The sequence below is a fragment of the Nonomuraea sp. KM88 genome, assembly GCF_052245635.1.
GTDB lineage: Bacteria > Actinomycetota > Actinomycetes > Streptosporangiales > Streptosporangiaceae > Nonomuraea.
On record NZ_JBQQCC010000003.1, the window covers coordinates 621,531 to 676,750 of the forward strand.

At 71.4% G+C, this 55,220-nt stretch carries 59 protein-coding genes (2 of these 59 cut by a window edge); 27 read left to right on the forward strand and 32 right to left on the reverse strand.

From position 1 onward, the window contains the following. Together ctaD and ctaC are read right to left on the reverse strand one after the other, a co-directional pair. A protein-coding gene (gene ctaD, locus ACTWPV_RS12465; RefSeq protein WP_347620835.1) for an aa3-type cytochrome oxidase subunit I crosses the window boundary here: on the reverse strand, window positions 1-957 show its 5' portion. The gene continues 705 nt to the left of window position 1, outside the view; only the first 957 of its 1,662 coding nucleotides appear in the window; its start codon is at window positions 955-957; its stop codon lies beyond the left edge, outside the window. After that, complete coding sequence (ctaC, locus tag ACTWPV_RS12470) at window positions 954-1,718, reverse strand: aa3-type cytochrome oxidase subunit II (protein ID WP_347642607.1); 765 nt, start codon at window positions 1,716-1,718, stop codon at window positions 954-956. Before ctaC ends, ctaD begins: the two co-directional genes overlap by 4 nt. Before the next feature lie 217 nt (window positions 1,719-1,935). On the opposite strand from ctaC, the gene ACTWPV_RS12475 reads away from it, so the two are divergent. Beyond that, window positions 1,936-3,078 (forward strand): cysteine desulfurase family protein, encoded by a 1,143-nt coding sequence (locus ACTWPV_RS12475; protein WP_347642606.1) that lies wholly within the window; start codon window positions 1,936-1,938, stop codon window positions 3,076-3,078. After that, the gene (locus tag ACTWPV_RS12480) at window positions 3,075-3,320 is read left to right on the forward strand and encodes a sulfurtransferase TusA family protein (protein WP_347642605.1); all 246 of its coding nucleotides are present in this window, start codon (window positions 3,075-3,077) and stop codon (window positions 3,318-3,320) included. Before ACTWPV_RS12475 ends, ACTWPV_RS12480 begins: the two co-directional genes overlap by 4 nt. A 48-nt stretch (window positions 3,321-3,368) precedes the next feature. On the opposite strand, the gene ACTWPV_RS12485 is transcribed toward ACTWPV_RS12480, so the two are convergent. After that, window positions 3,369-4,355, reverse strand: a complete 987-nt coding sequence (locus ACTWPV_RS12485; protein WP_443151857.1) for a carbohydrate kinase family protein — start codon at window positions 4,353-4,355, stop codon at window positions 3,369-3,371. Between the two features lie 107 nt (window positions 4,356-4,462). After that, complete coding sequence (gene erpA, locus ACTWPV_RS12490; RefSeq protein WP_043638338.1) at window positions 4,463-4,816, reverse strand: iron-sulfur cluster insertion protein ErpA; 354 nt, start codon at window positions 4,814-4,816, stop codon at window positions 4,463-4,465. Window positions 4,817-4,979: 163 nt separating this feature from the next. On the opposite strand from erpA, the gene nadA reads away from it, so the two are divergent. Then, on the forward strand, window positions 4,980-6,140 hold the full coding sequence (gene nadA / locus ACTWPV_RS12495) for a quinolinate synthase NadA (protein WP_443151858.1): 1,161 nt from the start codon (window positions 4,980-4,982) through the stop codon (window positions 6,138-6,140). A gap of 34 nt (window positions 6,141-6,174) precedes the next feature. Here nadA and ACTWPV_RS12500 read toward each other — a convergent pair whose 3' ends face one another. From ACTWPV_RS12500 to ACTWPV_RS12525, 6 genes are all read right to left on the reverse strand, one after another. Continuing rightward, window positions 6,175-6,768 (reverse strand): SIMPL domain-containing protein, encoded by a 594-nt coding sequence (locus tag ACTWPV_RS12500; protein ID WP_347642602.1) that lies wholly within the window; start codon window positions 6,766-6,768, stop codon window positions 6,175-6,177. Window positions 6,769-7,034: 266 nt separating this feature from the next. Further along, entirely contained in the window at window positions 7,035-8,795 is a 1,761-nt protein-coding gene (locus tag ACTWPV_RS12505; protein ID WP_443151859.1) for an alpha/beta fold hydrolase, read from the reverse strand. 48 nt (window positions 8,796-8,843) lie between these two features. Next, on the reverse strand, window positions 8,844-9,404 hold the full coding sequence (gene pspAB / locus ACTWPV_RS12510) for a PspA-associated protein PspAB (RefSeq protein ID WP_347642600.1): 561 nt from the start codon (window positions 9,402-9,404) through the stop codon (window positions 8,844-8,846). 6 nt (window positions 9,405-9,410) lie between these two features. After that, window positions 9,411-10,310: a zinc metalloprotease HtpX gene (gene htpX, locus ACTWPV_RS12515; protein WP_443151860.1), complete on the reverse strand. Its 900-nt coding sequence runs from the start codon at window positions 10,308-10,310 to the stop codon at window positions 9,411-9,413. A 4-nt stretch (window positions 10,311-10,314) separates the two neighbouring features. Beyond that, a complete protein-coding gene (gene pspAA / locus ACTWPV_RS12520; protein ID WP_132519798.1) occupies window positions 10,315-10,593 on the reverse strand; it encodes a PspA-associated protein PspAA in 279 nt (92 codons plus the stop codon). Further along, complete coding sequence (locus ACTWPV_RS12525; protein ID WP_347642598.1) at window positions 10,590-11,414, reverse strand: PspA/IM30 family protein; 825 nt, start codon at window positions 11,412-11,414, stop codon at window positions 10,590-10,592. The genes pspAA and ACTWPV_RS12525 overlap by 4 nt, the downstream gene beginning before the upstream one ends. 150 nt (window positions 11,415-11,564) lie before the next feature. Between ACTWPV_RS12525 and ACTWPV_RS12530 the strand changes: the two genes are divergently transcribed. Beyond that, window positions 11,565-12,149, forward strand: coding sequence for a DUF3043 domain-containing protein (locus tag ACTWPV_RS12530; RefSeq protein ID WP_443151861.1), 585 nt, complete (start codon window positions 11,565-11,567; stop codon window positions 12,147-12,149). 45 nt (window positions 12,150-12,194) lie between these two features. On the opposite strand, the gene ACTWPV_RS12535 is transcribed toward ACTWPV_RS12530, so the two are convergent. Then, window positions 12,195-13,220, reverse strand: a complete 1,026-nt coding sequence (locus ACTWPV_RS12535) for an SMI1/KNR4 family protein (protein ID WP_443151862.1) — start codon at window positions 13,218-13,220, stop codon at window positions 12,195-12,197. Window positions 13,221-13,277: 57 nt separating this feature from the next. On the opposite strand from ACTWPV_RS12535, the gene ACTWPV_RS12540 reads away from it, so the two are divergent. Then, window positions 13,278-14,279 (forward strand): aldo/keto reductase family protein, encoded by a 1,002-nt coding sequence (locus ACTWPV_RS12540; RefSeq protein ID WP_443151863.1) that lies wholly within the window; start codon window positions 13,278-13,280, stop codon window positions 14,277-14,279. A gap of 62 nt (window positions 14,280-14,341) precedes the next feature. On the opposite strand, the gene ACTWPV_RS12545 is transcribed toward ACTWPV_RS12540, so the two are convergent. After that, entirely contained in the window at window positions 14,342-14,548 is a 207-nt protein-coding gene (locus ACTWPV_RS12545; protein ID WP_347620821.1) for a hypothetical protein, read from the reverse strand. 82 nt (window positions 14,549-14,630) lie between these two features. Here ACTWPV_RS12545 and ACTWPV_RS12550 point away from each other — a divergent pair, with 82 nt between their 5' ends. Continuing rightward, a complete protein-coding gene (locus tag ACTWPV_RS12550; protein ID WP_443151864.1) occupies window positions 14,631-15,320 on the forward strand; it encodes an SCO2322 family protein in 690 nt (229 codons plus the stop codon). Between the two features lie 58 nt (window positions 15,321-15,378). Beyond that, a complete protein-coding gene (locus ACTWPV_RS12555; RefSeq protein ID WP_443151865.1) occupies window positions 15,379-16,509 on the forward strand; it encodes a bifunctional adenosylcobinamide kinase/adenosylcobinamide-phosphate guanylyltransferase in 1,131 nt (376 codons plus the stop codon). Window positions 16,510-16,665: 156 nt separating this feature from the next. On the opposite strand, the gene ACTWPV_RS12560 is transcribed toward ACTWPV_RS12555, so the two are convergent. Then, window positions 16,666-17,466, reverse strand: coding sequence for an ABC transporter ATP-binding protein (locus ACTWPV_RS12560; RefSeq protein WP_443151866.1), 801 nt, complete (start codon window positions 17,464-17,466; stop codon window positions 16,666-16,668). A gap of 104 nt (window positions 17,467-17,570) precedes the next feature. Here ACTWPV_RS12560 and ACTWPV_RS12565 point away from each other — a divergent pair, with 104 nt between their 5' ends. Continuing rightward, window positions 17,571-18,374, forward strand: coding sequence for an adenosylcobinamide-GDP ribazoletransferase (locus ACTWPV_RS12565; RefSeq protein ID WP_443151867.1), 804 nt, complete (start codon window positions 17,571-17,573; stop codon window positions 18,372-18,374). On the opposite strand, the gene ACTWPV_RS12570 is transcribed toward ACTWPV_RS12565, so the two are convergent. From ACTWPV_RS12570 to ACTWPV_RS12580, 3 genes are read right to left on the reverse strand one after another with little or no spacing between them, the layout of a single operon-like run. After that, window positions 18,363-19,313 carry a CPBP family intramembrane glutamic endopeptidase gene (locus ACTWPV_RS12570; protein WP_347642590.1) on the reverse strand — a complete coding sequence of 317 codons (951 nt, stop codon included), beginning with the start codon at window positions 19,311-19,313 and terminating at the stop codon, window positions 18,363-18,365. The genes ACTWPV_RS12565 and ACTWPV_RS12570 overlap by 12 nt on opposite strands. Then, window positions 19,310-20,272 carry a hypothetical protein gene (locus tag ACTWPV_RS12575; protein ID WP_443151868.1) on the reverse strand — a complete coding sequence of 321 codons (963 nt, stop codon included), beginning with the start codon at window positions 20,270-20,272 and terminating at the stop codon, window positions 19,310-19,312. The genes ACTWPV_RS12570 and ACTWPV_RS12575 overlap by 4 nt, the downstream gene beginning before the upstream one ends. Beyond that, entirely contained in the window at window positions 20,269-20,616 is a 348-nt protein-coding gene (locus ACTWPV_RS12580; RefSeq protein ID WP_347642588.1) for a GntR family transcriptional regulator, read from the reverse strand. The genes ACTWPV_RS12575 and ACTWPV_RS12580 overlap by 4 nt, the downstream gene beginning before the upstream one ends. A gap of 105 nt (window positions 20,617-20,721) precedes the next feature. On the opposite strand from ACTWPV_RS12580, the gene ACTWPV_RS12585 reads away from it, so the two are divergent. The 13 genes from ACTWPV_RS12585 to ACTWPV_RS12645 all read left to right on the forward strand — a co-directional run bounded on the left by ACTWPV_RS12585 (window position 20,722) and on the right by ACTWPV_RS12645 (window position 34,062). Further along, entirely contained in the window at window positions 20,722-22,191 is a 1,470-nt protein-coding gene (locus tag ACTWPV_RS12585; RefSeq protein ID WP_443151869.1) for a leucyl aminopeptidase, read from the forward strand. Between the two features lie 50 nt (window positions 22,192-22,241). Continuing rightward, the gene (gene lpdA / locus ACTWPV_RS12590; protein WP_443151870.1) at window positions 22,242-23,606 is read left to right on the forward strand and encodes a dihydrolipoyl dehydrogenase; all 1,365 of its coding nucleotides are present in this window, start codon (window positions 22,242-22,244) and stop codon (window positions 23,604-23,606) included. A 38-nt stretch (window positions 23,607-23,644) separates the two neighbouring features. Beyond that, on the forward strand, window positions 23,645-25,090 hold the full coding sequence (gene sucB, locus ACTWPV_RS12595; RefSeq protein ID WP_443151871.1) for a 2-oxoglutarate dehydrogenase, E2 component, dihydrolipoamide succinyltransferase: 1,446 nt from the start codon (window positions 23,645-23,647) through the stop codon (window positions 25,088-25,090). Window positions 25,091-25,159: 69 nt separating this feature from the next. Beyond that, window positions 25,160-26,266, forward strand: coding sequence for a TIGR01777 family oxidoreductase (locus tag ACTWPV_RS12600; protein ID WP_443151872.1), 1,107 nt, complete (start codon window positions 25,160-25,162; stop codon window positions 26,264-26,266). A 42-nt stretch (window positions 26,267-26,308) separates the two neighbouring features. After that, a complete protein-coding gene (locus tag ACTWPV_RS12605) occupies window positions 26,309-27,046 on the forward strand; it encodes a Type 1 glutamine amidotransferase-like domain-containing protein (RefSeq protein WP_347642583.1) in 738 nt (245 codons plus the stop codon). A 37-nt stretch (window positions 27,047-27,083) separates the two neighbouring features. Further along, a complete protein-coding gene (gene lipB, locus ACTWPV_RS12610; protein ID WP_347642582.1) occupies window positions 27,084-27,776 on the forward strand; it encodes a lipoyl(octanoyl) transferase LipB in 693 nt (230 codons plus the stop codon). Between the two features lie 59 nt (window positions 27,777-27,835). Further along, window positions 27,836-28,822, forward strand: coding sequence for a hypothetical protein (locus ACTWPV_RS12615; RefSeq protein WP_443151873.1), 987 nt, complete (start codon window positions 27,836-27,838; stop codon window positions 28,820-28,822). A 52-nt stretch (window positions 28,823-28,874) separates the two neighbouring features. Then, window positions 28,875-29,804, forward strand: a complete 930-nt coding sequence (gene lipA / locus ACTWPV_RS12620; protein ID WP_443151874.1) for a lipoyl synthase — start codon at window positions 28,875-28,877, stop codon at window positions 29,802-29,804. 441 nt (window positions 29,805-30,245) lie between these two features. Beyond that, window positions 30,246-31,205 (forward strand): AraC-like ligand-binding domain-containing protein, encoded by a 960-nt coding sequence (locus tag ACTWPV_RS12625; protein WP_347642579.1) that lies wholly within the window; start codon window positions 30,246-30,248, stop codon window positions 31,203-31,205. A 107-nt stretch (window positions 31,206-31,312) separates the two neighbouring features. After that, window positions 31,313-31,699 (forward strand): VOC family protein, encoded by a 387-nt coding sequence (locus ACTWPV_RS12630; protein ID WP_443151875.1) that lies wholly within the window; start codon window positions 31,313-31,315, stop codon window positions 31,697-31,699. Then, window positions 31,675-32,487: an alpha/beta fold hydrolase gene (locus ACTWPV_RS12635; protein ID WP_443151876.1), complete on the forward strand. Its 813-nt coding sequence runs from the start codon at window positions 31,675-31,677 to the stop codon at window positions 32,485-32,487. The genes ACTWPV_RS12630 and ACTWPV_RS12635 overlap by 25 nt, the downstream gene beginning before the upstream one ends. Before the next feature lie 130 nt (window positions 32,488-32,617). Further along, window positions 32,618-33,298 carry a DUF4191 domain-containing protein gene (locus ACTWPV_RS12640; RefSeq protein WP_132595668.1) on the forward strand — a complete coding sequence of 227 codons (681 nt, stop codon included), beginning with the start codon at window positions 32,618-32,620 and terminating at the stop codon, window positions 33,296-33,298. Continuing rightward, window positions 33,298-34,062 (forward strand): class I SAM-dependent methyltransferase, encoded by a 765-nt coding sequence (locus tag ACTWPV_RS12645; RefSeq protein WP_443151877.1) that lies wholly within the window; start codon window positions 33,298-33,300, stop codon window positions 34,060-34,062. Before ACTWPV_RS12640 ends, ACTWPV_RS12645 begins: the two co-directional genes overlap by 1 nt. Here ACTWPV_RS12645 and ACTWPV_RS12650 read toward each other — a convergent pair. Genes ACTWPV_RS12650 through ACTWPV_RS12660 form a run of 3 tightly spaced genes read right to left on the reverse strand, consistent with a single transcriptional unit; the run spans window position 34,043 to window position 36,116 of the window. Next, the gene (locus ACTWPV_RS12650) at window positions 34,043-34,981 is read right to left on the reverse strand and encodes a hypothetical protein (protein ID WP_443151878.1); all 939 of its coding nucleotides are present in this window, start codon (window positions 34,979-34,981) and stop codon (window positions 34,043-34,045) included. The genes ACTWPV_RS12645 and ACTWPV_RS12650 overlap by 20 nt on opposite strands. Next, complete coding sequence (locus tag ACTWPV_RS12655; RefSeq protein ID WP_443151879.1) at window positions 34,959-35,615, reverse strand: TetR/AcrR family transcriptional regulator; 657 nt, start codon at window positions 35,613-35,615, stop codon at window positions 34,959-34,961. Before ACTWPV_RS12655 ends, ACTWPV_RS12650 begins: the two co-directional genes overlap by 23 nt. A gap of 39 nt (window positions 35,616-35,654) precedes the next feature. Beyond that, a complete protein-coding gene (locus ACTWPV_RS12660; protein ID WP_443151880.1) occupies window positions 35,655-36,116 on the reverse strand; it encodes an RDD family protein in 462 nt (153 codons plus the stop codon). A gap of 185 nt (window positions 36,117-36,301) precedes the next feature. On the opposite strand from ACTWPV_RS12660, the gene glnA reads away from it, so the two are divergent. Continuing rightward, entirely contained in the window at window positions 36,302-37,726 is a 1,425-nt protein-coding gene (gene glnA / locus ACTWPV_RS12665) for a type I glutamate--ammonia ligase (protein ID WP_132512635.1), read from the forward strand. A 273-nt stretch (window positions 37,727-37,999) separates the two neighbouring features. Here the strand turns inward: glnA and ACTWPV_RS12670 are convergent, their stop codons facing one another. Then, window positions 38,000-38,473 carry a rhodanese-like domain-containing protein gene (locus ACTWPV_RS12670; RefSeq protein ID WP_443151881.1) on the reverse strand — a complete coding sequence of 158 codons (474 nt, stop codon included), beginning with the start codon at window positions 38,471-38,473 and terminating at the stop codon, window positions 38,000-38,002. Between the two features lie 93 nt (window positions 38,474-38,566). Here ACTWPV_RS12670 and ACTWPV_RS12675 point away from each other — a divergent pair, with 93 nt between their 5' ends. Continuing rightward, a complete protein-coding gene (locus tag ACTWPV_RS12675) occupies window positions 38,567-39,055 on the forward strand; it encodes an Lrp/AsnC family transcriptional regulator (protein WP_347642571.1) in 489 nt (162 codons plus the stop codon). A 138-nt stretch (window positions 39,056-39,193) separates the two neighbouring features. Here the strand turns inward: ACTWPV_RS12675 and ACTWPV_RS12680 are convergent, their stop codons facing one another. From ACTWPV_RS12680 to ACTWPV_RS12715, 8 genes are all read right to left on the reverse strand, one after another. Beyond that, complete coding sequence (locus tag ACTWPV_RS12680) at window positions 39,194-39,667, reverse strand: hypothetical protein (RefSeq protein ID WP_443151882.1); 474 nt, start codon at window positions 39,665-39,667, stop codon at window positions 39,194-39,196. A 302-nt stretch (window positions 39,668-39,969) separates the two neighbouring features. Continuing rightward, window positions 39,970-40,704: a B3/B4 domain-containing protein gene (locus tag ACTWPV_RS12685; RefSeq protein WP_443151883.1), complete on the reverse strand. Its 735-nt coding sequence runs from the start codon at window positions 40,702-40,704 to the stop codon at window positions 39,970-39,972. A gap of 195 nt (window positions 40,705-40,899) precedes the next feature. Further along, window positions 40,900-41,244, reverse strand: a complete 345-nt coding sequence (locus ACTWPV_RS12690; protein WP_443151884.1) for a GNAT family N-acetyltransferase — start codon at window positions 41,242-41,244, stop codon at window positions 40,900-40,902. Between the two features lie 5 nt (window positions 41,245-41,249). Then, a complete protein-coding gene (locus tag ACTWPV_RS12695) occupies window positions 41,250-42,002 on the reverse strand; it encodes an amino acid ABC transporter ATP-binding protein (RefSeq protein ID WP_347643130.1) in 753 nt (250 codons plus the stop codon). A gap of 8 nt (window positions 42,003-42,010) precedes the next feature. After that, entirely contained in the window at window positions 42,011-42,919 is a 909-nt protein-coding gene (locus ACTWPV_RS12700) for an amino acid ABC transporter permease (RefSeq protein WP_347776272.1), read from the reverse strand. After that, window positions 42,916-43,854, reverse strand: a complete 939-nt coding sequence (locus ACTWPV_RS12705; protein WP_443151885.1) for an ABC transporter substrate-binding protein — start codon at window positions 43,852-43,854, stop codon at window positions 42,916-42,918. Before ACTWPV_RS12705 ends, ACTWPV_RS12700 begins: the two co-directional genes overlap by 4 nt. Next, window positions 43,847-44,647: a deaminated glutathione amidase gene (locus tag ACTWPV_RS12710; RefSeq protein WP_347642565.1), complete on the reverse strand. Its 801-nt coding sequence runs from the start codon at window positions 44,645-44,647 to the stop codon at window positions 43,847-43,849. Before ACTWPV_RS12710 ends, ACTWPV_RS12705 begins: the two co-directional genes overlap by 8 nt. Beyond that, a complete protein-coding gene (locus ACTWPV_RS12715) occupies window positions 44,644-45,585 on the reverse strand; it encodes a hypothetical protein (protein WP_443151886.1) in 942 nt (313 codons plus the stop codon). The genes ACTWPV_RS12710 and ACTWPV_RS12715 overlap by 4 nt, the downstream gene beginning before the upstream one ends. 118 nt (window positions 45,586-45,703) lie before the next feature. Between ACTWPV_RS12715 and ACTWPV_RS12720 the strand changes: the two genes are divergently transcribed. Next, on the forward strand, window positions 45,704-47,056 hold the full coding sequence (locus ACTWPV_RS12720; protein ID WP_443151887.1) for an aminotransferase-like domain-containing protein: 1,353 nt from the start codon (window positions 45,704-45,706) through the stop codon (window positions 47,054-47,056). Here the strand turns inward: ACTWPV_RS12720 and ACTWPV_RS12725 are convergent. From ACTWPV_RS12725 to ACTWPV_RS12735, 3 genes are all read right to left on the reverse strand, one after another. After that, the gene (locus ACTWPV_RS12725; protein WP_443151888.1) at window positions 47,040-48,074 is read right to left on the reverse strand and encodes a hypothetical protein; all 1,035 of its coding nucleotides are present in this window, start codon (window positions 48,072-48,074) and stop codon (window positions 47,040-47,042) included. The genes ACTWPV_RS12720 and ACTWPV_RS12725 overlap by 17 nt on opposite strands. A 64-nt stretch (window positions 48,075-48,138) precedes the next feature. Then, on the reverse strand, window positions 48,139-51,066 hold the full coding sequence (locus ACTWPV_RS12730) for a bifunctional [glutamine synthetase] adenylyltransferase/[glutamine synthetase]-adenylyl-L-tyrosine phosphorylase (protein WP_443151889.1): 2,928 nt from the start codon (window positions 51,064-51,066) through the stop codon (window positions 48,139-48,141). Window positions 51,067-51,140: 74 nt separating this feature from the next. Next, window positions 51,141-51,821, reverse strand: a complete 681-nt coding sequence (locus ACTWPV_RS12735) for a type 1 glutamine amidotransferase (protein WP_443151890.1) — start codon at window positions 51,819-51,821, stop codon at window positions 51,141-51,143. A 79-nt stretch (window positions 51,822-51,900) separates the two neighbouring features. Here ACTWPV_RS12735 and ACTWPV_RS12740 point away from each other — a divergent pair, with 79 nt between their 5' ends. Then, entirely contained in the window at window positions 51,901-53,082 is a 1,182-nt protein-coding gene (locus ACTWPV_RS12740) for a mandelate racemase/muconate lactonizing enzyme family protein (RefSeq protein ID WP_443151891.1), read from the forward strand. A gap of 40 nt (window positions 53,083-53,122) precedes the next feature. Here the strand turns inward: ACTWPV_RS12740 and ACTWPV_RS12745 are convergent, their stop codons facing one another. Beyond that, entirely contained in the window at window positions 53,123-53,836 is a 714-nt protein-coding gene (locus ACTWPV_RS12745) for a PaaI family thioesterase (RefSeq protein WP_443151892.1), read from the reverse strand. Between the two features lie 391 nt (window positions 53,837-54,227). On the opposite strand from ACTWPV_RS12745, the gene ACTWPV_RS12750 reads away from it, so the two are divergent. Then, window positions 54,228-55,025, forward strand: coding sequence for a potassium channel family protein (locus ACTWPV_RS12750; protein ID WP_443151893.1), 798 nt, complete (start codon window positions 54,228-54,230; stop codon window positions 55,023-55,025). 130 nt (window positions 55,026-55,155) lie between these two features. Beyond that, window positions 55,156-55,220, forward strand: the 5' end (the start) of a protein-coding gene (locus tag ACTWPV_RS12755) for an AAA family ATPase (RefSeq protein WP_443151894.1). It continues 553 nt past the right edge of the window; the window shows 65 of its 618 coding nt (coding positions 1-65); its start codon is at window positions 55,156-55,158; the stop codon falls past the right edge of the window.

Sequence of the window (55,220 nt, forward strand, 5' to 3'; positions counted from 1 at the left end):
GAAGAACGGCAGCAACACCTGCCCGGTCGGGAACATGTGGTGCGCCCAGACCGTGATGGACAGACCGGCGATGGAGATCGTCGCGGCCACGAGGCTGATGTAACCGAAGATCGGCTTGCGGCTGAAGACCGGCAGGATCTCCGTCACGATGCCGAAGAACGGCAGGGCGATGATGTATACCTCGGGATGTCCGAAGAACCAGAACAGGTGTTGCCAGAGCAGCGCTCCGCCGAACTCCGAGTCGAAGATGTGGGTGCCCAGCTTGCGGTCGGCCTCCAGCGCCAGCAGCGCGGCGGCCAGCACCGGGAACGCCATCAGCACGAGCATGCTGGTCAGCAGCACGTTCCAGGTGAAGATCGGCATGCGGAACATGGTCATGCCGGGAGCCCGCATGCAGATGATCGTGGTGATGAAGTTGACCGAGCCGAGAATGGTGCCCAGACCCGACAGGGCCAGGCCCATGATCCACAGGTCGCCGCCGACGCCGGGCGAGTTGATCGCGTTGGACAGCGGCGTGTAGGCGAACCAGCCGAACGACGCCGCGCCCCCCGGGGTGAAGAAGCCCGAGACCGCGATGATGCTGCCGAACAGGTAGAGCCAGTAGCTCACCATGTTGAGGCGCGGGAACGCCACGTCGGGTGCGCCGATCTGCAGGGGCATCAGCTCGTTGGCGAAACCGGCGAACAGCGGCGTCGCGAACATGAGCAGCATGATCGTGCCGTGCATGGTGAACAGCTGGTTGAACTGCTCGTTGCTGGTGAACTGCAGGCCCGGCTGCGCCAGCTCGGCCCGCATGACCAGCGCCATGACGCCGCCGATGAGGAAGAACGCGAACGACGAGATCAGGTAGAGGTGCCCGATGATCTTGTGATCGGTGGAGGACAGCCACTTGGCGATGATCTGGCCCTTGGTGACGGGCCTGATCGGCGTCCTGAGTGGTTCTTGGATGGCGGTCACTGGGCACTCCCAGCCTGTTGGGTCGCGATGTACTGGTCGAACTCAGCCTGCGGAACGAGCTTCACCGAGAAGAGCATCCGGCTGTGGTCGACGCCGCACAGCTCAGCGCAGCGGCCGGCGAACACGCCTGTCCGGTCGAGCGTCGTGATCTCGAACTTGCGACCCGGGTTGTCCTCCGGGATGCCGGGGAGGATGTCCCGCTTGAACAGGAACTCCGGCACCCAGAACGAGTGGATGACGTCGTCGCTCTGCAGATCGAACTCGATCTTGGTCTTCGTCGGCAGGACCAGCTGGGGGCCCTTGTTGTAGTCGCTCACCGGAACGCCGGAGACCGGCGGCAGCTGCTTGCCGTCGACGGTGGTGGTGAAGCGCCAGCTCCACTGGTATGCCTCGACCTTGACCTTCACCGGCGCGTTCCCGGAGATCTGCTCCAGTCGCTCGCTGTCGCGGGCGGTGAAGAAGAAGAACACCGACACCATGACGAGCGGGATCAAGGTGTAGAGCATCTCGATCGGCAGGTTGTAGCGGACCTGCGGCGGGAGCTCGGCCTTCGCCTTGCGCTTGCGGTGGAAGATGGCCGCCCACACGATCAGGACAATGACGACGGCACCCGTGGCGAGCGCGGCGATCCAGGCCCCGTTCCACAGGCTTTGGACCACATTGCCCTCTTCGGTGATGTGGCCGGGAAGAAGGCCGCGAGACCAGTCGGCCTCGGGGACGTCATTAGCACACGCCGTAGCAGTGGCCAGCAGCAACGCCAAAGCGGCGGCGCGTGGCACCCTGCGCCGGGCCAACGAACGCCGCGTCGTACGGCGAGTCGGACTCACGGATCGCCTACCCCACAGATGTAGCCCAAGAGTCTTTCCCCTGGGCGCGTATTGCTGTTTCTGATTCATGCACAGACTGACAAGCAGACACATTAGCGTGCAGGGGCCTTGCCCCACCGCGCGACCCCTCCATGGCGCCGGAAGTGGGACGATGAGTCTCGTGGCGTATTTCGACGCGGCCTCGAGTGAGCCGCTCCACCCCCAGGCACGCGAGGCGCTGCTGGCGGCGATCGACGTCGGCTGGGCCGACCCCGCGAGACTCTACGGCCAGGCCCGCCGCGCGCACCTGCTGCTCGAACAGGCCCGCACGGAAGTGGCCGAAGCGCTCGGCGCGCGCCCCGACGAGGTGTCGTTCACCTCCTCGGGCACGCAGGCCGTGCATCTCGGCGTGCTCGGCACCCTACACGGCAGGCGCAGGGTCGGGCGTCATCTGGTCACCACGGCCGTCGAGCACTCCAGCGTGCTGCACGCCGGCGGCGTGCACGAGCGCGACGGCGGCACGGTCGAGACCGTCGGCGTCGGCCTGACCGGCCGGGTCGACCTCGACCGCTTCACCGAGGCGGTGGCCCGTCCCGGCACGGCGCTGGCCTGCCTGCAGACGGCCAACCACGAGGTCGGCACCCTGCAGCCGGTGGCGGAGGCGGCCGCGGCGTGCCGCGCCAACGGGGTGCCGCTGCTGGTCGACGCGGCGCAGACGGCCGGCCGGATGCCGGTCCCGCCCGGCTGGTCGGTGCTGGCGGCCAGCGCCCACAAGTGGGGCGGCCCCGCCGGCGTGGGCGTGCTGGCGGTGCGCAAGGGCACGCGGTTCCGCTCGTTCCTGCCGGAGGACGAGCGGGAGCGTCGGCGGGTGCCGGGCTTCGAGAACGTCCCCGGCATCGTGGCCGCGGCGGCCGCGCTGCGCGCGATGGCCGCGGAGGCGTCGCAGGAGCAGGCGCGGCTGGCCGAGCTCGTCGGCAGGATCAGGGAGACGGTCCCGAAGATCGTCCCGGACGTGGAGGTGATCGGCGACCCCGACGAGCGGGCGCCGCACATCGTGACCTTCTCGTGCCTGTACGTCGACGGCGAGGCGCTGCTGACCGAGCTGGACAAGGCCGGGTTCGCCGTGTCGTCAGGAAGCTCGTGCACCGCTAGTACGCTTCGTCCATCGCACGTTCTGGAAGCGATGGGCGTGCTGACGCATGGGAATGTCCGGGTGTCGCTGCCCAGGGGCGCTTCCGCGGCCGAGGTCGACCGGTTCCTCGCCGTGCTGCCCGAGCTGGTGCGCCGCATCCGGCAGGACGCAGGAGTCGCATGACCGAGGTTACCCAGCCGGCTTTGACGATCGACGCGCTCGGGAAGAAGTGCCCGATCCCGATCATCATGCTGGCCGCGCAGATCAACCACGTACCGCTGAACGGGGTGGTGGCGGTGCTGGCCGACGACCCGGCCGCCTACACCGACGTGCCGGCGTGGTGCAGGCTGAAGTCGCACCGCCACGTCGGGTCGTACGAGCTGCCGGAGGGCGGCTGGGCGATCCACGTCAGGCGCAACTACTGACCATCCGCGCCGGGCCGTCCCGCCGGGCGGCGGGACGGCCCGCGCCGCTCAGGGGTGGTAGCAGCGGATGTGCTCGGCGACCTCCGCGGCTGCCTCGGCGCCGTAGGCGGCGCCGAACCGCTCGAGGAAGACCTGCTGGCCGAGCTCATATTCCTGGCCGCCGACGCGCTCCAGCACGTGGGTGGCGGTGAGGTTGCCGATCTGCCCGCAGCGCTCCAGCGGCAGGCCCCAGGCCAGGCCCGCGAGGAAACCGGCGCGGAAGGCGTCGCCGACGCCGGTGGGGTCGGCCTTGCCCCGCTCGGGGGCGGGAGCGACCATGATCGACGGCTCGCCCTTGCGGTCGATGACGGCGCCCTTGGGGCCGAGCGTGGTGATCCGGACGCCGACCCGGTCGAGGATCTCCGCGTCGGACCAGCCGGTCTTCTGCTCGATGAGCCCCTTCTCGTAGTCGTTGGAGAACAGGTAGGAGGCGCCGTCGACGAGGGCGCGGATCTGCTCGTCCTCCATGCGGGCGAGCTGCTGGGAGATGTCGGCGGCGAAGCCGATGCCGCGCTGGCGGCACTCCTCGGTGTGGCGCAGCATCGCGTCGGGGTCGTTGGGGCTGATGAGCACCAGATCGAGGCCACCGGTGCGGGCGGCGACGGGCTGCAGCTCGATCAGCCGGGCCTCGGCCATGGCCCCCGTGTAGAAGGAGGCGATCTGGTTGTGGTGCTCGTCGGTCGTGCACAGGAAGCGGGCGGTGTGCCGGGTCTCCGAGACGTGCACGGATCCGCAGTCGACGCCGTGGCGCTCCAGCCACGAACGATAGTCGGCGAAGTCGTTGCCGACGGCACCCACCAGGATGGGGGTCAGGCCCAGACATCCCATGCCGAACGCGATGTTCGCGGCGCATCCACCGCGACGGATCTGTAGGTCATCGACCAGGAACGAAAGCGACACCCGGTCGAGTTGCTCGGCGATCAGCTGATCGCCGAAGCTTCCGGGGAAGGTCATCAGATGGTCTGTCGCGATGGAGCCGGTTACGGCGATGCGCACGGGGTTCTTCTTCCTCGTTGTCAGCAGGCCAGTGGGCCCAACGAGGATACGCGAAGGTCCCGCGCGCACAAAGGCGCGCGGGACCCGGCGACCAGTCGCCCGTCGCTCTAGTTGAACGAGTCGCCGCAGGCGCAGGAGCCCGTGGCGTTGGGGTTGTCGATGGTGAAGCCCTGCTTCTCGATGGTGTCGACGAAGTCGATCGAGGCGCCCATCAGGTAGGGGGCGCTCATCCGGTCGGTGACCACACTGACGCCGCCGAAGTCGGACACCACGTCGCCGTCCATCGACCGGTCGTCGAAGAAGAGCTGGTAGCGCAGGCCGGAACAGCCGCCCGGCTGCACGGCGACCCGCAGCTGCAGGCCCTCCTCGCCCTGCTGCTCGAGCAAGCTCTTGACCTTGGCCGCGGCCGCGTCGGTCAGGATCAGGCCCTGTGCCGTGGTCTCGCTGCTCTCAACCGTCATCTGCTGACTCCCTAACCCGGCTGTCTGTTTTCGACGTCCTACTGATGACGCTACCAACACCTCGGGGATGCCACACATTCCCGGGCCCACCTCCCCCTGATTGCCCGCTTTCGTCCGTGTGTCATGATGAGTATCGTCAATTCGACGATAAGGGGGTACGGCCATGGCCACCCAGACTGGACTGCCGCTCTTCGTCCTCGGCAGTGGCGCCGATCCGCACAGCGAGAAGGGGGTCGAGTGTCCCGGCGAGCTACCGCCCGCCTCCGACCCCGGCCTCGTGGAACGCGCCCGCAAGGCGAAGGAGGCCCTCGGCGACCGCCTCTTCGTGCTCGGCCACCACTACCAGCGCGACGAGGTCATCCAGTTCGCCGACGTGACGGGCGACTCCTTCAAGCTGGCCCAGCAGGCCGCGGCCCGGCCCGAGGCGGAGTACATCGTCTTCTGCGGCGTGCACTTCATGGCCGAGTCCGCCGACATCCTGACCGGCGACGCCCAGAAGGTGATCCTGCCGGACCTCGCGGCCGGCTGCTCGATGGCCGACATGGCCACGTTCGACCAGGTCGAGGAGTGCTGGGACGCCTTGGAGGACGCCGGGCTGGCCGGCCAGGTGATCCCGGTCACCTACATGAACTCCAGCGCCGACATCAAGGCCTTCTGCGGCAGGAACGGGGGCGCGGTCTGCACCTCCTCCAATGCCCGCCGCGCCCTCGACTGGGCCTTCGAGCAGGGCGGCAAGGTGCTGTTCCTGCCCGACCAGCACCTCGGCCGCAACACGGCCGTCCTGGAGATGGGCATGTCGCTGGACGACTGCGTGGTGTGGAACCCGCACCGCCCGGGCGGCGGGCTGACGCGGGAGCAGCTTGAGCGCGCGCGGATGATCCTGTGGCGGGGCCACTGCTCAGTGCACGGCCGTTTCACCGCCGAGTCGGTGGACGACGTACGCGCGCGCATCCCGGGCGTCAACGTGCTCGTGCACCCGGAGTGCCGCCACGAGGTGGTGCTCAAGGCCGACCACGTGGGCTCGACCGAGCACATCATCAGGACGCTCGAGGCGGCGCCGGCGGGCTCCAGCTGGGCGATCGGCACCGAGCTCAACCTGGTCAAGCGCCTGGCCCAGACGTTCCCCGACAAGAACGTCTCGTTCCTGGACCGCACGGTCTGCTACTGCTCGACCATGAACCGGATCGACCTGCCCCACCTGGTGTGGGCCCTGGAGTCGCTGGTGCTCGCCGAGGACGGTGCGGTCGTCAACCAGATCACGGTGGACGACGACACCGCCCACTGGGCCAGGGTCGCCCTCGACCGCATGCTGGCCCTCCCGTGACGCGCCGCCCGAGGCCCAGGACCGGGCCTCGGGCCTACGCGAAGTCGTAGCCGACCCGGACCCTCACCGAGAGGGTCTGGCGGCCGGGACTGATCGAGGCGCCGCTCTCCGCGGCGGCCATCGTGAGCGGCTGCGGGCCGCTCGCGACCTCCTCGCTCACCGACACCACGCGGCCCAGCGGGCGGCCGGACAGCTCGGCGTACTGGGCCGCCTTGGCGGCCGCGTCGCGGAACGCCAGGGCCCGGGCCTCCCGCAGCGCGCCGGCCGGGTCCGACACCTCGAACACCACGCCGTTGAGCCGGGCCTCCTCGCCCACCCCCGCCACGGTGTCGATGACGCCGTCGGCCCCGGCCAGGTCGCGGACGACGACCTCCACGCCCCGCGCCCCGCGGTAGGCGGCCACCTTCGGATAGGACTCGTACTCGGGCCCGAGGGAGAGCTCGGCCGTGCGGACGTCCTCAGGGGCGATCCCCGCCCCGCTGAGCGCCTCGGCCAGCCGGGCGGCTGCGGCCCTGACGGCGGTGAAGGCGTCTGCGGCCGACGCCCTGCGCACCTCGACGCCGGCGTGCAGCCGCAGGATGTCGGGCACGGCCAGGACGGCGCCCTCGCCGACGACGGTGATGTCCATACGGTGTCCTTCCCGCCCGGCGGTCGTGTCCCTCACTGCGTATCAGATCCCCCGCCCGCTTACGAGGCGTTCCCGCTGAAGCGGAAGCCCGTGCGGTCGAACTCCGCCCTCTCCGGCGCCGTCGCCGGGGCCCGGCTGACACGGCCGGGCAGGTCGATCACCACGGCCTCGTACCCGGGGCCCCTGGTGCGCCGGACCGCCAGGTGCTCGCCGCCCCGCGGGCCGATGAGCCGCCTGCCGGCGGGACGGGACGGTGACCGCGCCGGTCACCCGTTCACGGGACCACCTCGGCGTAGGTCCGAGACGGCGTCCACGATCGCCTCCGGGGCTTCGAGCGGCACCTGGCGGCCGATGGCCGGCAGGCGTACGAGCTCGGCCTCCAGGTCCCGCGCGAGCCGCTGCTGGCAGGCGTCCCGCTCGCCCGTGCTGATCACGGTGACCGCCACGCCGGGGACCGGTTTCTCCTCCCTGAGCCGGTGCAGGTCGGCCGCCATGTCGCGGCGGGCCAGCCACTCCCCCACGACGGCGGCCGGCACCTTGCCCATGCTGTAGACGCCCGCCGGGTCGGAGCAGCCCGCGAACAGCCGGTGCGCCGGAGGGCCGATCATGCGGGCCAGCGCGGTCGCCCCCCACGTGCCGCCCAGGGCGGGCAGCCACCGGCCCGCGGACCTGGCCAGCGCGAGCGGCCGCCGCTCCCTGGCGCAGGCCGGGGCCACGAGGACGAGCCCCGCCACGCAGAGCGGGTGCAGCCTCGCGAACGCCTCCGCGTGCCAGCAGGCCACGCCGTGGGCGACGACCGTCACCTGCTCGGGGTGGGCGGGGGCCAGCGCGGCCAGCCTGGCGACCTCGGCGTACAGGGTGGGCGGGGCCGGCGAACGGGGACTGAGGCCGAGCCCTGGGCGGTCGAAGCGGATGACGCGGTGACGCCTTCCGAGCTGCGCGGCCACCGCGTCCCAGTGGAACCAGGCGCCCGCGGCGCCCGCCGTGATGAGCACCGCGGGCCCGGTCCCCTGCTCGACCACGTGGGGCGGCCCGTATCCGTCCACCGCTCCGAAGTCCGGCCTCATGCCCGGCGCCCTTCCCGGCCCGCGCGTGCCCGGCGGCCCGCCCGCCACCGCGCCGAGGGCGACGCCGGGGCCCGCGTTCAGCGCCATGCCGGGGCCCGCGCCCAGCACCTCGCCAAGGTCCGCGTCCGGCGGCACACCCGCCGCGGCCTCCCCCGCCGCGCCCGGCACACCGCGCCCCGCGGCGTCCCCCGCGGCGCCCGGCCCGATGCCCGGTGCGGCACCTGCCGCGACGCCGGGGGCAGCGTCTGAGGCAGCGCCTGCCGCGACGCCGGGGACGGTGCCCGACGCGGGCGGCGCGGGTCGTGCTTCGCGGGCCCGCGAGACGGGCGCGGGCCCCAGGCTGGGGACCGGCGTCTGGTGGTCGTCCGACACGAGCAGGTGCAGGGCCGCGTACACGAGCCAGATCGCGAACATCGTCAGCTGGGCCCGGTGCGCGATCCCCACCCCCTGCCCCGCCGCGAGCGCGCCCACCGTGAGCAGCGTGGCGGCCACGCTGAGCCAGGTGAGCAGCCACGACACCCACGACCGCCACCGCGCGCCGAGCAGCACCATCGCCGCCAGCCCGCAGATCGTGGACAGCGCCCCCGCCAGCGTGTGCGCCCGGTGCGGCCAGGACGGCTCCCGCAGCCCGCAGGCCGGGTCGCTCAGCGCCGCGCAGTCGAGGGGGAACACTCCTGAGGCGAAGGTGAACAGCCCGAACGCGGCCACCGCCAGCCAGCCCCGCCACTCGCGCGCCGTCCTCGGCAGGAGCAGCACGCCGGACACGCACGCCAGTCCGGCAAGCCCGTCGCTGACCCGGAACAGGCGCGTCCACGGCTGGTCGCGGGCGGCCAGCTCGCTGACGTACCCGTGGGCCCTGTCGACCGCCGGTGTGGTGAACTGGCCGGTGATCCACGCGCTGCCCAGCACCGCCGCCACGATGAGCGCGGATGCCGCAAGCACGACCAGTCTTCGCTCCACGTGACCATTAGACCACTGTGGGTGGTTATCGCCGGAAAGGCCCCCTGGTCAGAGGCCGGGCGCACCCCAGACGGGGAACCACCGGCTGAGGTCCTTCTCCAGCGGCAGCTCACCCTCCAGCGCGCCTCTGGCCTGCAGTTCGAGCGCGTTGTCGCGCCGCTGCCCGGAGAGCGGCGCGAACGGGTAGAACGTGCCCCGTTTGTACAGGTAGACGACCGCCAGCCGGCGCCCGTCGTCCGGGGCGGCGAACGACACCAGCGAGCACAGCAGCGAGGGCCCGAACCCGGCCGACTCCAGCGACGAGTTGACCGCGTGCAGCTCGGTGACCAGGTCGCTGAGCGCGTCGGGCGCGCGGCGCACCAGCAGCCAGGTGTAGCCGTAGCCGTCGTCGGACTCCTCGACGCGCTCGCCGAGCAGCGCCTTGACGTCGCGTTCGAGCGTGGCGAACGCGCCTCCCTCAGCGGCCCTGAACGCCACCGAGCCGAGGCCCGTGGGCGTGAGCCCGGTCGCGGCCTGCAGCGTCACGGCCGCGGACGGCAGCGCGAACAGCGCGTCGAGGTTGGGCTTGACCGGCTTCGACCGGCCGAGCAGCGCATCGAGCCAGCCCATGCGGGTTCAGCCCCTTCCGAGCTGCTTGGAGATGTTCGTCAGCTGCTCCAGCCGCCGCTCGAGCCGCGGGTGCGTGGAGAACAGGTTCGCGAGCGTCTCGCCGGGGGCCAGCGCCGGGGCGAAGTAGAAGGCGTTGAACGGCTCGGCCTCGCGCAGGTCGCGCGTGGGGATCCTGGCCATGTCGCCGGTGATCTTGACCAGCGCGCTGGCCAGGGCCGACGGCCTCTGGGTGAGCAGCGCGCCCGCGCGGTCGGCGGCCAGCTCCCGGTAACGCGACAGGGCGCGGGTGAGCAGGAAGCTGATGGCGTACACGAGGACGGAGACCAGGACGATGATCAGCCCGATCGGCACGCCGCCCTGGCCGCCGTTGCGGCGGCCGCCGAGCCCGGTGTAGAGGGCGAACCTGGTCATGAGGCCCGCCACGATGCCGAGGAACGAGGCGATCGTCATGACGGCCACGTCGCGGTGCGCGACGTGGGAGAGCTCGTGCGCGAGCACGCCCTCGAGCTCCTGCGGCTCGAGTCGCCGCAGGATGCCCGTCGTCACGCAGACGACGGCGTTCTTCTGGTTGCGGCCGGTGGCGAACGCGTTGGGGACGTCGGACTCCGCGATCGCCACCCGCGGTTTGGGCATGTCGGCCAGCGCGCACAGCCGGTCGATCAGGCCGTGCAACTCGGGGGCCTCCTGCGGCGAGACCTCCCGCCCTCCCATCGCGAACAGCGCGATGCGGTCGGACAGGAAATACTGCACGAGCAGCAGACCCCCTGCCAGCACCAGCACGGTCAGCGCCCGCACGCCCAAGGCGATCAGGACGCCGACGAACACCACGTAGAGCAGCCCGAGCAGGAACATCGTCACGACCATGCGGCTGGTCAGGCCGCGGTCGGACGCGAACCGCGTACGCACGGGCTCAGCCCGGGATGAGGCCTTGGTCGCCCAGCATCTCCCGGACCTCCTCGATGGAGGCGTCCGCGGGGGGAAGGATCAGCTCTGACGGCTCAAGGCTGTCGTCGGGAAGCGCCTTGCCCACGTGGCGCACCTTGTCGAGCAGTGCGTGCAGCTTGACCCGGAACGACTTCTCGTCGCCCGCGTCGATGGCCGCCTCCAGCTCGGTGTCGAGCTCGTTGAGGACCGAGATGTCGTCGGCGGAGATCTCCACCTGACCCTCGCCCATGATCCTGACAATCATGCGCCCTCCCCTGGCTGACGCAGCTGCTGGGTCTGGCCGGGCTGCTGCTGGGCCTGCTGCGGGGCCTGCTGGGGCTGCTGCTGCGGCTGGCCCTGCTCGATGGCTCCCTGCGGCGCCGGGCCCTGGCCCAGCTCGGACTTCATCCTGGCCAGCTCGAGCTCGACGTCCATGCCGCCGCCCATGCGGTCGAGCTCGGCCTGGATGTCGTCGCCCTTGGTGCCGCTGTAGTCGTCGAGCGCGCCGCTGGCCAGCAGCTCGTCGATGGCGCCCGCGCGGGCCTGCATCGACGCCGTCTTGTCCTCGGCACGCTGGATCGCCAGGCCGACGTCGCCCATCTCCTCGGAGATGCCGGAGAACGCCTCGTTGATGCGCGTCTGCGCCTCGGCGGCGGTGTAGGTGGCCTTGATCGTCTCCTTCTTCGTGCGGAAGGAGTCGACCTTGGACTGCAGCCGCTGGGAAGCCGTGGTCAGCTTCTCCTCCTCGGCCTGCAGGTTGTCGTGCTGCACCTTCAGGTCGGCCATCTGCGCCTGCAGATTGGACCTGCGCTGCAGCGCCTCGCGGGCGAGGTCTTCACGCCCCACGGACAGCGCCTTGCGGCCCTGCTCCTCGTAACGCTGGGCCTGCTTCTCCAGGCCGGTGATCTGCAGCTCCACCCTCTTGCGTGACGTGGCGACGTCGGCCACGCCCCTGCGCACCTTCTGCAGCAGCTCCAGCTGCCGCTGATAGGAGTAGTCGAGGGTCTCGCGCGGATCCTCCATCTTGTCCAAAGCCCTGTTGGCCTTGGACTTGAAGATCATCGAAAGTCTCTTCATCACGCTCATGCGCGTCGGCCGTCCCCTTCTAGGTCGTGCTGGTGTTCCCAATGCAGCGCAGCCGCCTTGGGATTACCCTACGCATAACGCGCGAGGGCGTCACTAAGTTGCAGTCCAGGTAGGGTTGACGTCGTGTTGCGACGCCGTTCCCAAACCACCGTGGACGATACCCCCGCCCCCACTGACGATCCTAAGCCCAAGGGCAAAGGTCGTCCCACACCCAAGCGCCGGGATGCCGAAGGCAAACGGCGCCAGCCGGTCTCCGCGCCCAAAGACCGCAAAGAGGCCTATCGGCAGATGCGGGCCAAGCAGGCCGCCGAGCGCGATAAAGCCCGCAGGGGCATGCTCGCCGGTGACGAGCGCTATTTCCCCGCGAGGGACAAGGGCCCCGCGCGCAAGTTCGCGCGCGACTGGGTCGACTCCCGCCGGCTGCCGAGCCAGTATTTTCTGCCGTTCTCGCTACTCATCCTGCTGGCGACGTGGATTCCCTGGCCGATGGAGATCCGTGCGCAGGTGCTCAACCTCGTCATCGCGGTCGGCTGGCCGATCATGATGATCGGCGTGCTGTTCACCTCCATCTATGTCGCCTGGAAGGTGAAGCGGCAGGTGGCGGAGAAGATGCCGGACGAGAGCCTCAGGGGCGTCGGCTTCTACGCGGCCATGCGGGCGCTGCAGATCCGCAAGCTGCGCTTCCCGCCGCCGCAGGTTCTGCCGGGCGGCAAGCCGGTGCAGCCCAAGCGATAACCATATTTTCCCGATTTTCCGGAAGACTCCGACAAATCGGGAAAATTATGGCTTGCCGTACTCGGCGTTGTCCCAGCGCAGCACGCCTCCTCTGACCGCGGGCCGCCAGCCCTCGACCGCCGTGCCCTGCTCCAGGGCGTCGGCGACGGCCCGCATCAGCGCGTAGTAGGACGGCAGCCGGGGCGCCGTGCCGGAGATCGTGTCGTCCCACCCGACGGTGCCCGCCGCGGAATCGACCACGGCGTACACCCCGTCCTCGCCGTGGCGCTCCTCGAAGAGCACGAACGGGATCATGCGGCCGTTCCAGTCCCCGTGCGCCGGATCGGTGCGGTTCCTGGAGCACTCCGCCCGCCAGGCGTCCCTGATCCGGCGGATGCCGAGGTTGGCGGCGCCGTCGTACGAGAACCCGAAACCGAACGCCCGCGCTCCTCGCGAGCCGTTGTGGCGCAGGAGCGAGGCGCGCAGGTCGTCGGGGAAGTCCACGCCCATCTGGGCCTCGGCGATCGCGATCGTGCGGGCCCTGCCGGGCGCTCCGAGCGTCCTGTACGAGCGGGGCGCGTTCGCCCTCAGCCACCGCTCGATCCGCCGCCACTGGCGGTCCACGGCCCGCCTGACCTTCGGATCGATCGGCCGCACCCGCACCGGGCGCGGCTCGGGCGCACAACCGGGGTCGGGCACGGGCGGGCCGGTCGGGGCCGGCGTGGGGAGCGGCGTGGGGGGCGGCGTGACGGCGGGGCCGGTGGCGAGCGGCGCAGGGAGCTGAGCGTCGTTCTCGGACACCAGCAGCGCGGCGGTGAGGGCGTCCTGTTCGGCCTGGTGGGTCCGTGCCCGGGCCGAGGACGCCTCCTGCGCCTCCGTGGGGACCAGCGCGGCCGCCAGGGTGACCGCCACGATCAGCGCGATGCCGGCCCACGCCGCGCCCATCCCGGCCCTGCCGCCCGGCTGCCGCGCCGGCTGCCGCTCTGACGGGGGCGAGGGCGGGGTCTGCGGCATGCGGGCGCGGCGGCGCAGCCGGACCACGATGGCGGTCACGACGGCGGCCGTCAGCGCCAGCCGTACGAGCTTCAGCACGTCGCGCACCCTATCCCGAAACGGATCACCCCACGTGTCGGGATTAAGGTCGGACGCATGGAATTCCGACACCTCGGTCGCAGCGGTCTCGTGGTCAGCGAGATCAGCTACGGCAACTGGCTCACTCACGGCTCCCAGGTCGAGGAGGACGCCGCCAAGCAGTGCGTTCAGGCGGCACTCGACGAGGGCATCACGACGTTCGACACGGCCGACGTGTACGCGGCGACGAAGGCCGAGGAAGTGCTCGGCCGGGCGCTGAAGGGCGTACGCAGGGAGTCGCTGGAGATCTTCACCAAGGTCTACTGGCCGACCGGGCCCGGCAGGAACGACCGCGGCCTGTCGCGCAAGCACCTCACCGAGTCGATCCACGCTTCGCTGCGGCGCCTGCAGACCGACTACGTCGACCTCTACCAGGCCCACCGCTTCGACTACGAGACCCCGCTCGAGGAGACGCTCAAGACCTTCGACGACCTCGTACGCCAGGGCAAGGTCCTCTACGTCGGCGTCAGCGAGTGGACGGCCGAGCAGATCGCCCAGGCCCTCAAGATCGCTGATCAGATGGGCTTCGACCGGATCGTGTCGAACCAGCCTCAGTACTCCATGTTGTGGCGGATCATCGAGTCCGAGGTCGTGCCGCTGAGCGAGAAGGAGGGCGTCGGCCAGATCGTCTGGTCGCCGATCGCCCAAGGCGTGCTCACCGGGAAATACCTGCCGGGACAGCAGCCCCCCGAGGGCTCGCGCGCGACCGACAAGAGCGGCGGCAGCAACATGATCGCCCGGTGGATGAGGGACGACGTGCTGACCCGCGTCCAGGAGCTCAAGCCGATCGCCGCGGACCTGGGGCTCAGCATGGCGCAGCTGGCCATCGCGTGGGTCCTGCAGAACCCGAACGTCTCCAGCGCCATCATCGGCGCCAGCCGCCCCGAGCAGGTGCGTGACAACGTGCGGGCGTCGGGCGTCAAGCTGGATGCGGACGTGCTGCGGCGGATCGACGACGTGCTCGCCCCGGTCGTCGAGCGCGACCCCTCCAAGACGGAGAGCCCCCGCACCCGCCCGTAATCACACGCGGCGAAAACCCCTTGGGCCACGAATGGCTCAAGGGGTTTTCGTGTTGCTGGCATTCACTCCGGACGCAATGACATTCCCGCGTACTCGACGCGATCCTCCTCGAGCAGGGCCACCTGCTCCACCCCGGATTCGAGCAGGTCACGCCAGTTCTCGCCGAGCCACGACTCCGCGTCCGCCTGGCTCGGAAAAACCTCTCGCGGCAAAGGACGATCCGTTACCTCACCACCATTTGCCTTTTCATAACGCCAACGCCATGTCATGCCATACGCTCCTTTTCCGCGGGTTCGCCGGCGCACCCTCCGCAGGCACTGGAACCCTACTCCCGAGCTTGGAGGTCCATCGATGCTGCGCGCGTTTCGTGTTGCGGCCGGAGCCGTCCTCGGGGTGGCCGCCTCGGTCTCCCTCCCCTGCTCTGCCCTCGCCGCACCGCCCGTCTCCCCCGGAGATCCCGTCCCGGGCGCGGCCGATCCCGGCGCCGCGCGCGGGTGGAGCGTCTGGCGGAGCGACGGCACCGCCTGGCTGGCGGCCGCGTCCGGCGACTCGCCGCCGGACGGCTCCGTCATCGGCTGGCGCTTCTCGGCTGCCCCGGACGGGACGGCGGGCGAACCCCCCGCCGGGGAGCTGCCCTCGTTCCAGGCCGTGTGCGGCAAGGACACCGCCGGTTCCGGGCACAAGCGCGTGGTCGTGGCGGTGGACTTCGGCGAGGCCGGCACCGACGCCTACCCCGGCGAGCATCCGCCCGCCGAGCCGTCGGCCACGTGCGTCGCGGGCGCCGAGTCCGCCACCACCGCCCGGCTCCTCGCCTCCATGGCCGGGGTCCGGGTGAACGCGGGCGGTGACGTCGTCGCGGTCGACGGCTATCCGGGCAGGGAAAAGGGCGGCACGGCGCTCGACGGCGCCCTCCCCGAGACCGCCTCCGAGGGCGGGGTGCCGGTCACGTGGATCGCGGGTGGGGCGGGCGTGCTGGCCCTGCTCGGAGGCGGCGCCCTGGTGGCCACCCGCCGCCGCACCACGGTGAAGGCCGGCGGCTGACCCCAAGGTCGCGCACCCGGGCGAGCGGGAGCGGACGCGGGTTTGTACGCTCGGCGCGGTGAAGCTCCTCATCAACGGCACTGCGGGCCGTACCGGCTGGCCCGAGCCCGGCTGCGGGTGCGTCTCGTGCGCCGGGTTGCCCGCCGGTCATCGCCGACCGTTCGAGCTGGTCGTGGACGGCGTGGTCCGCTACCCCTTCACCGGCCCGCCCGACGGCTACCTGCCCCTTGCGGGCGGTCTGGGGCTGGCAGGCCCCGGCGGCTCCGCGCTCCTCCACCTGCCGGCGGGACGGACGCTCCCAGTAGGTGGGCCGGTAGGCGGGCCAGTAGGTGGGCCGGCGCGCTACGACGTCGTGCTGATCGACCTGCTGGACCGGCCGGAGCGGCTCGGCGAGCTGCGGCGCTCGGGGCTGGCCGACGAGGCGACCCTGGTGGTGGCCGTCGGGCTCGATCACCGGGTCCGGTCGGAGGAGGAACTGGCCAGGCGCCTGCGGCTGTGGGGAGCGATCGCCGTCCCTGACGGCACCGAACTGGCGTGCGGCCCGCCGAACGGCCCGCGAAGCGACCCTGCGAGCCCTCGGCTGAGCGGCTCCGCGGACGAGCGGGCGAACGGCCCGATACCCGAGCGGGCGAACGGCTCCGCGGACGAGCGGGCGGGCGGGCGGGCAGTCCGGCCGCGGCGGACGTTGTTGCTGGGCGGGTCGCGCTCGGGCAAGTCGGCGGAGGCGGAGCTGCGGCTGGCGGCGGAGCCGTACGTCACCTATGTCGCCACCGGCCCGGCCGGGGGAGAGGACGGCGAGTGGGCGGAACGGGTGCGGGCGCACCGGGCGCGGCGTCCCGCTCACTGGGCCACCGTCGAGACCACCGATCTGGCCACGGCCATCAGGCGCGCCACCACACCGCTGCTGATCGACGGGCTGGGGACCTGGGTGGCGGCGGTTTTCGACGAGCACGGGGCCTGGGAGGGCGACCGCGCGCCCGTGGTCGAGCGCTGCGACGACCTCGTGGCGGCGTGGCGGCAGGCCCGGGAGCGGATCGTGGCGGTGTCCGACGAGGTGGGGCTGGGCGTGGTGCCCGCCACGGCCGCCGGGCGGGCCTTCAGGGACGTGCTGGGGAGGTTGAACGAGCGCCTGGCCGCCGAGTCCGAGCATGTGGCCCTGGTGGTCGCCGGGCGGTCGCTGGAGCTCTGACGGCGGCGCAGGCGCCGGCACGGACGCGGGTGGACCATCCACGAGGACGCGGAGGGGAACACCGACGCGGGCGCCTGCGAGGGCGGGGTCAGGATGGGCCGCGTCGGAGGCGGCGCCGGGAGGAGGGCACAGAGGAGGGCGCAGAGGAGGGTGCTGTCAGGGGCGTGCGGCCCGGGCGTACCAGCGGCCGTCCACGCGGTCCACGTGCAGGGAGCGGCCGAAGCAGTCGGAGAGGTTGGCGGGGGTGAGCACGTCGTCCACGGGGCCGGCGGCGAGCACTCCGGCGTCGCGCATCAGCATGGCGTGGGTGGTCGTCGCGGGCACCTCCTCCAGGTGGTGCGTCACCATCACGGTGGTGAGCACGGGCCTGGTCGTGGCGAGCTCCTCGACAGCGGTGATGAGGTCTTCCCTGGCGGGCAGGTCGAGCCCCGCGAACGGCTCGTCGAGCAGCAGCACCGCCGGGTCGGCCATGAGCGCCCTGGCCACCCGGATCCTCGCGCGTTCCCCCTGCGAGCACACGCGGAACGGCCGCTCCGCCAGCTCCTTGCAGCCCAGGTCCGCGAGCAGCCGGTGGGCCCGGTCACGCTCCACGTCGCCGTACCTGTCCCACAGCGGAGCGCTCGTCCCCGTGTGACCGGTGAGCACCACGGTGTGCGCGGTCGCGCCCTCCTGCTCCATCAGCTCCTCGTCGATCAGCCGCTGGCTGGAGGCGACCAGGCCGATGTGCCGGCGCAGCTCGCGCACGTCGACCCGGCCGAGCGGGTGGCCGAGCACCTTGACCGTGCCCTCGCTGGGATGGCGTACGGCGCCGGCCAGCGAGAGGAGCGTCGTCTTGCCCGCGCCGTTGGGGCCGAGGACGGCCCAGTGGTCGCCGTAGCCGACCTGCCAGTCGATGCCGTCGAGCAGCGCCTTGCCGACAACGCGGACGTCTACGCCTTCGAGTTCAAGCACGTGCATCCCGACAGACTAGTGGGCACCGGGATCGTCCGTTACCGATGTGAAATACGAACGCGTACCGGCGCTACGGTCTCTCCCAGGCACGAGGAGAGGACGGCGGTCCGGTGAGCGGGTTTGTCAGGGTTCGGCGGTTCGCGGACGGCTGGCGGTTCTCGACCGGCACGCTGACCGTCTTCCCCGTACGCGTGGAGCGGGTGGACCGGGAGGTCGCGGGGCGGGCGATGGTGCTGGCGCCGGCCGTCGGGCTGGTGCTCGGGCTCGTCGCCGGGCTGCCGTTGCCGCTGGTCTCGCTGCTGCACGGGCCGCCGCTGCTCGGCGCGGCGCTGGCGGCGGGGTCGCTGGCCGTACTGACCCGGGGGCTGCATCTGGACGGGCTCGCCGACCTCGCCGACGGGCTGGGCAGCGGCCGGCCGGCCACTCAGGCGCTCGACGTCATGAAAAAGTCGGACCTCGGGCCGTTCGGGGTGATGGCGCTGGTGTTCACGCTGCTCATCCAGGTGGTCGCGGCCGCCGACGCCGGCTACGCCGCCTTCGTGACCGCCTGCGCGACGGGACGGCTGGCGCTGGTGTGGGCCTGCCGGGCGGGCGTGCCCGCCGCCCGGCCCGGCGGGCTCGGCGCGATGGTCGCGGGCACGGTACGCCCGCTCGCGCCGTGGCTCGTCACCGTGGCCGCGCTGCTCGGCGCGGGCTGGGCGGGCGTGCTGCCGGCCGGCCCGCCCGCCGGCCCCGGCCCGGGCTGGGCGGGCGCGGTCGTGCTGCCGGCCGGGCTGCTCGCCGGGCTCGGCGCCGCCCTGCTGCTGCTCCGGCACGCCGGACGGCGACTCGGCGGGATCACCGGCGACGTGCTCGGCGCGCTCGTGGAGACCGCCACGGCCACGGCGCTGGTGGTGTGCGCGCTACTCGGCTGAGTCGTGGTGTGCGCTGCTCGCCGAGGTCCGGGGCTCGGCGGCGGCTGGGGTCGTCCGGTCCGCCGGCTCCTGGCGTACCGGGAAGAAGCGGAGCAGCGCCGCGCCGGCCAGTGCCAGCACGACCCAGCCGACCAGGCCGGTCAGCCCGACCAGGAGTTCGTCGGGGGGCGCGGCGGCGTCGCCGAGCAGCAGGATGGGCGGCATGACCGCGTTGAGCGAGCCGTGGGCCACGACCGCGGGCCACACACTGCCCGTGCGCAGCCGCAACCATCCGATCAGCACTCCGGCCAGCACGCAGAAACCGATGAAGAACAGGGCCGCCCACGAGCTCAGGCTGGGGTAGTTGTAGCCGAGCAAGGTGAGCGGGGCGTGCCAGACGCCCCAGATCGCGCCGGAGAGCAGCAGGCCGGCGAGCATGCCGTTCGTGGAGGTGAGGCGGGGCAGCAGCCATCCGCGCCAGCCCCACTCCTCCCCCAGGGCGGGGATCGCGTTGAGCAGCGGGCCGGCGACGATCGCCACCACGATCTGCAGTGCCGCGACCGTGCCGAGCTCGCCGGGGATCTCCATGCCGCGGGCCTGCAGGGCCGCCCTGAGCAGGCTGAGCCGGTCGAGGTCGAGCGCGACCAGGCCGGCGGCGGCGCTGAGCCCCATCGCGAGGAACGCCAGCAGGGGCACCCCGAGCCAGGCGGCCAGCACGAGCAGCCAGGTGCGCTTCCGGCGCTCGCCGAACGTGAGCCCGGTCCGGCGGGCCCACTCCCGGGCGGGCGCGCGCGTGACGGCCCACGCGCCGAGCACCGCCACGGTGGGCGTGAACATCATGGCCGAGGCCACCAGGGGCATCAGCGGCGAGCCGAGGCCCCCGCCGAGCCACAGGGGCAGCGCGACCGCCCAGGACAACCCGAAGGCGAGGACGATGAAGATGGGGAGAGGTCTGTTCATTGCTCCACTCGCTCCGCGATGAGGGCGTTGATGAGGGATGCGCCGCGTGAAGCGTCGTCGATGCTGATCGCGAGTCGACCGCCGGAACGGTACCTGATGATCAGGCACTCCCCGCCGCGCAACATGATGGTGGCGCTGCCGGGGAGCCCGCGGAAGCCCCAGCCGCCGACCTGGCTCGGATGGCGGGTCTCCGACAGCGCCACGTCGATCTTCTGCAGCCGGATCCTGCGCACCGGCCAGCCGAACGGCCCGAACCCGATCGCCACCCCGTCGCCGCTCACCCTGACGGCGACCGAGGCGGACAGCAGCCCCAGGAGGAGCACGATGACGAGCACGGGCAGCGTGACGCCCAGGACGGCGCCCGCCCCGGACCCGAGGAGACGCAGCACGGCCAGCACGCCCACGCCTCCGCCCGCGGCGGCGGCTACCGCGGCCAGCCACGGGTTGGTGACACGGCTGACCCAGACCGTGCGCTCTCCCTCCCTGAGCCAGAGCCGCGGCGGGCGCGCGTCTGCGGAAGGCGCCTGGTCGGGCTCGCCCCTGCCGAGGTAGCCGGCGGTGACGGCCACGGCGGCGGATCCCGCGAGGGTGACGATGACGTGCCAGGCCGTCAGCTGCGCCGCCGTCCAGACGGGTACGTCGAGGTTCGCCGCCAGAACGCTGAGGCTTGCGCCGGGCGCGAACACGCTCATGAAGCCCAGCGTGCCCCACCAGAACATCCGGCCGTCCCTGTGCGCGTGCGCCCACCTGCTGCCAACCAGCAGAAGCACCCAGGGCACTCCCCACAGCACCAGCTCCACGGCGACGAACCCGGTGAACGGCATCGAACCGTCAACCCCCTCGTTCCCCCAGTGCGTGGCCATCGGATCGGGCAGCCGGTCGCGTACCGCCAGGGGGACCAGGACGAACGCGGCGGTGACCGGCAGGCCCCATGCCGCGGCGATGACTCGGGGGTTCATGGCAGTTCCTCCAAGATGGCGATGAGGTCGTCACGGCCGTAGCCGTGCTTCCTGGCCTCCTCCAATAGCTCAAGCGCCCGCTGCACCAGCAGGGCGCGCCCGTCCGCGCGGCCCGCGACGCTGACCCCCCTGCCTCTCCTGAACTCCAGCAGGCCCTCGTCCCGCAGGTCGCGCAGCGCGCGCAGCACGGTGTTGGGGTTGATGCCGAGCGCCTGGGCCAGGTCGCGGGCCGGTGGCAGCCGGTCCCCCGGGCGATAGGAGCCCTCGCCGATGGCGCGCCGGATGGCGCCGGCCACCTGCTCGTGCAGGGGCCTGGCGTCGTTCAGGTCGAGGGTCAGCAGCATGATGCCAATGAAACTAGCACCATGTCGCATGAATGCCTACCGCGCCATTGGTAGGATGAACCCCTGTTTGTGAGTACCAAGAAACCGTGGATAGCATCGGTTTACGTGACCACTGTGCGGCTGAACTCAGCAGATCCCGTCTCCTTCGACACCGACGCCTTGATCGTCGGCTTCAGGTCCGGCCCCGACGGCCCCCGGCCCGTGACGGGCGACGAGTCCCTCGACACGGCCTTCGGCGGCAAGCTCGCCGGCTCCCTCGCAGCCGTCGCCTTCACCGGCAAGGCCGGCGAGCTGGCCAAGCTGCCGACGTTCGGCGCCACCGCCGCACCGCTGCTGGTCGCAGTCGGCCTGGGCGACTCCCCCGACGCCGACGGTCTGCGCCGGGCCGCCGGCGCCGCCGTGCGCTCACTGGCCGGCACCGCGCGCGCCGCGCTCGTCCTGCCCGCGGACACCCCTGACGAGGCCGAGGCCGTCGCGCTGGGCGCGCTGCTGGGGGCGTACACGTTCGCCCGCTACCGCACCGACGGCGAGCAGAAGCCGCCCGTCTCCGAGCTCACCGTGGTCTCCGGCCAGCCCGAGGGCGTGGCCGAGCGCGCGAGCGTGCTGGCCGAGTCCGTCGCGCTAGTGCGCGACCTGGTCAACACCCCGCCCTCCGACCTGTGGCCGGCCAAGTTCGCCGAGATCGCCGAGCAGTCGGGCGGCAAGGCGGGGCTGAGCGTCGAGGTCCTCGACGAGAAGGCGCTCAAGGACGGCGGCTACGGCGGCCTCATCGGCGTCGGCCAGGGCTCGGCCAACCCGCCGCGCCTGGTCCGCCTCTCCTACACCCACCCCGAGGCGAGCAAGACGCTGGCGTTCGTGGGCAAGGGCATCACGTTCGACTCCGGCGGCCTGTCGCTCAAGCCGTCGGCCTCGATGGACTGGATGAAGTCCGACATGGGCGGCGCGGGCGCCGTGTTCGGCGCGCTGATCGGCATCGCCAGGCTCGGCCTGCCCGTCAACGCGATCGGCTACCTCTGCCTGGCGGAAAACCTGCCCAGCGGCACCGCGCAGCGCCCCTCCGACGTCATCCACAGCTACAGCGGCAAGACGGTCGAGGTGCTCGACACCGACGCCGAGGGCCGTCTCGTGCTCATGGACGGCATCGCCAGAGCCGCCGAGGACAACCCCGACGTGATCGTCGACGTCGCCACCCTCACCGGCGCGCAGATCGTGGCGCTGGGCTGGCGCACCGCCGGCGTCATGGCCAACGACGACGCCGTCAGGGAGCTCGTCCTCGAGGCCGCCACGGCCGCGGGCGAGGGCGCGTGGGGCATGCCGCTGCCCGAAGAGCTGCGCAAGGGTCTCGACTCACCGATCGCCGACCTCGCCAACCTGCAGCCCGAGCGGTGGGGCAGCATGCTGACGGCGGGCATCTTCCTGAAGGAGTTCGTGCCCGAAGGAGTGCGCTGGGCCCACATCGACATGGCCGGGCCCGCGTTCAACAAGGGCGAGCCGTACGGTTACGTCCCGAAGGGCGGCACCGGTGCGATCACCCGCACGCTCATCGGACTGGCAGAGCGGCACGCGAGCATCTGAAACAAATGAAAAGATGAGGGCATCACAACACCCCGACAAGGAGCCTTCCTGTGGCCTATGACATCGTCGTCCTAGGTGGCGGCAGCGGCGGTTACGCCTGCGCGCTCCGGGCGGCCGAGCTGGGCAAGTCGGTCGTCCTGATCGAAAAGGACAAGATCGGCGGCACCTGCCTCCACAGGGGATGCATCCCCACGAAGGCCCTGCTGCACTCCGCCGAGGTCGCCGACGAGACCCGCGAGAGCAAGTCCTTCGGCGTCAAGGCGCGCTTCGACGGCATCGACGTCCAGGGCGTCCACGCGTTCAAGGACAAGATCGTCACGCGGGCGTGGAAGGGCGTGCAGGGCCTGCTGAAGGGTGCCGGCGTGACGATCGTCGAGGGCGAGGGCCGCCTCGCGGGGCCCGGCCGGGTCCAGGTGGGCTCCGAGGCCTACGAAGGCCGCAACGTCGTCCTGGCCACCGGCTCCGCCCCCAAGACGCTGCCCGGCCTGGAGATCGACGGCGAGCGCGTCATCACCAGTGAGCACACGCTCACGATGGACCACGTCCCCAGCTCGGTGATCGTGCTGGGCGGTGGCGTGATCGGCGTCGAGCTGGCCAGCGTCTACCGCTCGTTCGGAGCCGAGGTCACGATCGTCGAGGCGCTACCGCACCTGCTCCCCACGGAGGAGGAGTCCAGCTCCAAGCTGCTGGAGCGGGCCTTCCGCCGCCGCGGCATCAAATACGAGCTGGGCGTCTTCTTCGACGGCGCCAAGACCACGGAAACCGGTGTGGTCGTCACGCTCGCCAACGGCAAGACCCTCGACGCCGAGCTCCTGCTCGTCGCGGTCGGCCGCGGCGCCGTCTCCTCGGGCATGGGCTTCGAGGAGCAGGGCGTCACCGTCGAGCGCGGCGCCGTCGTGGTCGACGAGCACTGCCAGACGTCCGTGCCGGGCGTCTACGCCATCGGCGACCTCATCCCGACGCTGCAGCTCGCGCACGCCGGCTTCGCGGAGGGGATCATGGTGGCTGAGCACATCGCCGGCCTCAACCCGCCGCCCATCGACTACGCGGGCGTGCCGCGCATCACCTACTCCGATCCGGAGGTGGCCTCCGTCGGGATCACCTCGGCGCAGGCGGCCGAGCGCGGCATCGAGATCGTCGAGCAGGTCTACGACCTGGCGGGCAACCCCAAGAGCCAGATCCTCGGCACCTCGGGCGCCGTGAAGGTCATCGCCCAGAAGGACGGCCCCGTCGTCGGTGTCCACATGGTGGGCAGGCGCATCGGCGAGCTCGTCACGGAGGGCCAGCTGATCTACAACTGGGAGGCGCTGCCCGCAGAGGTCGCCCAGCTCATCCACGCACATCCGACGCAGTCCGAGGCAGTCGGTGAGGCGATGCTGGCCCTGGCCGGCAAGCCATTGCACGTACACAACTAGTCCAGCCCTCGAGATCAGAACGCGAGAGAAGAATAACGATGCCGGTCTCCGTACAGATGCCCCAGCTCGGCGAGAGCGTGACCGAGGGCACCGTAACCCGTTGGCTGAAGAAGGAGGGCGAGCGCGTCGAGGCTGACGAGCCGCTCCTCGAAGTGTCGACCGACAAGGTCGACACAGAGATCCCGTCGCCGTCCGCGGGCGTCCTCACCAAGATCGTGGTCGCCGAGGACGAGACCGTCGAGGTCGGGGCCGAGCTCGCCGTCATCGACGAGAACGGCCAGGCGGGCGCCACCGCGTCGGCTCCCGAGGCGGCTCCGGCCGCCGAGCCGGCCCCGCAGCCGGCCGCGCAGCCCGAGCCCGAGCCCGAGCCCGCGCCGGCTCCTCCCGCCTCCTCGATCCCGCAGCCGGCTCCGGCGCAGCCCGCCCCGGCTCCGCAGCCCGCCCCGCAGGCGCCCGCGCCGGAGCGGCAGGCGCCGGCCGCCGAGCCCACCCCGATCCCGTCGGGCGACAGCCCTTACGTGACGCCGCTGGTGCGCAAGCTCGCGAACGAGCACGGGGTCGACCTCGACTCGATCACGGGCACCGGCGTCGGTGGCCGCATCCGCAAGCAGGACGTGCTCGAGGCGGCCAAGACGCAGCGCGAGCAGGCCGCCCAGGCCACACAGGCGCCCGCCGCCGCCCAGCCCGCCGCCGCTCCCGCCCCCGCGGCCCAGGCTCCGGCCGCCGCCGCGGCGCCCGAGCCGGTGGAGGTCGACACGACGCTGCGCGGCCGCACCGAGAAGATGTCGCGCCTGCGCCAGACGATGTCCAAGCGGCTGGTCGAGTCGCTGCAGACGGCGGCGCAGCTCACCACCGTGATCGAGGTCGACGTCACCAAGATCGCTCGGCTGCGCGAGCAGGCGAAGGCCGACTTCTTCCGCCGCGAGGGCGTCAAGCTGTCGTTCATGCCGTTCTTCGAGATGGCCGCCATCGAGGCGCTCAAGCAGCACCCGAAGCTCAACGCGACGATCAACAACGAGACCATGGAGGTCACCTACTTCGACGTCGAGCACCTGGGCATCGCGGTCGACACCGAGCGCGGCCTGATCGCGGCGGTCATCAAGAACGCCGGCGACCTCAACCTCGCCGGGCTCGCCCGCAAGACGGCCGACCTGGCCGAGCGCACGCGCGCGAACAAGGTGACCCCTGACGAGATCACCGGCGGCACGTTCACGCTGACCAACACCGGCAGCCGGGGCGCCCTGTTCGACACGCCGATCCTCAACCAGCCGCAGGTGGGCATGCTCGGCACCGGCGCCGTCGTGAAGCGGCCCGTGGTGATCGACACGCCTGAGGGCGAGGCCATCTCCGTGCGATCGATGGTCTACCTCGCGCTGACCTACGACCACCGGCTGGTGGACGGCGCCGACGCGGCGCGTTTCCTGACGACGGTCAAGCGCCGTCTCGAGGAGGGCCGCTTCGAGGCCCAGCTCGGGCTCGCGTAGCCGCGGGACGTCGTGACGCCGGGCGGTCCTCACGGGCCGCCCGGCGTTCGCATGTGACGCTGCCCTCGCGTGAAAGGCCGCAGACCGGCACAGGCGTTCGAACGGGCCTCGGACGCGAGAGGGCGACCCACCGGCCGCGACGCGCACGGCTCCTGGCGGGGCACGACGTCGCGAGCGGGGCCCGCGACAACGCTCGGCGTGCCGCCGCCTCCCGCGCCGGGCCGGGGCGACACGTGCGAGTGGCGGCACGCCGCCGGGAAGGCGGCGGCGTACATTGGGATGATGGCGATCATCGTGACGGGGGCGTCGGGGCTGCTCGGCTCGGCGCTGGTCGAGGCGCTGCGGGCCGAGGGCCGGGAGGTCGTCAGGCTGGTACGCCGGGAGCCCAGCGGAGCCGGTGAGGCCTTCTGGCAACCGCGGGAGCGGGTGATCGACCTGGCCGCGCTCGAAGGCGCCGACGGCGTGGTCCATCTCGCCGGGGCGCCGATCGCCGACCGGCGGTGGAGCGAGGCGTACAAACGGGAACTGGTCACCAGCCGGGTGGAGGGCACCCGGGTGCTCGTCGACGCCCTGCGGGAGCTGGAGGCTCCGCCCAGGGTGCTCCTGTCGGCGTCCGGAGTCGATTTCTACGGCGACACAGGAGATCGGGTGATCGACGAGAGCCAGGGCCGGGGCGAGGGTTTCCTGGCGGACCTGTGCGCGGCCTGGGAGGGCGAGGCGGAGCGGGCCCGGGAGGCGGGGATCAGGACCGCGTTCGCGCGTACGGGGCTGGTGCTGAGCCGCCGGGGCGGGGCGCTGGCCAGGATGTTGCCGATCTTCAGGTTGGGTCTGGGGGCGCCGCTCGGGTCGGGGAAGCAGTACTGGTCGTGGATCAGCGTGGACGACTGGGTGGGGGCCGCGCTCCATGTCCTGAAAAATCAGGACGTAGACGGGCCGGTGAACTTCACGTCGCCCTCCCCCGTCACCAACGCCGAGTTCACGAGGGCGCTCGGAAAAGCCCTGCGCAGAAGCACGATGCCGCTCCCCGTGCCGGCGTTCGCGCTGTCCGCGGGTCTCGGCGAGTTCGTCCGCGAGGCGCTGCTCCCCGGCCACCGGATCCTGCCGGCGAAGTTGTCCGCCTCTGACTACCGCTTCGCGCATACCCGTCTCGACGAGGCGCTCAGCACCGTACTCTAGGATGCCGTTCCACTACTTTCAGCACGTCGGGAGAATCTTGACATGAGCCGGTCAGGACAGTCGCACATCCTCGCCATCGGCGGTGGATCGTTCCGCCCGAGCAACCGCCACAACGTCATCGAGGCGAGCCCGCTGCTGCGCTACGGCATCGACCTGACCGGACAGGACCGCCCGAAGCTCGGCCTGGTCGCCACGGCGCTCGGCGACTCGAGCGACTGGCTGCTGAAGATGTACGGCGCCTTCGCCGGGTGGGACGTCGAGCTGAGCCATCTGACGGTGTTCCCGATGCCCAACGTGCCCGATCCCCGGGCCTGGATGCTCGAACAGGACATGATCTACGTCAGCGGCGGCAGCGTCGCCAACCTGATGGCGTTGTGGCGGCTGCACGGCCTGGACGAGGCGTTCGACGAGGCGTGGCGGGCGGGCGTGGTGCTGTCCGGGCAGAGCGCGGGCGCGTTGTGCTGGCATGTCGGGGGCAACACCGACTCCTTCGGCCCGGAGCTGCAGGTGTGGGCCGAGGGCATGGCCCTGCTGCCCTACTCGTGCGGCGTCCACTACGACTCCGACCCCCAGCGCCGCGAGCTGTTGCAGAGGTCGGTGGCCGACGGCGAGCTGCCCGGCGGATACGCCGCCGACGAGGGCGTCGGGCTGCACTACGTGGGCACCGAGTTCATCCAGGCCGTGACCGTCGAGCCGGGCGGCTACGCGTACAAGGTCGAGCACGACGGCGCCGGCGGGGTCAAGGAGGTCAGGATCGAGCCACGGTTGCTGACCCCCTGATTACCCTTCGAAGGTAAGGGAACGGCACAATAGGCTCATGCGCCCCATCCACGGGGACGATCCCCACGCACTCGCCATCGTCCGCCTAGGTGTCGACGTCCCCTACGAGCAGGCCTGGTCGCTGCAGCGCTGGGTGCACGACAAGCGGGTCGCCGGCGAGCTGACCGACACCGTCCTGTTCCTGGAGCACGCGCCGGTCTACACCGCGGGCAAGCGCACCGCCCCGCATGAGCGACCCGCCGACGGCACCCCGGTCATCGACGTCGACCGGGGCGGCCGGCTCACCTGGCACGGCCCCGGGCAGCTCGTCGCCTACCCCATCGTCGCGATCACCGACGTGGTCGCCTACGCCTGCCGCCTCGAAGACGTGATGATCCAGATCTGCGCCGACTTCGGCGTCACGGCCAGGCGCGTGCGGGGACGCGGCGGCGTCTGGGCCGCCGGCGAGCCCAGCCTCGGGCTGCCCGACCGCCAGCTCGGCGCGGTCGGGTTGCGCGTCACGCGCGGCGTCACCATGCACGGTTTCGCCCTCAACTGCGCCAACGACCCGCGCTGGTTCAACCGCATCACGCCGTGCGGCATCCCCGGCGTGGGCGTCTCCTCGCTGTCGGCGGAGACGGGACGCCGCATCGTGGTCGAGGAGGTCTTGCCGATCGCGGAGAAGCGGCTGGCCGAAGCACTCGGCATGGAGCCGTACGACCTGCACGAGGAGGATCTCCTCCGCCGGTAACCGTATCGGCACCTGACCGTGCCAGAAATATGGGCGTATTCCGGCTTAGGCTCGCGCGTGTGACGTCCATCCTGGCTTTTCTCCTCGCGCTCGTGGTGCATCTGCTGACGCTGGCGTTCGTCGCCCTGGGCGGGTGGATCATTCTCAGCCGACCGGACTCCCTGATCGCGTGGTTGTTCGGCGGCGCGAGCGTGGCCATCGGGTGGGCGCTGCGGCCACGCCTGGGCGGTGGCCTGCCCGCCGACGCCGAGGTGCTCGACCGGGCCGCGGCTCCTCAGCTGTACGCCGCCGCGGAGCGGGTGGCCGACCGGGTGGGCGTCAAGCGCCCCGCGAAGGTGGCGGTCATGGACCTGGCCACGGACACCCGGTACGTCCGCGCCGGCCTCCTGCGCACCCCCATCCTGCTGGTCGGCCTGCCGTTGTGGCTGGCGCTGCCGCCGAGGCAGCGGGCCGCCCTGCTGGCCGCGGCGTACGCGCAGGCCCCGACCGGCGGTGAGCTGGTGGTGAACGGCGCCCTGGACACCCTGGCGGCGTGGCATGACGCGCTGCTGGGCGCCGAGCCGCTCCGGGTCAGGGAGGAGGCGCAGACGACGATCGCCGCCTCCTCGCTGGGCGTTCTGGACCATCCGGGGACCACGTACGAGGTGGCGGGCTTCTTCGGCCGCCTGCTCGGCCGGGTGCTGGGCGTGCCGCTGCTGCTGCTGGAGTACACGCTGACCAGGCTGGCGCGCGCCGGCGAGCACCGTGTCCAGGCCCGGCGGCGGGCGCTGACGCTGCGGGCCGCCTCCGCCGGGGAGATCGCGGCACTGGAGGCGCTGGCGGCCAAGGGGGGCTATCTGGCGCCGATGCAGGCGGCGGCGCTGCGCGGCGAGAGCGTCACGTCGATCAGGCAGAACGCGCTGGCCAGGTTCCGGCTCACCGACGACGGCGTGCTCACCTCCGTCCCGCGCTCCGAAGCGCTCGGCGCGCACGAATCCGAGCGGATCGACGAGGAACTGCTCCTTCACTACACCCGGGCGATCGGCGGGTTCGGCCTGGTCACGTGAGCGCGTACGCCCCCTCGGACGGCGCGGTTCGCGGGAGACGTAAGCTGAGAACGTGACCGTTGCTCCTGAAGGCCGAAAGCTCCTCCGCCTGGAGGTGCGCAACGCCGAAACCCCTATCGAGCGCAAGCCACCGTGGATCAAGACCAAGCTGAAGACGGGTCCCGAATACACCGAGCTCAAGTCGCTGGTGCGCCGGGAGGGTCTGCACACGGTCTGTGAAGAGGCGGGCTGTCCCAATATCTACGAGTGCTGGGAAGACCGCGAGGCCACCTTCCTCATCGGCGGCGACCAGTGCACGCGCCGCTGCGACTTCTGCCAGATCGACACGGGCAAACCCAAGGAATACGACCGCGACGAGCCCCGCAGGGTGGCCGAGTCCGTCCAGCAGATGGGCCTGCGCTACGCCACCGTCACCGGGGTGGCCCGCGACGACCTGCCCGACGGCGGCGCCTGGCTCTACGCCGAGACCGCGCGCCAGATCCACGCGCTGCTGCCCGGCTGCGGTGTCGAATTGCTGGTGCCCGACTTCAACGGCGACCGCGACCAGCTGGAGGAGGTCTTCTCCAGCTGGCCCGAGGTGTTCGCGCACAACGTCGAGACGGTGCCGCGGATCTTCAAGCGCATCCGCCCGGCCTTCCGCTACGACCGTTCGCTCCAGGTGATCACGACGGCTCGCGAGGCCGGGCTGGTGACCAAGTCCAACCTGATCCTGGGCATGGGCGAGACGCGCGAGGAGATCACCGAGGCCATGCGCGACCTCCACGCCGCCGGCACCGACCTGCTGACGATCACCCAATATCTCCGGCCGACGCCGCGCCACCACCCGGTGGAGCGGTGGGTCAAGCCGGAGGAGTTCGTCGAGCTGCAGGCCGAGGCCGAGGCCATCGGGTTCGCCGGAGTGCTGTCCGGGCCGCTGGTCCGCTCGTCCTACCGGGCGGGCAGGCTCTACAAGCAGGCCATCCAGGCGCGCCAGACCGCTTGAGCGGCCGGCAGGGCCCCGGGCGCGCACCGCCCGGGGCCCTGCCACGTCTGTGCCCGCTCTGCCGTGCCCGCTCTGCCGTGCCCGCTCTGCCGTGCCCGCTCTGCCGTGCCCGCTCTGCCGTGCCCGCTCTGCCGTGCCCGCTCTGCCGTGCCCGCTCTGCCGTGCCCGCTCTGCCGTGTTCGTCGGCGTTAGCATGACCTGGGCTGCCCGACGGGAGGATGACGGGCGTGACTCCTCCGCTCCCCGAAGGAGCGGCTTGTCGCCCCGCTTGCGCCGGAGACGACGGCCAAGCCCTGACCGATGCCCGAAAGCACAAGCTCAGTCCTATCCGGAGGTGGCGACAATGTCTGAGGTTCTGCCCATGCACGCTCGCGCCTTGGCGGCCCTCCCTCTCCCGATGCCCCCATCGCCCGAAGGCGACGGTCCCTTCAGGCGGCTGTGATGGCCGTGCTGATCAGGACCAGCGACTTACCCGCCAAGAGCCGCCACGAGGCCTGGCGGGCTCTCGTGTGTGACACGCTCGGCCCGCTCGACCTGCGCATCGACCCCGACGCCCCGCTGCGGGGCGAGATGGAGCTCGGCCAGCTCGGCTCCGTGGGGGTCGGCAGGGTCCGCACCTCCACCCCGCACAGCGTTCACCGCACCCCCGGCCTGATCCGCCGCGACAACCCCGACGTCTACCGGGTCGTGCTGGCCGTGTCAGGCAGCCCGCGGATCTCCCAGGACGGCCGGGCCACCCAGCTCCGCCGCGACGAGTTCGCCATCTACGACTTCACCCGCCCGTACGAGCTGGCCTATGACGGGGCGGTGCAGCTCGCGGTGTTCAGCCTGCCGCACGACCTGCTCGCCCTGCCCCCGGGCGCCATGTCCGAGCTGACGGCGCTGCCCATCACGGCGGAGACGGGCGCCGCCGCGCTCGCCGCCCCGCTGCTGCGCAGGGTGGCGTTCGACCTCGAGAGCTACCAGCCGGCCAGCGCCGCCAGGCTGGCGACCGTGGTGCTCGACCTGATCGGCACGGCCGTCGCCGAGCGGATGGAGCAGGCCCAGGCCCTGGCACCCGACACGCGCAGGCGCACGCTGCTGCTGCGCGTCCGCGCCTTCATCGAGGAGCGCCTCGGCCAGGTCGACCTCGACCCGGCCACCGTCGCCGCCGCCCACCACATCTCCGTGCGCTATCTGCACCGGTTGTTCGAGCAGGAGCACACGACGGTGGCCGCCTACATCCGCCAGCGCCGGCTGGAGCGCTGCCGCGCCGACCTGGCCGACGCCGCGATGCGCGACCTGTCCGTGAGCAGCGTCGGAGCCAGGTGGGGCTTGCCCGACTCGGCGCATTTCAGCAGGTTGTTCCGGCGCGCGTACGGGATGCCGCCCGCGGAGTACCGCCGCGCCGGCCTGCTCTGAGCGCAGTGCGCTGATCGTCAAGTCGCCTGGCATGCAGATCCAAGACCCGGGAGCCACCGGTCGGCAGACTCGAGGGTGTTCCTCTCCGACGATGAAAGGTCTCGGACATGCAGCTTTTCGTGAACCTCCCGGTCAAGGACCTGGAGCGGTCGAAGGAGTTCTTCACCGATCTCGGCTTCCAGCTGTTCGGCGCGTCCCCCGACATGGCGTCGGTGATCATCAGTGAGGAGACGCAGGTCATGCTGCTCACCGAACCGGTGTTCGCCCAGTACATCACCAAGGACGTCGGCGACGCCGCCAAGGCCACCGAATCGATCCTGGTGCTCGGCGTGGAGAGCCCGGCGCAGGTGGACGAGCTGGTGGACAAGGCGCTGGCGCTCGGCGCCACGCCCGCGGGCGTGCAGCCGAACGACGGTTTCCGCTACCAGCGCGGCTTCGCCGACCTCGACGGCCACCACTGGGAGGCGTTGTGCCTGATCCAGCCCGCCGGCTGAGCGGCGAGGCGACCTCGGCGGACGGCACCGCCATCGCCTTCGACCGGTACGGCTCGGGACCCGTCCTCGTCCTGGTCAACGGAGCCTTCACCGACAGGGGGCACGCCACGCTGGCGAGCGTGGCGGCCGCCCTGGCCCCGTGGTTCACGGTCGTCAACTACGACCGCAGGGGCCGCGGCGACAGCGGCGACACCGCGCCGTACGCCGTCGAGCGGGAGGTGGAGGATCTGGCCGCCGTCATCGGCTCGGCGGGCGGCACGGCCATGGTGTTCGGCGGCTCGTCGGGGGCCGCGCTGGCGATCGAGGCGGCGGCCGTGAACCCGGAGATCTCGAAACTGGCCCTGTGGGAGCCGCCGTACCATGTGGACGACAGTGCGCCCCCGCTGCCGGACGACTTCGCGGCGCAGCTCGACGCTCTGGTACGCGCGGGCAGGCGGGGCGAGGCGGTCGAGCGGTTCATGGTGGAGGCCGCCGAGGCGCCGCCCGAGGCCGTCGCCGCGATGCGCGCGCTGCCGTCCTGGGCGCCGATGGAGGCGGTCGCGCACACCCTCGCCTACGAGGCGGCCGTGATGGGGCCGGGCAACCGGCTGCCCGCCGGTCTGGCGGCACTCACCCAGCCGACGCTCGTGCTCAACGGCGAGGCCAGTCCCGCCTGGATGGCTCGGGCGGGGCAGGAGGTGGCGGCGGCGGTACCGGGGGCGGTGCACCGCGTGCTGGAGGGGCAGGCGCACAACGTGGCGCCGGAGGCCCTGGTGCCCGAGCTGCTGGAGTTCTTCGTCGCCGCGTGAGGACGCGCGCCCGGCGTGCGGCGCGCGTGCGGTGGGCGTGCGGTGGGCGTAGGTCACGATCCAGCTTGGAAGGGACAACGGCCGGGCCGCGTTTTCCATCCCGCACCAGTTGGTTTGTATCCTTCTGAGCATGGCGAAGTCCGAGGACCCAGAGAAGCCGGGGCGCATCAAGCAGCTCCGCATGATCGCGAAGATCATCAAGCAGGCCAATCCCAAGGGGATGCCGATCGTCTTCCTCTCGGCGGTGGGCACGCTGGCCGTGGTCGTCGTGATCGGTCTGGTCACGGACTACCTGTGGTATTCGGTGTTCATCGGCGTGCTGGCCGCGTTCACCGTCGGCCTGGTGGTGTTCGGGCAGCTGGCGCAGAAGGCCCAATACTCGATCCTGCACGGCCAGACGGGCGCCGCGGCGGCGGTGCTGCAGGGCATGCGGGGCAACTGGCAGGTCACCCCGGCCATCGCGGTCAACCGCGACCAGGACCTGATCCATCTCGTGGTCGGCTATCCGGGCGTCGTGCTGGTGTCCGAAGGGCCGGGCAACCGGGTGGCGAAGATGCTGGCGGCCGAGAAGAAGCGGGTCGCGCGGGTGGTGCTGGGCGTCGAGATCTACGACATCCAGTGTGGTGACGGCGAAGGGCAGGTGCCGATCAGCAAGCTGCAGCGCCACATCATGAAGCTGCCGCGCAACCTGAAGAAGCCCTCGGTCAACGAGGTCAAGGACCGCCTGCGGTCGTTGCCGAAGAACATGCCGATGCCCAAGGGGCCGATGCCCAAGGGCGCCCGCATGCCGCGCGGCCCGAAGATGCGCTAGTGCCGTCGGTCTCGTCGCGGGCCAATCGCGGCTGGTGGGACGGCAACGCCGACGACTACCAGGTCGAGCACGGCGGCTTCCTGCGTGACAGCGGGTTCGTGTGGTGTCCGGAAGGCGTGGACGAGGCCGCCGCGCACCTCCTCGGGGAGGTGCGCGGCCGGCGCGTGCTCGAGATCGGCTGCGGTGCGGCGCAGTGCGCCAGGTGGCTGGTGTCGCAGGGGGCCGAGGTCGCCGCGTTCGACATCTCCCACCGCCAGCTGCTCCACGCGAGGCGCATCGACCTCGACACCGGCCTGCGCGTTCCGGTGCTGCAGGCCGACGCCGAGTCGCTGCCCTTCGCCGGGGCGTCCTTCGACCTGGCCTGCTCGGCGTACGGAGCGCTGCCGTTCGTGGCCGATCCCCTCGCCGTGTTTCGCGAGGTGCGCAGGGTGCTCAGGCCGGGTGGCCGGTTCGTGTTCTCGGTGAGCCATCCCGTCAGGTGGGCGTTCCCCGACGATCCGGGGCCACGCGGCCTGACGTCCGACCGGCCCTATTTCGACCGGTCCCCCTACGTGGAGCGCGACGAGCACGGCACCGTGACGTACGTCGAGCACCACCGCACGATGGGTGACTGGGTGAATCTGCTGGTGATGTCGGGGTTGACCGTCACCGGGCTGCTGGAGCCCGAATGGCCCGAGGGGCACGAGCGGGTGTGGGGTGGCTGGAGCCCGCTGCGCGGCCGTCACCTCCCGGGCACGGCCATCTTCAGCTGCTCGCGTTCCTAGCGGCCATGGCGTGGAAGACCTCCCTGGGCTCCCACCTCTTCTCGTCGAGCATCCTGACCACGCCGTAGGAGCCGAGGTCGTCCTCGCCGGTCCTGTTGTAGGCGGCGAAGGTGAACCACAGGGCGGTGTCGACGCCTTCCTGCTCGAAGATGTCCATCAGTTCGGTGTAGTAGCGGATCTGCTCCCCCTCGTCGCGCACCGCGCCTTCCGGCACCACCCACGCCGAGCCGCCGCGCTCGCCCGCCCCCCTGTAGGGGCAGGTGCCGAACTCAGTGACCGCGACCGGCCTGCCCTGCTTGAAATGTGCGCGCAGCTCGCCGGTGAAGTCGTGCGCGTTGTACGCAGCGCGGTAGGCGTCCACGCCCGCCACGTCGAACGGCGTCCAGTCGACCGGCTCCCACGGCCCGGCGGCGTAGCTCAGCCGGCCGCCGAACAGCGGCCGCACGCGCTCGGCCACCGTCGCCAGGTAGGTGTTGAAGCGCGGCATGACCTGCATGAGCGTCGTCCACCACGTCACGTCGCCGGCCATCATCGTGTTGAGCCGGTCGCGGTAGGTCGCGCCCTCCATGAAGCCGTGGCCGAAGGCAGTGATCTCGCAGCCGGTGACCAGCACCACGTCGCCGCCCGCCCGGCGGAGGGCCTCGGCTCGCCCGGCCGACTCGGCGAAGAGCGCCAGCATCTCGTCCTCCGCCAGGTCCACGGGGAAGGGGGCGAACCAGACCTCCAGGCCGGCCGCCACCGCGTGTTCGGCGGCGGCGGCGATGCGCCCGGGGTCGCGGCCGGAGATGCGGACGGAGTCGCAGCGCAGGTCGCGGGCGATGGCGCGCATGTCGCGCTCGACGTCTTCGAGGTCGAACGACTTGCGGCTCAGGTCGTCACCCGGGAGGAACCCGGTGTCATAGTTGATGCCCTTTTTCATGTTTCTCCTCGTCCGTGTGCGTCAGCCCGTGCTCCAGGAGGTCGAAGGCCACCTCGACGTCTGCGGCCAGCCGCCTGGCCGCCTCCTCCAGCGGCGCGCCCGCGGCGAGCCGCTGGAAGAAGACCTCCTGGAGGGTGGTGATGGCGGCGGTGATCTGCGCGGCCATCAGGTGCGCCGTCAGATCCGGCTCTCCGTCGCCGGCGAGGACCGCGGCCAGCTCGTGGCGCTGGCCCATCTGGACTCCGTGCACCGCGGCCAGCAGGGCGGGGCTGGACGAGATCACGCGGATCCTGGTGATCAGCGTCTCGACGTCCAGGTCTTTCGCGACCGGCACGGCCGTCGCCCGGTAGTGCGCGCGCAGGGCCCCGATCGGCGAGCACCCCTGGGGGCGGCCGGTCACGACGGCGGCCATGTCGTCCTGCACGCCGTCGGTGACCAGGCACTCCTTGGTGGGGAAATAGCTGAACAGCGTCACCTTGGCGACGCCGGCCGCCTCGGCGATCTCGTTGACGGTCACCTGGTCGTAACCGCGCTCGTCGAACAGCCGCAGCGCCACCTGGGAGATGCGCCGGCGCGTCTGCTCCTTCTTCCGCTCCCTGAGCCCCGCCATCATCATGCGGACAGCGTAAACCATACCGAGTTCATTTTCGAACCCGGTATGGTTTTTTCTCGCTTACATGCGGACGACCATCGTGTTGGACACGCGGTCGTGCACCCCGCGGTGGTCGCGGTCCCAGATCAGGGCCGGCAGGGCCAGGGCGAGCAGCACGGTGCGCACCACCACGGGCAGGATCCGCGGATTCCCGCCGTCCATCGCGGCGACCCTGATGCCCGCCAGGCGGTGCCCGAACGTCTGCCCCATGAGCCCGACCAGGATCAGATATTGCACGGCGAAGGCGAGCACCGGCGCCCACGGCGACTCCGCCGGGTTCATCCGGAACAACAACTGCACGACGACCCACGTGCAGATCATCCAGTCGATGACGAGCGCGGCGATCCTGCGACCCCAGCCGGCGATCGACCCGCTGCCCTCCTCGGGCAGCCCGAGGCGCTCCCCCGGATATCCCAGATCGACCCCGGCGGAGCGGAGCCCGCCCAGCCACGTCTGCGTCCACCGAGGTTCCTTGCCGCTCATGAAGTCAACGGTAGCCGCCCGATGAGGCGGTCCGCTTCGTGACCCGGCCGCATCGGCCGGCTGGGAACGTGAGGCGTCGTAGCTCACGTGACCCCGCGTAACACGTGCGAAACAGTCGAGACACCGGACGGAAACGGCCGAGTTCTAGCGTCGGCATGATGGCCAGTCCCCAGGGAGGTTCGAGAGTGTTCAACTCCGCCGACGACGTCCTGAAGTTCATCAGTGACGAAGGGGTGCAGTTCGTCGATGTCAGGTTCACCGACCTGCCGGGGACGACTCACCACTTCACCTTCCCGGTAGAGAACTTCAGTGCGAGCGTCTTCACCGACGGGCTCATGTTCGACGGATCGTCGATCCGTGGATTCCAGGCGATCCACGAGTCCGACATGCTGCTGCTGCCCGACCCGGCCAGCGCCGTGGTCGACCCGTTCCGCCAGCACAAGACGCTCAATATCAACTTCTTCGTGCACGACCCGCTGACCGGCGAGGCCTACAGCCGTGACCCGCGCAACGTCGCGCGCAAGGCCGAGGAATATCTCAAGGGCACCGGCATCGCCGACACGGTCTATTTCGGGCCCGAGGCCGAGTTCTACATCTTCGACGACGTGCGCTTCGAGACGCGCCAGAACGCCGGCTACTACTACATCGACTCCATCGAGGGCGCCTGGAACACCGGCAAGGCGACCGAGGGCGGCAACCTCGGTTACAAGCCGCGTTACAAGGGCGGCTATTTCCCGGTGCCGCCGATGGACCACTTCACCGACCTGCGCTCGGAGATGGTGCGCAACCTCATCGAGTGCGGCATCGACGTCGAGATGCAGCACCACGAGGTCGGCACGGCCGGTCAGGCGGAGATCGACTTCAAGTTCGGGACGCTGCTCAAGACCGCCGACAACCTGATGCTGTACAAGTACATCATCAAGAGCACGGCGCTCGAATACGGCCACACGGTCACGTTCATGCCCAAGCCGATCTTCGGCGACAACGGCTCCGGCATGCACTGCCACCAGTCGCTGTGGAAGGACGGCTCGCCGCTCTTCTACGACGAGGTCGGCTACGCGGGCCTGTCCGACACCGCCCGCTACTACATCGGCGGCCTGCTCAAGCACGCGCCGTCGCTGCTGGCCTTCACCAACCCGACGGTCAACTCCTACCACCGTCTGGTGCCCGGCTACGAGGCCCCGGTCAACCTGGTCTACTCCCAGCGCAACCGGTCGGCCTGCGTCCGGATCCCGATCACGGGCTCCAACCCGAAGGCCAAGCGCATCGAGTTCCGGGTGCCCGACCCGTCGTGCAACCCCTACTTCGCGTTCTCGGCGATGCTGATGGCCGGCGTCGACGGCATCCGCAACAAGATCGAGCCGCCGGAGCCGGTCGACAAGGACCTCTACGAGTTGCCGCCGGAGGAGGCCCGCCAGGTGCCGCAGGTGCCGGGCTCGCTCACCGACGTGCTCAACGCGCTGGAGGACGACCACGACTACCTTCTCGAGGGCGGCGTGTTCACGCCCGACCTGATCGAGACGTGGGTGGCGTACAAGCGCGAGAACGAGGTCGACCCGATCCGGCTGCGCCCGCACCCGCACGAGTTCGAGCTCTACTACGACGTGTGACGGCGCGGTTCCCCGGCCCCGGCGATCTGTCTCATAACGGTCGCTGAGCTGGAGAAACCGTTCTCGTCCTTGCTCGTTGTTCCCGGTCCTCACCGTCCTCTGGCGGCACGGGACCGGAGCAGAACGGCCCGGCATCGCCTCGTGATGCCGGGCCGTTCTGGCACGTGAGCGGGCCCCCGAACCGTCCAGGCCCGTCCGGTGGAGCGTCTGTTTCGGCACCCGGACGCCCGATGCGGCGGGACGAGCGTCACGAGCGGTTCCCGGTCGGCGCCGTCAGCAGGCGCAGGTGGCGGAGCCTGCCGGGGCGGTCAGCGGATCGGGTGCGCGTCGCTCGGCACCGGTCGTGGTGCCGACGGGAAAACCCTCGCGGATCCAGTACTCGATGCCGCCGATCATCTCCTTGACGCGGTAGCCGAGCAGGGCGAGGGCGAGTGCCGCGCGGGTGGCCCCGTCACAGCCCGGCCCCCAGCAGTAGGTGATCACTGGAACCGCGGGGTCGAGCAGGCCGGCCGCGCGGGCCGGGATGTGGCCGGTGGGCAGGTGTACGGCGCCTGGCACGTGGCCCTGCCTCCAGCCGTCGGCGGACCGCGAGTCGACCAGGACGAACCCTGGGTCTCCTGACTCGAGCGAGGCATGAACGTCGGAGACGTCGGCCTGGTAGGTGAGGCGTGCGGCGAAGAAGGCGGCGGCGTCCGCCGGATCCGCGGGCGGCACCCGGAGGGCCGGGCTGGTGAACAGGGTGGTCATGGCCACGACGATATGAGCCCCGATCTCGCGCTGGAAGCGACGATCAACGGCACTTGCGCCCTTCTACCGGGGGTTTCATGGTAAATATCGGTTGTGGCCGGTGTTTCCCTTGACGAGACGGATATGCGCATCCTCGAAGCGCTGCAACGCGACGGGCGCGCGAGCTACGCCGAACTGGCCCGGATCGTGTCCATGTCGGCCAGCGCCGTCACCGAACGGGTCCGCCGGCTGGAGGAGACCGGCGTGATCAGCGGCTATTCCGCCGTCGTGGATCCCGAACGGCTCGGGCTCGGCATCCTGGCCTTCGTCCGGCTGCGCTATCCGACCGGCAACTACCGGCCGTTCCACGACCTGATCGCCACCACACCCGAGATCATGGAGGCCCACCATGTGACCGGCGAGGACTGCTTCGTCCTGAAGGTCGTCGCCGGTTCCATGCAGCACCTCGAACACGTCACCGGCCGGATCTCCGGGCTGGGCTCCGTCACGACCAGCGTCGTCTACTCCAGTCCGCTCCAGGACCGCGCTGTCACCACGACCGCCACCACCTGGCGCGCCGCGGGTTCCCGCCGCCCGCGGTGACCGGCCGCCCGGAGACGAAACGGGCGCGGGAAAGGCCATCGGCTGCTTCGCCGATGGCCTTTCACGCGCGCCCTCGATGCGGGCCTCAGCTCCTGGAACGGGACGCCGGCCCGGCCGTGGTGTCAGCCGCTCTCGCGGTCACCACTCGGTCAGATCACCATCCGTCGGCCACCACTCGTCGCGGTCGTTGTTGGAGCCGTCCTGCTCGGGGCCGCGGTGGTCGAAGTCACCGTGCTCGAAGTCGTGGTCCTTGAAGTCGTGGTCCTTGAAGTCGTGGTCCTTGAAGTTGTGATCCTTGAAGTCGTGATCCTTGAAGTCGTGATCCTTGAAGTCGTGGTCCTTGAAGTCCTTCTTCTTCTTGACGACCTTGACCTTGACCTCGTCCTGGTGGTGATGGTGGCGGCGGTGCTTGTTCTTGTTGCGGTTGAGGTTGTGGACGATGATGTCGATCCTCGGCGGGTGCCAGTGCGGGTTGCGCAGGATCGGCTTCTCCCTCACGACGCGCCTCGGCTTCGAGACGTGCCGGACCGGCGCGGACGGCGGACCACCGGCCTCGACGGCGACGTAGCCCGCGCTCGCGCTGGCCACCCCCTGGCCCAGCGGAAGGAACATGCCACCGGCGACGGCGCCGGCCAGAGCTAGTACCGCGAACCGCCCATGGCGCGGCGTCCGCGATTGCCGACTTCTAGTATTCACGAGCTCGTTTCCCATTCATGGATAGATCAGCCGAAACCAGGCACCCACCTCGGGTGCTCAGACGCAAGCAGACGTACCCATGCACATATTCTCAGCTACCTCTATAAACCCAAACGTCCCGTCAAAACCTAAACGTCCAATAATGATCTGGACAGAACTTACGGGTTCCGGGACATATCTCCAGGAGTCGTCGCACCGGAGGTGTCCCGTACGGAATCTCAGAACGTGAAGCGAGGCGCCGAGGCGGTCAGGAGGACGGGTTCCGGAGTCGCCCGCCAGAGGCCGCGCACCTCACCGGCCAGTCCGGCGGTGAGCGCCTCGATGTCCGCGCGTGCCGTGCCGTGCAGGGCCTCCGCGACGATCAGGACGTCGGTCGTGGTGTCGCGCACGGCCGACCGGCCGCTCTGGCGGTTGGTCCAGCGGCGGGCGTGGGCCATCGCGTCGGCGTCGGCGAAGACGACCTCCCCGGCCGGCGGGCGCTCCGTCTCGCCGGAGAAGGTCACGTACGTCTCATCACCCGCCGCGTACCGGACCTCGACGTAGGAGGAGATCCGGGAGACGTCGAAGACGGCCACCGGGACCGCGTACGCGAGGGACACCGCGTTGCACAGGTCGATCAGCGGGTGCAACCGCGGCAGCGCGCCCTCCTTCCTGAAGCGGCGCAGCAGCGACTCCGAGGCGCAGCGGTACTGTGTCGGCTTCAGGCCCATCGCCGAGAACGCCCGCCGCCACGCCCTGATCTCCGGCAACTCGCCCTCGGAGGCGGTGGCCAGGCGCCTGGCGGCGATCTCGCCGTAGTGCGCGAGCCGGTCGTCCACGCGGACGTCCTTGGAGACGCCGGCCACGGACATCACCCCCGGGACGAGCTCGGGAAAGTCGCGCCAGATGTCGGTCGAATGCTGGAAGTGCACGGTCACCTCGTCGTCTCGGCCAGGGGAGGACGGGCCGATCACAATACCCGCACCCCGGTGCGGGAACGCGGAAGGCGCGACACGGACGCGCCGGACGCGCGCGGCCGAGGCCGTCGCCGCTCACCAGCACCACGCGCGAGGACCGCTCGTCAGCGCCGCTCTCCAGGACCGCTCATCAAGGCCGCCCTGCCGGCCGGCTGGGCCCCGGCGTGCGGGACCGCACGCCGGAGATCGTCTTCACCGGGTGTCGCGCCTGAGCCGGTAGAGGACGTGGCGGCGCAACGGGCTGTTCCCGGGGACCCTCGGGTGGTCGACGTCCTCGGCCGGGTCGCGGGTCATGCCCAGGCGCTCCATCACGGCACGCGAGCGCGCGTTGCGCACGGCCGTCATGGAGATGATGACGTCGAGCCCCGCCTCGGCGAACGCGTACGCGGCGGCCCGCCTGGCCGCCTCGGTGGCGTAGCCGTGCCCCCACGCCGGGCGGGCCTGCCGCCGGCCGATCTCCACGGCGGGCAGGAAGGGAGCGTCGACGTCTGCGGGGCCAGCCCGGCGAAGCCGATGAAGGGCCCGCTCGGTCTCCACCCGGGTCAGAGTACCCGGCTCAGGAACGCCTTCGTCCGCGGGCTGGCCGGGCGGTCGAGCACGTCCGCGGGGGCGCCCGACTCGACCACGACGCCGTCGTCCATGAACACCACCCGGTCGGCCACCTCCCGCGCGAACCCGACCTCGTGGGTCACCACGATCATGGTCAGGCCGTCCTCCGCCAGGCCCTTCATCACCGCGAGCACCTCGCCGACGAGCTCGGGGTCGAGGGCGCTGGTGGGCTCGTCGAACAACATCAGCTTGGGCCGCATGGCCAGTGCGCGGGCGATGGCGACGCGCTGCTGCTGCCCGCCGGACAGCTGGCGGGGGTAGGCGCCCGCCTTCTCCTCCAGCCCGACCCGGCGCAGCAGCGCGTGCGCGCGTTCCCTGGCCTGGTCGCGGGGTTCGCCGCGGACGCCGACGGGGGCCTCGATGACGTTCTGCACCACGGTGAAGTGCGGGAAGAGGTTGAACTGCTGGAAGACCATGCCGATCTCCCTGCGCTGGCGGGTGACCTCCCGCTTGCGCAGGTGCCGCACCCGGCCTCCGGACGCCTCGAACCCGATCAGCTCCCCGTCGACGTGGATGGATCCGCCGTCGATGGTCTCCAGGTGGTTGACGCAGCGCAGGAACGTCGACTTGCCCGATCCGGACGGCCCGAGGACGACCACCACCTCGCCCTGCGTCACCTCCAGGTCGATGCCCTTGAGCACCTCCAGGTGACCGAAGTGTTTGCGCACGCGGCGGGCGCTGACCATGGGTACGGTCACGAGGGCACCTCCGGGGTGGGGCGGCGGCGGAAGGTCAGGAACGACCAGAAACTCTGCGGGGCGTTCCTGGTGGCGCCGCGCGCGTAGTGACGCTCGATGAACGACTGGCCGACGTACAGGATCGAGGTGATCACCAGGTACCAGACGCAGGCGACGATCAGCAGCGGGATGGTCTGGAACGTACGGTTGTAGATGGACTGCACGGTGTAGAGCAGGTCGGCCAGCGCGATGACGCTGACCAGCGACGTGGCCTTCAACATGCTGATGACCTGGCTGCCGGTGGGCGGGATGATGAAGCGCATCGCCTGGGGCAGCACGATCCTGCGGAAGGTCCTGGCGCCGCTCATGCCGAGCGCGGAGGCGGCCTCGGTCTGGCCGTGGTCGACCGACATGAGACCGCCGCGGATGATCTCCGCCATGTAGGCGCCCTCGTTGAGGCCGAGGCCGAGGATGGCGGCGAGCAGCGGCGTGATGAGCACGTTGGTGTCGGCGCTGACGAACTCGGGCCCGAACGGGACGCCGAACGAGATCTCCGGCAGCAGGTACGACAGGTTGTACCAGAGCACGAGCTGCACCAGCACCGGAGTGCCGCGGAAGAACCACACGTACAGGCCGCAGGCGGCCCGCGCGACCGGGTTCTCCGACAGCCGGCCGATGGCGAGGAGCACCCCGAGGACGACGCCCACGGCCATGGCGATCACGGTGAGCAGCAGCGTGGTGAAGATGCCCTGGCCGATGATCTGCGCGTTGACGTACCGGCCGACCACGTCCCACTGGAAGTTGGGGTTGGTGACCAGCAGGCTCACGAGCTGGGCGGCCAGCACGAGCAGGACGATCGAGGCGACCCAGCGCAGCGGGTGGCGGGTGCGGGCGGCGCCCGCGACGTCGACGTCGGGCAGGCTCATGATTCCGCCAAGTTCACGCCGGCCTGGTCGAGCTTGTTGTCGGACGTGCCCCACCTGTCCATGATCTTGTCGTAGGTGCCGTTGTCCATCAGCTTCTGGATGCCGTCCTTGAGCACGTCGCGCAGCGGCGAGTCCTTGGCCACGACGGCGCCCTGGTACAGGTCGTCGAACCCGTTGGACTGCCCCTTGCCGGCGAGTTCGAGCTTGCCGCCGGCCTGGTCCACGAAGTAGGTGAGCGGCGCCTGGGAGGAGAAGAACGCGTCGGCCCGCCCGGAGCTGACCGCCAGCACGGAGGTGGGCTGGTCCTTGTACGACTGGACGTTGATCTTGGGCTTCCCCTCCTTGACGCACGTCTGCGACTGGCCCTTGATCACGCTCTCGGCGGAGCCGCCGGCCATGACGGAGATCTTCAGCCCGCAGGTGTCCGCGAGGGAGCCGATGTTCTTGGGGTTGCCCTTCAGCACGGCGAAGACGACGAACTCCTTGACCCAGTCGACGAAGTCGTTGGACTTCTGCCGCTCGCGGAAGTCACCGACGGGTCCGATGGCGAAGTCGTAGCGCCCGGAGGCGATGCCGGTGAGCGAGCTGGGCAGCCCGTCCACGGTGACGTGCTCGATCTTGACGCCGAGCAGCTGGCCGAGTGCCTCGGACATGTCGGCGGCGGCGCCGGTCAGCGACCTGCCGTCGGCCCCGGCGATCTCGTACGGAGGGAAGGAGCCGTTGTTCACCGAGACGAGCTTGCCCGCCTGCTTGGCCTTGTCGGGCAGCCGGTCGTACAGCGCCTGGTCCTTGGTTTGGGCGGCGGTCGTGCCCTGGGGCTGCTGGGAGTTCAGCACGCCCTCCGCCTCCTCGGGGTTGGCGCCGCATCCGGCCAGCACGAGGGCCGCGCCGAGCAGGGCGGCCGTCACGCCTCTGGGCGTCGTGTGCCTAGTCATGTCGCTCCAATCGCGGGTCGACGGCGAAGCGCCGGTTCTCGAGGACGGGCAGGGTGAGCCGGGCGTCGGCCAGCTCGGCAGCCGAGGCGTCGGCCCAGAGCATGCCCGGCGCGGCGCCGAGGCGGGCCCGGGTGATGCCGAGCGGGTCGACGACCATGCTGGATCCGATGTTGCGCCGGCCGCACTCGCCGGAGGCGGCCACGTAGCAGGTGTTCTCCAGGGCGCGGGCGGTGACCATGACCTCCCAGTGCCATTCCTTGGCCGGGCCGCGCACCCACGCGGTGGGCAGCGCGATGATCTGGGCGCCCTGGTCGGCCAGGAGCCTGGCCATCTCGGGAAAGCGCACGTCGTAACAGGTCATCATGCCGACCTTCCAGCCCGCGCAGTCGATCACGACGGGGGCGTTGGTTCCGGGGACGACGTTGTCGGACTCGCGCTTGCCGAAGGCGTCGTACAGGTGAAGCTTGGTGTAGGTGGCGACGAGCTCGCCGTCCCTGGCGGCGACCAGGACGTTGTACACGCGCCCGTCGTCCGCCGGGATGTGCACGCCGGCGATCACGGTGGTGGCGGAGCCGCGCGTGCGCTCGACCAGCCCGCTGACGAACGGCCCGTCCAGCGGCTGCGCGGCCTGCCTGATGCGGGCGGGCTCGTCGACGAAGAGCGCGAGCGAACCCTCGGGCAGCACCAGCAGTCCGGCGTCGCCCGCCACGGCCTCGTCGATCAGGGCCTGGCAGGTCTTGAGGTTCTGGGTCCAGTCCTCCGCGGAGGCGAACTGTCCGACGGCGATTCTCATGCGGCGAAGACCTCCTCGGCTCCGATGGGGCGGGGTGAGATGCCCTGGGCGTGCAGTTCGGCGCAGAAGGCGGCGACCATGGCCGCGTTCGGGGCGGCGCCGTACGGCATCCAGTCGTGGCCGAAGATCAGCGCCGTCGCGGTCAGGTCGGACAGCAGCCACGGCGTGGTGTCGGCGAGCAGCCGCCGCCGGGCCAGCCAGTGCCGCTTGGAGTGCTCGAACGCGTCCTGGACGGCCTGCGGCAGCCACGGGTGGCGCTCGACGCTCTCGCGCTTGAGCGTGACCAGGTGGATGCCCGGCACGAAGCCGGTCCGCTCGTAGTAGGCGAGTTCGGCGGCGCGGTGGTCGGGCAGCAGGTGGCGCAGGCGGCTCTCGGGGGTGAAGAGCTCCGGAGGCATGAACGGCGTCATGATCGCGTCGTGGTGGCCGGCCGCGAGCCCTTCGGCGAGCCCTTCGTCCGTCAGCGAGACGTTGCCGGGGAGCGGGACCGGGCCCGTCCTGTCCTTGCCGGTCTCGCCGGCGACCAGCGGGCCGACCGTCCAGTCGATGCCGCCGAGGTCCACGCCCGCGGCTCTGAGCAGGGCGCGGGTCCAGGTGTTGCCCGAGTCGGGCCAGCCGGTGAGCCCGACGCGGGCGCCCTTGAGCTCCTCCAGCGAGGTCAGCTCGCTGTCGCGGCGGACGAGGACGCAGCGGTGCCGGAAGCCGCGCATGACGAAGACGGGCAGGCCCACGAGCCGGTCGTCGCCGGCCGCGCGGCCGAGCACGTACCTGCTGAACGAGGTCTCGCCGCCGTCCAGCCCCGGCTCGCCCAGCACGTCCGGCGTGACGGCACGCGAGTCGAGGTCGAGGGCGAAACCCTCGGGCTTGACCGCCTCCGTCGCGATCGGCACGAGGTGGTCCCAGTCCCGCGCCGCCAGCCGAATCCGAATCTCGGCCACAAACCCCCCAAACGACATTAGTTGCCCCGAATTGCGAAGAACCATATGTTCAGGGGAGAGGCCAACACAAGACGATCTTTGTTGCTGAACAAAGATTTGCGGAACCCATGGGGGTGGAGTGGACGCCACATGGCTGGCGGAACGCATCGGCGAACCGAGTGCTCGCGGGATCGCGACCGTCCTGACCGACCTGATCAGGCAGGGCACGGTGACCGCCGACACCCGCCTGCCGACCGTGCGCGCCCTGGCCAGGGAGCTGCGGGTCAGCTCGGGAACCGTCGCCGAGGCCTGGTCGGAGCTGCGCCGGCACGGGATGATCCGCACCGACCGCCGCAGGGGCACGGTGGTGCTCGGCCCGCCCGACGTGCCGCGCCCCATCCGGTACGAGCGCATCGGCCACTTCGGCGACCGGCTGGCCATCGACCTGGCGATCGCCTCCCCCGACCCGGCGCTGCTGCCGCCGCTGGAGAGCGCCCTGGCCGCGGCCGCCCGCACCGACCGGCTCAACGACTACACGCGCGAGACGATCACGCCGCGATTGCGCGCCGCCGTGGAGCCGGACTGGCCGTTCGCCGCCCAGGGCTGGCTCGCGGTCGGCGGCGGCTACGAGGGCGTGCAGCTGCTCTGCCAGACCGCGGCCCTGCCCGGCGACCGGATAGCGATCGAGGAGCCGACGGCGGCGCGGCTGCTGGACATCCTGGAGACGATCGGCGTCCAGATCATCCCGGTCGCCTGCGACGAGGACGGCCCGCTGCCCGGCGCGCTGGACAGAGCTTTGCGGGCCAGGCCGGTGGCGTTCGTCTACCAGCCGCGCGGCCAGTCGCCCTGCGGCCACGCCGTCACCCCGGAGCGCTCCGCCGAGCTGGCCGCCCTGCTGGAGCCCACGGCGACCCTCGTCGTCGAGGACGACGGGATCGGCGAGCTGTCGGTCTCGCCGATGGTGAGCATGGGGACGCGCTTTCCCGACCGTACGGTGCTGGTGCGGTCGTACTCCAAGTCCCACGGCCCCGACCTGCGCATCGCGATCGTCGGCGGGGCGGCCGAGGCCGTGGAGCGGGTGCGCGTGCTGCGCAGCTTCGGCACCGGCTGGACCAGCAGGATCCTGCAGGACGCGCTGGCCCACCTGCTCGGCGACGCCGCGACACGGGCCGGCGTCGAACGCGCCCGTGACACCTACGCGGGCCGGCGCGCGCGGCTGGCCGCGGAGCTGTCCGCCCGCGGCGTCCGTACGGGCGGGCGCGACGGCCTGGTGTTGTGGGTCCCGGTACGCGAGGAGTCCGCGGCGCTGGTCACCCTCGCGGCGCACGGGATCTCGGCGGCGCCGGGCAGCCGCTACGTGATCGACCCCGCGCCCGCCCCCCACCTGCGCCTGGCCACGGCCCGGCTGACCGACGACCCCGGCGAGCTCGCGGAGCTGGCCGACGTGATCGCGCTGGCGGCCACGGGCTCGCGGCTCAGCGCCTCGACCTGATCCCCGTCAGCCGGCGCAGGACGTCCCACCAGAACGGGGCACCGAACAACAACGCCACGTACGTCAGCAGGAATCCCGGCCAGTGGCTCGGCGTGGTCAGCCGGTCCCACCACACGCCGCCGTTCCAGGCGAACACCGGATCGCCCCGCTCCGGGATCGACACGCTGAGCGGCGCCTGGCCGAGCAGCCTGGCCAGCGCCGGCCGGCTGAGCGTCTCCGAGACGCACGACACCGGGTCGCCGCCCGTGCACCGCGCCCTGAGCTCGTCGTACGCGGCGGGCCCCGCCTCGGCGACGGCCGTCACGGAGGCGCGGAAGGCGTTGTCCCGCAGCAGCGTCTTGGCGTGCTCCAGCCCGTCCACGGTGAACAGCAGCGTCACCGCGACGCACAACACGGTGACGACCCACCTCACATAACGCCGGTAGAGCAGGGTGAGCCGCTGCATCTCGCCGTCGAACCAGGCCTCCACGCCCTGCCTGAACCGGTCGAGGTCGCGCTGTGCCGTCTCCCACACGCCGTTGAGCGGCCCGTGCAGCGGGCTGCCGATCTCCTTCAGCTTCGCCAGGAACCCTTCGACGCCGCCGGGCGCGCCCGCCGCCAGCTCCATCACGGCCACCGCGAACCGCCCAGGCGGGAGGTCGGCGATGCTGGTGCGGCCCCTCTTGGGGTGGTCGATCTCGCGCACCCGCTGGTAGAGCAGGGTGACCAGGGCGTCGTCGGACTCGCCCGCGCGGGCGGGCAGCTCTCCCGCCTCCGCGGGGGCGGGCCGGCCACTGTGCCGAGGGCGCGGGTCGCGCTGGAACGGCAGCGCCGCGAACACGTCGCGTACGCCGGCCGGTAACCAGGACCGGCCCTGGGCGTCCGAGCCGTCCAAGGTGTCCCTGAGGTAGGCCCACAGGAACTTGCTGCGGATGGACAGCAGCCGCACCACGGCCTCGTTCAAGCCGCTCACGAGCAGTGACAGCAGCAGGAACGACACGGCGAGGCCGAGCGCCAGGTCCACGTAAACGGAGAGCATCGCGCTTTGATACACCCCGCCGGATCGAGCGAGCAAGCCCTCACCGGGTTGTCGCGGCGGGCCGTCAGGCGTAGAAGACGCGCTCCACCACCTGGCGGGCGCGGCGCGTCACGCGGCGGTAGTCGTCGAGGAAGTCCTCGGAGCCGTCCGGCGGGTAGCCGAGCGCCTGCGCGATCAGCCCGCGCTCCCCCGAGTCGCGCGGCACGCTGTCGCCCGGCCTGCCCTTGACCAGCATGATCGCGTCTCGGACGCGGGAGGCGAAACGCCACGCCTCGGCGAGCACCTCCTCGTCCGCCCGGTCGAGCAGGCCCTCCGCCACGGCCGCGCGCAACGCCTCCAGCGTGCGGGTGGTGCGCAGGGACGGCAGCCCGCCCGCGTGGCGCAGCTGCAGCAGCTGGGCCACCCACTCCACGTCGGACAGGCCGCCGGGGCCGAGCTTCGTGTGCAGGGCGGGGTCGGCGCCGCGCGGCAGACGCTCGGCCTCCATGCGGGCCTTGAGCCGCCTGATCTCCCTGACGGCGTCGTCGGGCAGGCCCTGCCCCGGGTAGCGCAGCTCGTCGATCATCGCGACGAACGCGGCGCCCAGTTCGGGGTCGCCGGCCGAGAACCTGGCCCGCAGCAGCGCCTGCGCCTCCCACGCCGACGACCAGCGCGCGTAGTAGGCGCGGTAGGAGGCCAGCGTGCGCACCAGCGGGCCCTGCCGCCCCTCCGGCCGCAGGTCGGGGTCGATGGCCAGCGGCGGGTCGGGGGCGGGCAGTGACAGCAGCCTGCGCAGCTCGTTGGCCACGGCGTGGGCGGCGTCGGTGGCCTCGCGCTCGTCCACCCCCGGCAGCGGCGAGTGCACGAACATGACGTCGGCGTCGCTGGCGTAGGAGCACTCCATGCCGCCGAGCCGGCCCATCGCGACGATCGCGAACGAGGTGACCCGCGCGGCCCTGTCAGAAGCGGCGTCGAGCGCGGCGTCGAGCGCGGCCTGGAGGGTCACGTCGGTCAGCCGCGACAGCGCCGTGCCCACCGTCTCGATGTCGATGAGCCCGGCGATGTCGGCGACGGCCGTACGGAACAGCTCCTTGCGCCGCAGCGCCCGCACGGCCGCGACGGCGTTCTCCGGGCCGCCCGCGTGCCGCGACACCGCGGCGGACGCCTCGCCCAGCAGCGACTCGCGCGAGCGCACGGCCAGCTCCTCGTCCGAGCCCAGCATCGCCACCGCGTCGGGCGCGTGCATGAGCAGGCCGGTCGCGTAGCGGCTGGTGCCGAGCACGCGCGCCATCCTGGCCGCCACCGCCGTCTCGTCGCGCAGCAGCCGCAGATACCACGGCGTGCTGCCCAGCTTGTCGCTGACCTGCCGGAACCCGAGCAGCGCCGCGTCCGGGTCGGGCGTGTCGGCGAACCAGCCGAGCATGACGGGCAGCAGCGTGCGCTGGATCGCGGCCCGCCTGGACACCCCCGTGGTGAGCGCGGCGATGTGGCGCAGCGCGCCGGTGGGGTCGTCGTAGCCGAGCGCCTCCAGCCTGGCCGCGGCGGCCGAGGCCGACAGGCGCGCCTCCGACTCCGGCAGCCGGGCCACGGCCTGCAGCAGTGGGCGGTAGAACAGCTTCTCGTGCAGCCGCCGCGCCTCCATCGCGTGCCGCCGCCACCGGGCGGTGAACTCCCCCACCGGGTCGGCCTGCATGCCCAGCGCCCGGCCCAGCCTGCGCAGATCGGCCTCGTCCTCCGGCACGATGTGCGTACGCCGCAGCCGGTGCAGCTGCAGCAGGTGCTCGACCCGGCGCAGGAACGCGTACGCCTCCGCCAGGCCGCGCGAGTCGTCACGCCCGACGTAGCCGCCGCGGGAGAGCGCGGCCAGGGCGGGCAGCGTGCCCCGGCGGCGCAGCAGCGGGTCGAGCCTGCCGTGCACGAGCTGCAGCAGCTGCACCGCGAACTCGATGTCGCGCAACCCGCCGGGGCCCAGCTTGAGCTGGCGCTCGCCCTCGGCGCGCACATGCGCCTCCACCCGGCGGCGCATCGCCTGCACGTCCTCGACGAAGTGCTCGCGGGTGGCCGCCGACCAGACCAGCTCGTTGACCGCCTCGACGTAGGCCGCGCCCAGCTCCAGGTCGCCGGCCACCGGCCGGGCTTTCAGCAGCGCCTGGAACTCCCACGTCTTCGCCCAGCGCCGGTAGTAGGCCAGGTGGCTGGCCAGCGTGCGCACCAGCGGCCCCGACCGGCCCTCCGGCCGCAACCCGGCGTCCACCTCCCACAGCGAGCCCTCGGGGGTGGTCGCGGTGCAGGTCCGCATCATGGCCTGGGCCAGCCGGGTCGCCGAGCGCAGCGCCTTCTCCTCGTCGGCGCCCTCCCGCGGCTCGGCCACGAAGATCACGTCGACGTCGCTGATGTAGTTGAGCTCGCGGGCGCCGCACTTGCCCATGCCGATCACGGCCAGGCGCACGTCGGCGGCGTCGACCTCGGCCCGCGCGATGGCCAGCGCGGCCTCCAGCGCCGCGCCCGCCAGGTCGGACAGCTCCGCCATGACCTCCGCCTGCGTGGCCTGGCCGGTGAGGTCGCGCGCGGCCAGGTGCATCACCCTGCCCCGGTAGGCCACCCGCAGCGCGGTCATCCCCTCGGCCCCGTCTCGCTTCCGCGCGTCCGGCCCGCCGGCGCCGACCGCCCGGAGGAGCTCCTCGCGCGGATCGCCCAGGCGGTGTTCGGCGAGCAGCGCCACCTGCTCCGGGTGGCGTGCCAGGTGGTCGCCGAGCGCCTCGCTGACCCCGAGCACGGCGGCGAGCCTGGCCCTCAGCTCGCCGTCGGCGCGGAGCTTTCCCGGCACGGACGGGTCCCGCTCGGCCAGGCGGGCCAGCGAGGCCAGCGCCAGGTCGGGGTCGGCCACGTCGACCAGCGGCTCCAGCAGGTCGTCCAGATCGGCTCCGGCCTGGCCGACGAGCCTGGCCGCCCTGGCGCCGTCGGCGAAACCGAGCTTGGCGAGCCTCGCGGCGGTGGATTCGATCCTGGGCACCCCTCCATAGTGGCAGTTCCCCCGCCGCGGGCCGTAGCAGGCCGGCCTCCGTTTCGGCCCGTGGGCGCACCAGGTCAGCGGGCGGGATCCCGGACCACGTCCGCGAACGCCCTCGCCACCGGGCGCCAGGTCGCGATGAGGTCGGCCTCGGCCGCCTTGACCTCGGCGTCGAGCTCCCCGGCCCCTTCCAGGGCCGTCTCGCCGGTCCAGGACGCGAAGATCTCGGGGGTGGCCTCCGGGTGGAACTGCACCGCCCAGGCGGCATCCCCGAGCCGGTAGGCCTGGTGAGGGTACGGAGTGCCGGTCATCAACGGCACCGCGCCGCCGGGCGGTCGCGTGATGACGTCCTGGTGGTACTGCACGGCCACGGCCGTGCAGATTCCGGAGAAGAGCCGGTCGGAGGCGGCGCCGGGCAGGGCGGCGACGTCGCGGGCGCCCACTTCGAGCCCGTACGCGCCGCGATCGACGGCGCCGCCGCAGGCCATGGTCAGCAGTTGCGCCCCGAGGCAGATCGCCAGCGTGGGCGTGCTCTCCTCTACCGCCCGCAGCAGCAGGTCGCGGGTGGCGGGCTGCCAGGGGCTGCGCTCGTCCTCCCAGGCGGCCGCCGCGCCGCCGAGCACGATCAGCCCGTCGCCCGCGCGTACGGGAATCTCATCGCCCAGGTACGGCCGCACGACGTCGAAGTCCAGTCCCAGCCATTCGCCCAGATATCCGAGCCCGGCGTCGGCCTCGTGCTGGATGACGGTAACGCTCATATCGGCCCATTATCCGGAAATTTCGTTTGGTGGCCATGTCACCTGCGCATATCCGGTCTTAGCGCTGAAAGGGGAACTCGTGAAGATCGTCGCCCTCGAGACCGTCCGGCCCGCCGTCCAACCCAACCTGCTGTTCGTCCGCCTGCACACCGACTCCGGGCTGACCGGGCTCGGCGAGGCGTTCTTCGGCGCGCTGACGGTGGAGGCGTACCTGCACGAGAGCGTCGCCCCCGTCCTGCTCGGCCTGGCCGGTCCCACGCCGGAACGGGTCGCCCGCCTGCTCACCCCGTACACCGGCTACCAGGGCTCAGGCGCCGAGACGCGCGGCAACGGCGCCGTCGACCTCGCCCTCTGGGACCTGCTCGGACAGACCGCCGGGCTGCCGCTCGTCGACCTGCTCGGCGGCGCCGTCCACGACGGCATGCCCATCTACAACACGTGCGCGGGCCCCGGGTACATCGCCACCTCGGCCCGGCAGGAGAGCGGCAACTGGGGCCTGGCCACCGGCCGCTACGAGGACCTGAACGCCTTCCTCACCGACCCGGCCCGGCTCGCCCGCGACCTGCGCGAGCAGGGCATCGGCGGCATGAAGGTATGGCCGTTCGACGCCGCGGCCGAGCGTACGGGCGGCGCCGTGATCTCCCGGGCCGACCTGGACCAAGGGCTCGAGGTGATCGCCGCGATCCGGGAGGAGGCCGGCCAGGACATGAAGCTGATGGTCGAGCTGCACGGCCTGTGGAGCCGGCCCGCCGCCGAGACGATCCTGGCCGCGCTGGAGCCGTACCGGCCGTTCTGGGTGGAGGACCCGCTGCGCTCGGACGCCGCCGACGCCTACGCCCGCCTCGACTCCCCCGTGCCGATCGCGGCCGGGGAGACGTGCGTCGGGCGGCGCGGCTTCAAGCCGCTGCTGGACTCGGGCGCCGTCGACGTCCTCACCCTCGACGTCCAGTGGACGGGCGGCCTGACCGAGGCCCGCAAGGTCGCCTCACTCGCCGACGCCTACGGCGTTCCGGTGGCGCCGCACGACTGCACCGGGCCCGCCACGCTGGCGGGCTGCGTGCACTTCGTGTGCGGCCAGCCCAACGGGCTCATCCAGGAGACGGTCAGGGCCTTCCTGCACACCTGGTACGGCGAGCTCGTCACCGGGCTGCCCGTCATCGAGAACGGCGTCGTCACGCCGGGCCGCGAGCCCGGTCACGGCGTACGGCTGCGGGAAGGCGACCTGGCCGCGCAGCGGCGCGTCTCCCGCCTGTCGCCCTGACGATCGATGCCCGCCGGCGACCGGCGGTGACGGCGCGGTGTCAGCGTGGAGCGATCCAGGTGGCGCGGGCGGCGGCCACCAGGGTGCCGTCGTCCTCGTAGATGGCGCTCTGCCCGAACATCTTGCGCCCGTCGCGGCCGGTCGGGCGGGCCACCACGGAGTAGCGGCCGCCGGGGTGGACGGGCCGGTGGATCTGCACGCCGAGCCGCCCGAGCAGCGCGGTCTCGCCCGGGCCGAAGTGGGCCCAGCCGGTGATGCAGTCGAGCACCGCCCCGACGATCGAGGCGGGAACACCTTCCTCGCCCGTCACGTTGAACGGCACCCGCCATCCGGCGGCCACCATGTCGGTGCCCTCCACAGGGCCGGGGAAGATGCGCAGGCCGTCGCCGGGCTCGCGCATGCCGCAGGCGAAGCACTCGGCGAACGGGTGCGCCCGCAGGCCGACGAATCCCGCCTCGGCGCGGGCGGCGTCGGTGAACGGCACGAAGCCGGGGCCCTCCAGGTCTTCGGCCACGGGGATCGCCTCGACCAGGAGCCGGTCGCCGTGGGAGAGGGAGACGGAGTTGGCCACGTGTTCGAGGCGCAGCTCGGTCTCCAGGGGGGTGGGAGCGTGGAGTGTGACTTCGACGGCTGATCGGCCACCGTTCAGAGCCTCCGCCATGGTGCCCGCTATCCAGCCGCCGTTGGCGACCCCCACCGGGCCACGGAAGCGCTCGGGAACGGTCAGCACGGTCTGCAAGGCAGCCGTCGTCATGCCACACCCTCCTACATCGCCGCATACGGCGAAAAGTCCGTAAATGTCAATAGAAGCAGGCCGATTTTACCCAGACTCCCGATTCCCGCAGATACCGGGGGTCTCGCGGCTGATCGACATGACCTACAACGCCTCGATGAGGTCCGTTGCTTCCCGCCCGTCGCGCGGCCATGCCTGCCATCACGCCTACCACGGGACCGTAGACGCCCCACATCGCGCGGACGTGAGCCGGGGGTGAGAAGCAACGAAAATCGGCCTCACTCCGAACCACTGCCGGGAGTGAGGCCGATCAAGGCGTCGGCAGTACCCTATCCCGGCCCTTCCGCGTCCCGCGACCAATCCGCCGATACCGGCCTAGAGCGACAGGCGGTCATGCCATCAGACTGTCGGGATGGATCGGCTGACCTCATGGGAGCGCCGCACGAGCACGGCACTTCTCACCATTGGCACCGCGTTTCTTCTCAGCTGGGCGATCCCCATTATCTTGCCCGGCCTTCCGCCCTTTGTGGACCAGATGTTCTGGTACCTCCAGGTCTGCACCTATCTCCTGTTCACCACGGACTACCTGATCCGCGTCTACCTGGCTCCCCGCCGCATACGCTTCGTGCTCAGGAACATCCCCTCGCTCCTGGTCGTCCTGCTCCCCCTCCTGCGCCCGCTCTGGCTGCTGCGCGCGCTGCTGCTCCTGCAGGTCGTCGCCGAACGGATCCAGCTCCCGCTGCGGCTACGCGCGGTCGTGTACGTGAGCGGCACCGCCGTCTTCCTGGCCCTGGTCGGGAGCGTCGCCGTGCTGGACGCGGAGCGGGACAACCCGGCCGGCAACATCCAGACGATCGGCGACGCCCTGTGGTGGTCGCTCACCACGATGACCACCGTCGGGTACGGCGACCGCTTCCCCGTCACCCCCGAGGGCAGGCTGGTGGCGTCGGGGCTGATGCTGGCGGGGATCGCCCTGCTCGGTGTGGTCACCGCGGCCATCGCGTCCTGGTTCGTCGAGCGGTTCGAGCGCAACGCCGCCAGGGAGCGGCGTACCGAGGCCGACGTGGCGCAGATCCTCTCCGAGGTCAACGAGCTGCGCGGGGCGGTGGACGAGCTGGCCGGCCTCCGCACCGTCCTGGCCGGCATCGGCGACGACCAGGCCCGGCTGCACGATCGGCTGGACTCCCTTACCACACGCCTGACCCGCTGATGCCGGCCCGGCCGCGGGCGCGCGCCACGGCCCGGCTTCGACGAGTCTCTAAGGCACGCAGTCCCCTCGCCGGAACGGCACGGGACATGTACGTTGATCATTCGGGGGTGGGCCTGTGCAAGGGTCGAGATTGCGATACCCGCCCGGATCCCTGGTCATCCTGACCGGGCTTCCGGGCGCGGGCAAGACCACCCT

Bases quoted from the DNA above. Each gene is read 5' to 3' on its own strand.
- ACTWPV_RS12475 (WP_347642606.1), top strand. From the start codon at position 1,936: ATGAGTCTCGTGGCGTATTTCGACGCGGCCTCGAGTGAGCCGCTCCAC.
- ACTWPV_RS12480 (WP_347642605.1), top strand. From the start codon at position 3,075: ATGACCGAGGTTACCCAGCCGGCTTTGACGATCGACGCGCTCGGGAAG.
- erpA (WP_043638338.1), bottom strand. From the start codon at position 4,816: ATGACGGTTGAGAGCAGCGAGACCACGGCACAGGGCCTGATCCTGACC.
- nadA (WP_443151858.1), top strand. From the start codon at position 4,980: ATGGCCACCCAGACTGGACTGCCGCTCTTCGTCCTCGGCAGTGGCGCC.
- ACTWPV_RS12500 (WP_347642602.1), bottom strand. From the start codon at position 6,768: ATGGACATCACCGTCGTCGGCGAGGGCGCCGTCCTGGCCGTGCCCGAC.
- pspAB (WP_347642600.1), bottom strand. From the start codon at position 9,404: ATGGGCTGGCTCGATGCGCTGCTCGGCCGGTCGAAGCCGGTCAAGCCC.
- pspAA (WP_132519798.1), bottom strand. From the start codon at position 10,593: ATGATTGTCAGGATCATGGGCGAGGGTCAGGTGGAGATCTCCGCCGAC.
- ACTWPV_RS12525 (WP_347642598.1), bottom strand. From the start codon at position 11,414: ATGAGCGTGATGAAGAGACTTTCGATGATCTTCAAGTCCAAGGCCAAC.
- ACTWPV_RS12540 (WP_443151863.1), top strand. From the start codon at position 13,278: ATGGAATTCCGACACCTCGGTCGCAGCGGTCTCGTGGTCAGCGAGATC.
- ACTWPV_RS12545 (WP_347620821.1), bottom strand. From the start codon at position 14,548: ATGACATGGCGTTGGCGTTATGAAAAGGCAAATGGTGGTGAGGTAACG.
- ACTWPV_RS12550 (WP_443151864.1), top strand. From the start codon at position 14,631: ATGCTGCGCGCGTTTCGTGTTGCGGCCGGAGCCGTCCTCGGGGTGGCC.
- ACTWPV_RS12560 (WP_443151866.1), bottom strand. From the start codon at position 17,466: ATGCACGTGCTTGAACTCGAAGGCGTAGACGTCCGCGTTGTCGGCAAG.
- ACTWPV_RS12570 (WP_347642590.1), bottom strand. From the start codon at position 19,313: ATGAACAGACCTCTCCCCATCTTCATCGTCCTCGCCTTCGGGTTGTCC.
- ACTWPV_RS12575 (WP_443151868.1), bottom strand. From the start codon at position 20,272: ATGAACCCCCGAGTCATCGCCGCGGCATGGGGCCTGCCGGTCACCGCC.
- ACTWPV_RS12580 (WP_347642588.1), bottom strand. From the start codon at position 20,616: ATGCTGCTGACCCTCGACCTGAACGACGCCAGGCCCCTGCACGAGCAG.
- sucB (WP_443151871.1), top strand. From the start codon at position 23,645: ATGCCGGTCTCCGTACAGATGCCCCAGCTCGGCGAGAGCGTGACCGAG.
- ACTWPV_RS12605 (WP_347642583.1), top strand. From the start codon at position 26,309: ATGAGCCGGTCAGGACAGTCGCACATCCTCGCCATCGGCGGTGGATCG.
- lipB (WP_347642582.1), top strand. From the start codon at position 27,084: ATGCGCCCCATCCACGGGGACGATCCCCACGCACTCGCCATCGTCCGC.
- ACTWPV_RS12625 (WP_347642579.1), top strand. From the start codon at position 30,246: ATGGCCGTGCTGATCAGGACCAGCGACTTACCCGCCAAGAGCCGCCAC.
- ACTWPV_RS12630 (WP_443151875.1), top strand. From the start codon at position 31,313: ATGCAGCTTTTCGTGAACCTCCCGGTCAAGGACCTGGAGCGGTCGAAG.
- ACTWPV_RS12640 (WP_132595668.1), top strand. From the start codon at position 32,618: ATGGCGAAGTCCGAGGACCCAGAGAAGCCGGGGCGCATCAAGCAGCTC.
- ACTWPV_RS12650 (WP_443151878.1), bottom strand. From the start codon at position 34,981: ATGAAAAAGGGCATCAACTATGACACCGGGTTCCTCCCGGGTGACGAC.
- ACTWPV_RS12655 (WP_443151879.1), bottom strand. From the start codon at position 35,615: ATGGTTTACGCTGTCCGCATGATGATGGCGGGGCTCAGGGAGCGGAAG.
- ACTWPV_RS12660 (WP_443151880.1), bottom strand. From the start codon at position 36,116: ATGAGCGGCAAGGAACCTCGGTGGACGCAGACGTGGCTGGGCGGGCTC.
- ACTWPV_RS12670 (WP_443151881.1), bottom strand. From the start codon at position 38,473: ATGACCACCCTGTTCACCAGCCCGGCCCTCCGGGTGCCGCCCGCGGAT.
- ACTWPV_RS12680 (WP_443151882.1), bottom strand. From the start codon at position 39,667: ATGTTCCTTCCGCTGGGCCAGGGGGTGGCCAGCGCGAGCGCGGGCTAC.
- ACTWPV_RS12695 (WP_347643130.1), bottom strand. From the start codon at position 42,002: ATGGTCAGCGCCCGCCGCGTGCGCAAACACTTCGGTCACCTGGAGGTG.
- ACTWPV_RS12700 (WP_347776272.1), bottom strand. From the start codon at position 42,919: ATGAGCCTGCCCGACGTCGACGTCGCGGGCGCCGCCCGCACCCGCCAC.
- ACTWPV_RS12705 (WP_443151885.1), bottom strand. From the start codon at position 43,854: ATGACTAGGCACACGACGCCCAGAGGCGTGACGGCCGCCCTGCTCGGC.
- ACTWPV_RS12710 (WP_347642565.1), bottom strand. From the start codon at position 44,647: ATGAGAATCGCCGTCGGACAGTTCGCCTCCGCGGAGGACTGGACCCAG.
- ACTWPV_RS12725 (WP_443151888.1), bottom strand. From the start codon at position 48,074: ATGCTCTCCGTTTACGTGGACCTGGCGCTCGGCCTCGCCGTGTCGTTC.
- ACTWPV_RS12735 (WP_443151890.1), bottom strand. From the start codon at position 51,821: ATGAGCGTTACCGTCATCCAGCACGAGGCCGACGCCGGGCTCGGATAT.
- ACTWPV_RS12745 (WP_443151892.1), bottom strand. From the start codon at position 53,836: ATGACGACGGCTGCCTTGCAGACCGTGCTGACCGTTCCCGAGCGCTTC.
- ACTWPV_RS12750 (WP_443151893.1), top strand. From the start codon at position 54,228: ATGGATCGGCTGACCTCATGGGAGCGCCGCACGAGCACGGCACTTCTC.